Annotated in this window: 31 protein-coding genes and 2 tRNA genes (2 of these 33 running past the window's edge); 10 read left to right on the plus strand and 23 right to left on the minus strand. The window is 36.0% G+C overall.

Going from position 1 to position 57,671, the window contains the following annotated elements:
- Nucleotides 1-615, plus strand: partial view of a homocysteine biosynthesis protein gene (locus Dongsha4_RS18240; protein WP_330203692.1) — the 3' portion only. The gene continues 555 nt to the left of window position 1, outside the view; the window shows 615 of its 1,170 coding nt (coding positions 556-1,170); the start codon falls outside the window, past its left edge; it ends in the stop codon at nucleotides 613-615.
- 448 nt (nucleotides 616-1,063) lie between these two features.
- Complete coding sequence (locus tag Dongsha4_RS18245; RefSeq protein WP_330203693.1) at nucleotides 1,064-2,116, plus strand: Fe(3+) ABC transporter substrate-binding protein; 1,053 nt, start codon at nucleotides 1,064-1,066, stop codon at nucleotides 2,114-2,116.
- Between the two features lie 115 nt (nucleotides 2,117-2,231).
- Here the strand turns inward: Dongsha4_RS18245 and Dongsha4_RS18250 are convergent, their stop codons facing one another.
- The 7 genes from Dongsha4_RS18250 to Dongsha4_RS18280 form a co-directional block, all read right to left on the minus strand.
- On the minus strand, nucleotides 2,232-2,909 hold the full coding sequence (locus Dongsha4_RS18250; RefSeq protein ID WP_330203694.1) for a GDSL-type esterase/lipase family protein: 678 nt from the start codon (nucleotides 2,907-2,909) through the stop codon (nucleotides 2,232-2,234).
- Nucleotides 2,910-3,007: 98 nt separating this feature from the next.
- Entirely contained in the window at nucleotides 3,008-5,440 is a 2,433-nt protein-coding gene (locus Dongsha4_RS18255) for a SpoIIE family protein phosphatase (protein ID WP_330203695.1), read from the minus strand.
- 189 nt (nucleotides 5,441-5,629) lie between these two features.
- Nucleotides 5,630-6,856, minus strand: a complete 1,227-nt coding sequence (locus Dongsha4_RS18260; RefSeq protein ID WP_330203696.1) for an LL-diaminopimelate aminotransferase — start codon at nucleotides 6,854-6,856, stop codon at nucleotides 5,630-5,632.
- A 99-nt stretch (nucleotides 6,857-6,955) separates the two neighbouring features.
- Nucleotides 6,956-7,714: a class I SAM-dependent methyltransferase gene (locus Dongsha4_RS18265; protein WP_330203697.1), complete on the minus strand. Its 759-nt coding sequence runs from the start codon at nucleotides 7,712-7,714 to the stop codon at nucleotides 6,956-6,958.
- Nucleotides 7,715-7,967: 253 nt separating this feature from the next.
- Nucleotides 7,968-13,664: a DUF4347 domain-containing protein gene (locus Dongsha4_RS18270; RefSeq protein ID WP_330203698.1), complete on the minus strand. Its 5,697-nt coding sequence runs from the start codon at nucleotides 13,662-13,664 to the stop codon at nucleotides 7,968-7,970.
- An 84-nt stretch (nucleotides 13,665-13,748) separates the two neighbouring features.
- Nucleotides 13,749-14,129, minus strand: a complete 381-nt coding sequence (locus tag Dongsha4_RS18275) for a hypothetical protein (RefSeq protein WP_330203699.1) — start codon at nucleotides 14,127-14,129, stop codon at nucleotides 13,749-13,751.
- Between the two features lie 452 nt (nucleotides 14,130-14,581).
- Nucleotides 14,582-15,460, minus strand: a complete 879-nt coding sequence (locus Dongsha4_RS18280; protein WP_330203700.1) for an acyl-CoA desaturase — start codon at nucleotides 15,458-15,460, stop codon at nucleotides 14,582-14,584.
- A 430-nt stretch (nucleotides 15,461-15,890) separates the two neighbouring features.
- Between Dongsha4_RS18280 and acpP the strand changes: the two genes are divergently transcribed.
- Complete coding sequence (gene acpP, locus Dongsha4_RS18285; protein WP_330203701.1) at nucleotides 15,891-16,124, plus strand: acyl carrier protein; 234 nt, start codon at nucleotides 15,891-15,893, stop codon at nucleotides 16,122-16,124.
- A 214-nt stretch (nucleotides 16,125-16,338) separates the two neighbouring features.
- On the opposite strand, the gene Dongsha4_RS18290 is transcribed toward acpP, so the two are convergent.
- From Dongsha4_RS18290 to arsS, 3 genes are all read right to left on the minus strand, one after another.
- Nucleotides 16,339-16,411, minus strand: a tRNA-Ala gene (locus tag Dongsha4_RS18290).
- Between the two features lie 14 nt (nucleotides 16,412-16,425).
- Nucleotides 16,426-17,133: an HAD family phosphatase gene (locus Dongsha4_RS18295; RefSeq protein ID WP_330205470.1), complete on the minus strand. Its 708-nt coding sequence runs from the start codon at nucleotides 17,131-17,133 to the stop codon at nucleotides 16,426-16,428.
- 122 nt (nucleotides 17,134-17,255) lie between these two features.
- Nucleotides 17,256-18,245, minus strand: a complete 990-nt coding sequence (gene arsS / locus Dongsha4_RS18300) for an arsenosugar biosynthesis radical SAM (seleno)protein ArsS (RefSeq protein ID WP_330203702.1) — start codon at nucleotides 18,243-18,245, stop codon at nucleotides 17,256-17,258.
- A gap of 135 nt (nucleotides 18,246-18,380) precedes the next feature.
- Between arsS and Dongsha4_RS18305 the strand changes: the two genes are divergently transcribed.
- Nucleotides 18,381-18,704 (plus strand): hypothetical protein, encoded by a 324-nt coding sequence (locus tag Dongsha4_RS18305; protein ID WP_330203703.1) that lies wholly within the window; start codon nucleotides 18,381-18,383, stop codon nucleotides 18,702-18,704.
- A 32-nt stretch (nucleotides 18,705-18,736) separates the two neighbouring features.
- Here the strand turns inward: Dongsha4_RS18305 and Dongsha4_RS18310 are convergent.
- The 4 genes from Dongsha4_RS18310 to Dongsha4_RS18325 all read right to left on the minus strand — a co-directional run bounded on the left by Dongsha4_RS18310 (nucleotide 18,737) and on the right by Dongsha4_RS18325 (nucleotide 22,199).
- Nucleotides 18,737-18,820, minus strand: a tRNA-Leu gene (locus Dongsha4_RS18310).
- A gap of 46 nt (nucleotides 18,821-18,866) precedes the next feature.
- Nucleotides 18,867-19,691, minus strand: a complete 825-nt coding sequence (locus Dongsha4_RS18315) for a hypothetical protein (protein ID WP_330203704.1) — start codon at nucleotides 19,689-19,691, stop codon at nucleotides 18,867-18,869.
- 3 nt (nucleotides 19,692-19,694) lie between these two features.
- Nucleotides 19,695-21,269, minus strand: coding sequence for a pilus motility taxis protein HmpF (gene hmpF, locus Dongsha4_RS18320; RefSeq protein ID WP_330203705.1), 1,575 nt, complete (start codon nucleotides 21,267-21,269; stop codon nucleotides 19,695-19,697).
- A 483-nt stretch (nucleotides 21,270-21,752) separates the two neighbouring features.
- Complete coding sequence (locus Dongsha4_RS18325) at nucleotides 21,753-22,199, minus strand: ABA4-like family protein (protein WP_330203706.1); 447 nt, start codon at nucleotides 22,197-22,199, stop codon at nucleotides 21,753-21,755.
- Nucleotides 22,200-22,289: 90 nt separating this feature from the next.
- Between Dongsha4_RS18325 and Dongsha4_RS18330 the strand changes: the two genes are divergently transcribed.
- Nucleotides 22,290-23,534: an efflux RND transporter periplasmic adaptor subunit gene (locus Dongsha4_RS18330; RefSeq protein ID WP_330203707.1), complete on the plus strand. Its 1,245-nt coding sequence runs from the start codon at nucleotides 22,290-22,292 to the stop codon at nucleotides 23,532-23,534.
- 208 nt (nucleotides 23,535-23,742) lie between these two features.
- On the opposite strand, the gene Dongsha4_RS18335 is transcribed toward Dongsha4_RS18330, so the two are convergent.
- On the minus strand, nucleotides 23,743-24,762 hold the full coding sequence (locus tag Dongsha4_RS18335) for a methyltransferase (RefSeq protein ID WP_330203708.1): 1,020 nt from the start codon (nucleotides 24,760-24,762) through the stop codon (nucleotides 23,743-23,745).
- A gap of 800 nt (nucleotides 24,763-25,562) precedes the next feature.
- Here Dongsha4_RS18335 and Dongsha4_RS18340 point away from each other — a divergent pair.
- Nucleotides 25,563-25,718 (plus strand): hypothetical protein, encoded by a 156-nt coding sequence (locus Dongsha4_RS18340; protein WP_330203709.1) that lies wholly within the window; start codon nucleotides 25,563-25,565, stop codon nucleotides 25,716-25,718.
- An 89-nt stretch (nucleotides 25,719-25,807) separates the two neighbouring features.
- Nucleotides 25,808-36,814 carry a Calx-beta domain-containing protein gene (locus Dongsha4_RS18345; RefSeq protein ID WP_330203710.1) on the plus strand — a complete coding sequence of 3,669 codons (11,007 nt, stop codon included), beginning with the start codon at nucleotides 25,808-25,810 and terminating at the stop codon, nucleotides 36,812-36,814.
- Between the two features lie 191 nt (nucleotides 36,815-37,005).
- Here the strand turns inward: Dongsha4_RS18345 and Dongsha4_RS18350 are convergent, their stop codons facing one another.
- From Dongsha4_RS18350 to Dongsha4_RS18360, 3 genes are all read right to left on the minus strand, one after another.
- On the minus strand, nucleotides 37,006-37,707 hold the full coding sequence (locus Dongsha4_RS18350) for a hypothetical protein (RefSeq protein WP_330203711.1): 702 nt from the start codon (nucleotides 37,705-37,707) through the stop codon (nucleotides 37,006-37,008).
- 20 nt (nucleotides 37,708-37,727) lie between these two features.
- Complete coding sequence (locus Dongsha4_RS18355) at nucleotides 37,728-39,356, minus strand: tetratricopeptide repeat protein (RefSeq protein ID WP_330203712.1); 1,629 nt, start codon at nucleotides 39,354-39,356, stop codon at nucleotides 37,728-37,730.
- A gap of 341 nt (nucleotides 39,357-39,697) precedes the next feature.
- Nucleotides 39,698-41,821: an IMS domain-containing protein gene (locus Dongsha4_RS18360; RefSeq protein WP_330203713.1), complete on the minus strand. Its 2,124-nt coding sequence runs from the start codon at nucleotides 41,819-41,821 to the stop codon at nucleotides 39,698-39,700.
- Nucleotides 41,822-41,995: 174 nt separating this feature from the next.
- Between Dongsha4_RS18360 and Dongsha4_RS18365 the strand changes: the two genes are divergently transcribed.
- Nucleotides 41,996-42,859: a fructosamine kinase family protein gene (locus tag Dongsha4_RS18365; protein ID WP_330205471.1), complete on the plus strand. Its 864-nt coding sequence runs from the start codon at nucleotides 41,996-41,998 to the stop codon at nucleotides 42,857-42,859.
- A gap of 112 nt (nucleotides 42,860-42,971) precedes the next feature.
- Here the strand turns inward: Dongsha4_RS18365 and Dongsha4_RS18370 are convergent, their stop codons facing one another.
- The 5 genes from Dongsha4_RS18370 to Dongsha4_RS18390 form a co-directional block, all read right to left on the minus strand.
- A complete protein-coding gene (locus Dongsha4_RS18370; RefSeq protein WP_330203714.1) occupies nucleotides 42,972-44,846 on the minus strand; it encodes a phosphodiester glycosidase family protein in 1,875 nt (624 codons plus the stop codon).
- 325 nt (nucleotides 44,847-45,171) lie between these two features.
- Nucleotides 45,172-45,363, minus strand: a complete 192-nt coding sequence (locus Dongsha4_RS18375; RefSeq protein WP_330203715.1) for a hypothetical protein — start codon at nucleotides 45,361-45,363, stop codon at nucleotides 45,172-45,174.
- A gap of 431 nt (nucleotides 45,364-45,794) precedes the next feature.
- Nucleotides 45,795-46,727, minus strand: coding sequence for a LysR family transcriptional regulator (locus Dongsha4_RS18380; RefSeq protein ID WP_330203716.1), 933 nt, complete (start codon nucleotides 46,725-46,727; stop codon nucleotides 45,795-45,797).
- A 94-nt stretch (nucleotides 46,728-46,821) separates the two neighbouring features.
- Nucleotides 46,822-48,468 carry a serine/threonine-protein kinase gene (locus tag Dongsha4_RS18385; RefSeq protein WP_330203717.1) on the minus strand — a complete coding sequence of 549 codons (1,647 nt, stop codon included), beginning with the start codon at nucleotides 48,466-48,468 and terminating at the stop codon, nucleotides 46,822-46,824.
- Between the two features lie 829 nt (nucleotides 48,469-49,297).
- Complete coding sequence (locus Dongsha4_RS18390) at nucleotides 49,298-50,872, minus strand: polysaccharide biosynthesis/export family protein (protein ID WP_330203718.1); 1,575 nt, start codon at nucleotides 50,870-50,872, stop codon at nucleotides 49,298-49,300.
- Between the two features lie 485 nt (nucleotides 50,873-51,357).
- Between Dongsha4_RS18390 and Dongsha4_RS18395 the strand changes: the two genes are divergently transcribed.
- Together Dongsha4_RS18395 and Dongsha4_RS18400 are read left to right on the plus strand one after the other, a co-directional pair.
- Nucleotides 51,358-54,891, plus strand: a complete 3,534-nt coding sequence (locus Dongsha4_RS18395) for a WD40 repeat domain-containing protein (RefSeq protein WP_330203719.1) — start codon at nucleotides 51,358-51,360, stop codon at nucleotides 54,889-54,891.
- 248 nt (nucleotides 54,892-55,139) lie between these two features.
- Nucleotides 55,140-57,671, plus strand: the start of a protein-coding gene (locus tag Dongsha4_RS18400; RefSeq protein ID WP_330203720.1) for an FG-GAP-like repeat-containing protein. It continues 8,901 nt past the right edge of the window; 2,532 of the gene's 11,433 nt are visible here — the first part of the coding sequence; its start codon is at nucleotides 55,140-55,142; its stop codon lies off the right edge, out of view.

Below are 57,671 nucleotides of genomic sequence, written 5' to 3' on the forward strand. Positions count from 1 at the left end.
CGTTTAGGTAATGCGGTTTATTCTAATATCGGGGCTTTGTCACCACTTTTAAATGATCCCTACTTAGAAGCGATCGGTATTGGTACAAAAATATTTTTAGGGGGTGCAGAAGGTATGATAACGTGGGAAGGGACTCAACATTTTCCCTTACAGAAAAGAAGCCCTAATGGCACTCCTATCGGGCCTGCTTCCACTTTGGCATTAGTGGGAGATGCAAAAAAAATGGATCGCAAATGGGTAAGAGGTTGCTACTTTAAAAACTATGGAGCATCCTTAATGTTAGGAGTTGGAATCCCTTTTCCTGTGTTGAATGAAAAAATCATTGAAAATTGTGCAGTAGAAGATAAAGATATTTATGCTCCCGTGATGGACTTTTCTATTCCTCGCCGAGTTCGTCCTAGCTTTGGTTTAGTCAATTATGCCCAACTTAAACAGGGTAAAATCAAAATTGAAGGACAAATAGTTAAAGTAGCTTCAGTTGCTAGTCTTTATCTTTCTCGTCAGGTAGCAGAAACCTTAAAGCAGTGGATTTTAGATGGTAAATTTACTTTGGCTGAAGCAGTTTCCCCCTTACCCTCATCGACAAGTTTTATTTCTCAGGATGGCGTTTCCTGACTTCTTTTTGATAAAGAGACGATCAAACTGTAACGAAAATATGTATTAATTTCATCTCAATTTAAGAATATCTGATAAAGGTAGGTTTCTGGTTTTTTTCAATAATAAGGAAATCAACAAAGACAAAACTTTTAGAGAAAAGAGAGAGAAAATAAAAATGATTAAAGATTTGATAGATAATTAAAACCCGGTCGCATCTCAAACTCCTTTACAAAAAGATGATCGTATTTAATTTGCTATAAAACTAAATGATTTTGAAGAGATCTTCTGCTCGGTTGACTCGTGCTGATGACACTCATAGATGAAAATTTATTCTGAACTCAGGTTGAGTTAGTTGCGTCAACAGAAATTTAATATTAAAAACTTAGTGCCATTAATTTGCAATACTGTTAAAATAGATTTTCAGTTAGCAAAAAATTTAAAGTATAAAAATATACAAAAGTAGAAAATGAGTAAAATTACCAGAAGAGTTTTTTTAGGCACAAGTGCCACTATTGGAGCGATAGCACTAGGTGAATTAACTGGAATTAAAAGTTCCTCTGCTCAAGCAAAACAAATTAACCTTTATTCTTCTCGTCACTACAACACAGACAAAAGACTCTACACTGATTTTGAAAAACAAACAGGTATTAAAGTTAACTTAGTAGAGGGAAAAGCAGAACAACTCTTAGAAAGAATTAGAAGTGAGGGCAGAAACTCCAAAGCCGATATATTCTTGACTGCTGATGCGGGTAATTTATGGCAGGCACAACAAGCAGGGGTTTTTAGTCCTGTATCTTCTTCGGTTTTAACTCAAAAAATACCTTCTTATTTTCGAGATCCTAATAATAATTGGTTTGGTTTTAGTAAGCGTATTAGGGTAATTATGTACAACAAGAGCAAAGTTAATCCTAGTCAGTTATCTACTTATGAGGATTTAGCTAATTCTAAATGGCGTAAAAAAATTGCTATTCGCTCCTCTAGTAATATTTATAATCAATCTTTAGTTGCTTGGTTAATTGCTATTAATGGGCAACAAAAAACGGAAGAGTGGTGTCGAGGAATTGTAGCTAATATGGCTCGTCCCCCCCAAGGAGGCGATCGCGATCAGATTGAAGCAGTGGCGGCAGGAATTGCAGATTTAGCAGTAGCCAATACTTACTATTTAGCGGCTTATGGAGCATCCAACGATCCCCAGAAAAAAGCTATTTTCAATAAAGTAGGGGTTTTCTTCCCAAATCAAAAAGGTAGAGGTGCCCATGCCAATATCAGTGGTGGTGGGGTACTTAAAAACGCCCCTAACAGAGCTGGTGCTGTAAGATTCTTAGAATATTTAGTTAGTCCTAGCGCCCAAAGATTTTTCGCTCAAGGAAATAATGAATATCCTGTTGTTGAAGGCATTGCGTTAGATCCTGTATTGGCTAGTTTTGGCAGTTTCAAGTCTGATGTTACCAGTGTGGCTAAATATGGTCCTAATTTGGCTAATGCGGTGAAAATTATGGATCGTGCAGGATGGAAATAGTCAATAAATCGATTTAATTACTTCCGTTGTTAAGCAAGAATATCGAATTTAGATAGCTTTTAGGTTGTAGGGGTTGAAATATGTTCAACCCTCAATATTTCATGTGCATGAAGACTCAGGAAAAAATTGGTTGCCATTGTTGTATTTCTTGGTAAAGAGTTTCATAGCCCTTAACATTTGGATGTAAACCATCGGGTAACATTTGAGATTTACGCCAGTTTTCTCCTCGACTCATCCATAAATCGAAGGTATCAAGGTAGGGTATATTTCTTAGTTGACAGGCTTGTTTCGTTATTTCTTTATAGTGATATTGGTCTCTAAGATTGAAGTAAAAACAGTCGAGAAAGGGCATTTTGTCCTCATCTACGGGAATCATGCCGACAAACATGACAGGGGCTAATTCTTGGGCTTGATCTAACAAGCTATTTATCTGTTCACTAAACTGCTCATAACTGGTTTGGTTTCGTCCTTGATTGTGTCCTAAACGGGGAGTATCGTTCACTCCGACAGATATAATTATTAGATCGGGATATTTATTTCTGATTTCTCCTCGGTAGCTAAATTCTAGGCTTAATCTTTTTTTCACTTGAGAAGTGCGATCGCCTCTTATACCCAAGTTATATAATACATGATCTTGAGGACTATTCATCCAGTGACGACGCAATCTTTCTACCCAACCTCCCCCTTCTTTATCCCCATAACCATATACCAAACTATCTCCAATAGCAATAATGCGCAATGGTTGTGAAGACAGTGCCTCATTATTCAGAGTCAAGTTATCCAGTGTTTGCATTTTGTCAATTAGTATTATGAAATATTAATTAGGTTTTAAGTGATAATTTTCTCCTTTTTTGCTACTCCTGACTTCTGTTTTCTCCATTCTCAATTTGTTTACCGTTGTTTTAATAGTAATAGAGTAAGGTCATCTTCGATTTTTTGCAAACCAATAAACCTTTTTACATCATCAATAATAATATCTCTTATTTGCTCACAATTTAAACTCCAATTTTCACTCACAACCTGACATAGACGCTCAATACCATATTGATTTTTATTAACATCCCTTGCTTCAGTGATACCATCAGTATAAAGCACTATACCATCTCCCTTATCTAAAGTAATTTTGTGATAATTTATAAACTCTTTTATATCCTCATCAATACCGATAGGTAAACCTAAATCAATCGTATCTATTAACTCTATTTCTCCATGATTTCTCACAATAATTATTTCCTCATGTTGTCCAGTGATACAAACTTCTCCCTGACAATAATTAATAATAGCTAATGATAAATTTTTTTCTGATTTCATCCTGCGAACATTAAAAAAAATCGCTCTATTTAATATGTCTAAAAAGTCAATAGGGTTAGTATCTCCTAAATGTTTTAAAGTGCATATTGCCGCCTGAGTCATTACCATTAAAATGCCACTTTCTAAACCATGACCAGTTACATCCCCTATGCCAATAGTTATACTATTATCATCTGCTAAAATATCGTAATAATCTCCTCCTAATTCGTCAGTGGGTTCACTATAACCAGCAATATCTAAGCAATGTATTTTTTCTAATTCTTCTTTTTTTGGTAGAATTAATTGTTGCATTTGATGGAGTAATTTTAGTTTGCCTGTTAGTTGCAAATTTTCTGAGCATAATCGTTGATTTAATAAGGTAATTTCTTCATTAGCTTGGGCAAGTTCGTGAGTTCTAATTTGTACTATTTGCTCTAAGTTTTTTTCTAATTTTTTCCTTTCTGTAATTTCAGTTTGAATAGACAAGTATTGTAGGATGTTTCCCTTTTCATCAGTCAACGGAACTATAGTTGTATCTACCCAGTAAAAACGATTATTTTTAGTTTTATTTTTTATTTCTCCTCTCCAAACTTTTCCTTGAGAAATAGTTGCCCATAATTGATGATAAAACTCTTGACTATGACAACCTGATTTTAATTTAGTAGTTTTTGCTCCTATTAATTCTTCGTAAGAATAACCCGATATTTCAACTAATTTATCATTACTATAAATAATAATTCCTTCTGGGTCTGTTATAGTAACAATAGCAGATTGATCTATGGCGTACTTTAGATTAGAAACATCTTGTAGAGATTTATTGAGGTTATTGAAAATAGACTCTAACATCTCACTCATATGGTTAAAATATTGTGCTAAAGAGTCTAATTCTTGTATTCCTTGAGAGGGAATTTTTTGATTAAATTTGCCTTGGGATATTTTTTGAGAAGCATTTTTTAGGTTAATAATTGGTTGAATAATTACTTTGGAAGTGATTAAACCGCTTATGGTTGCAATGATGATAGCTAAGATAGATAAACTTAAACTAACACGGGTATTTGCTCTAATAAATCCTGTGAAATCTGATTCAGGAATAACTAAAACAATAAGCCAATCAATACCTTCTTTATTACTAAACGGAATGACATCTATTAATGTTTTTTCTTGATTAATCGCTATATCTACAACTAAACTATTTTCTAATGATTTAGAGAATAAATTTTTTCTCTTTAAATATTCTGCTATATTGCGAATATAAGGATTATTATTAGTAGTGGCAGGGGTAAATAAAAATCTTTCTTCTTCTTCTAATGTGCCTTGAGAAAATTTAATAGAGTCTGCAATTAGTCTTCCTTTTCTATCAAGAATAAAAGCCGCCCCTGTTTTACCTACTTCTAATTGATTTAAAAATAAACTTAGCTCTCCCAAACGAATATTATTGGTTAAAACACCGACAAATTCTTGGTCTGAATTATATATAACCCGACTACTGGCAATAACTAATTGATTGCTTAATTTGGTTTGATAAATATTCTGCCAACCACTTGGATTATTATTAACTGTTTCTTGATACCATGAACTTTCACGAGGGTCAAAATTACTATTCTCTTCGACATTGATAGTTTTTAAAATATCTCCTCTAGCATTAATCAAATATGTAGATAATTGATTCGATCGCTCCTCTTTTTGTTCTAAAATAGTTAGGTGAAAGTCTCCTGATGGTTGCCGAGAAACTTCTACATAACTGCCATCTTGACGAGCAAATCCGATAATATTAGCGGTGTTATTCCAACGATATTGATAAACAAAAAACCGTCCTAATTCTTGTAAATCATTAATTAATGAAGGATTAAAAATAATATTATTATTATTTACTTGATTGAGGTGATTTCCTTCTTCTAAATACCCATTTATATTACTCTCAATACGTAATATGATTTCTTGTTGCAGATTATGGGTTATTTCTTGCAGGGCTTTTTGAGAACTACGATAAGATAAATAGCTAACTACTCCTAAAACGATCAGTATTTGACACACAAAAGGAAACACAAGCAGCGATCGCAGATTGGTTCGACAATTAAGCTGATTGAATAACCTAAGCATAGTAAGGAATTTTTAGTTAGGAGTTAATTAGGTAAAGGGGAATAATTTGAGTTCGGAGTTCGGAGTTCGGAGTTAAGATTAAAAAAAACTTCCCCCCAACACCCCAATACCCTAACTATTATATTATTTACTGTTAATTCTTCTCATGGCTTCGATGACGTTTTCACGACTGTTGAAAGCACTAAGACGGAAATAACCCTCCCCTGCGGCGCCAAAACCAGATCCCGGAGTGCCAACTACATTATCATTATGTAAGAGTTTGTCGAAAAAGTCCCAACTAGATAAACCATCGGGGGTTTTTACCCATACATAAGGTGCATTAACACCACCATAAACGGTTAAACCAGCTTTAGTGAGTTCTTCTCGGATAATTTTAGCATTTTCGAGGTAAAAGTTGACTAATTCTTTAATTTGTGCTTTTCCTTCGGGAGAATATACTGCTTCTGCTCCTCTTTGTACGATATAAGATACACCGTTAAATTTTGTGGATTGGCGACGATTCCAGAGTTTCCATAACTCTACTTCACTGCCATCATTCGCTTTTCCTTTAAGGGTTTTGGGTACGACGGTTAAAGCGCAACGAGTTCCTGTAAATCCTGCATTTTTGGAAAAAGAGCGAAATTCGATCGCACATTCTTTTGCCCCTTCGATTTCATAAATAGAATGAGGTAAAGTAGGATCGGTAATAAAGGCTTCATAAGCGGCATCGAATAAAATAATAGAATCGTTTGCCTTGGCATAGTCCACCCATTTTTGTAAATACTCTTTGGTAGCTGTTGCACCAGTGGGATTGTTAGGGAAACAAAGATAGATTAAATCTACTGCCTCGTTGGGTAATTCGGCGGTAAAATCATTTTCAGCACTAATGGGGAGGTAAACTAAGCCTTGATATTCTCCTCTCTCGTTGGCTTCTCCTGTATGACCTGCCATGACATTTGTATCAACGTAAACGGGATATACGGGGTCTGTAACGGCAATTTTGTTATCTTTGCCAAAAATGTCTAAGATGTTGCCTGTATCGCACTTAGAACCGTCAGAGATAAAGATTTCATCGGGGGATATATCACACCCTCTAGCTTGAAAATCATTAGTTGCGATCGCCTCTCTTAACCATAGGTATCCTTGTTCAGGTCCATAACCTTTGAAATTAGCGCGATCGCCCATATCTTCCACCGCTTTCACCATCGCACTACGACAGGCTTGGGGTAAAGGTTCAGTAACGTCACCAATGCCCAGTTTAATAATTTTAGCGTCGGGATTTGCCTGTGCAAAAGCGTTAACCCGTCTAGCAATTTCAGGAAAAAGATAACCAGCTTTTAACTTTAAATAATTATCGTTAATTCGTGCCATTATTAATAAATGTAAAGATTAATCATCCCAGTTTATCATTAATTAGGTTCTGCTGAAATAGTTGGATTAATTATATATAATCAATACTTTGCTAAGTTACTATGGTAAATGTAACTTTTTAGCAATATATACACCATAGCTATAATAATTTTTATATTTCTTGTATAATTCTATCTCCTGATTTTCAGCTTCAACTATTGCTCTTGCCTCTTCACTATTACCATTTCGCACAAGAAAATCTTGAAAGTTACTCTGTATAGGTTGATAGTAATTATCTAACCAGCAATGCTCTGGTAAAGTAAAGTAACCAATGGGAGAATAACCGTTTTTCTCTAATATCTTAATCTTGGAAGATGACACATCTATTTCTGGATATTCTTTTTCCCAATATTGCTCAATTTCTGAAGGGCGAGAATTACTAATCCAAGTAATTTCTGAAACTACTAATAGCCCACCTACTTTTAAATAACGATTCCAGTCTATTACTCCTTTTTCAAAGCCCATATTATATATTGCACCCTCTGACCAAATAACGTCATATTCTTCGTCTTCAAAGGGTAAATTTTCCATGGAACAACAAAGAGTACTTATTTTTTCTGCTAATCCAGAATTTTTTGCCCTAGTGTTAAGTATGTCGAGAAAGTCTTGAAGAAAATCCACCGCCGTTATTTGAGCATCTAAAAGATTCGCCAATAATAGAGTAGAAGCTCCTGTGCCACAGCCTATATCGGCAATCTTCAAAGGTTGGGATTTATCTAGCATTCCTAAATCAAGTGCTTTTTTTGATTCGGCATCACCTCCGGGACCTTGTCTATGGGCATTTTTATGAAGATCTATTAAAAGTTGATAATTTTCCATTTTTTCTTTTTATCCCTCTTTTGTCAAACTCCGTAAACAATTGCAATTTATAGATTCTGGAACTATTGTATATCAATTGATCGATAGAATATTTAATACTATAACATCAATCAAAACTTTAAAATTAGTAAATTTTACTCTGTAACATACTTTAATCCTTCGTTACCAAGGGGTTTGAAAATATTTAATAATAGTTAAAATCGGAAACTGACAAAAGAGGGATATATTCTTCATATTTGTTATTAGAAATCACCTAAGAAAAGTTGGGATTATTAAAAGCAATAATGGCATCAAGAGAGCTAGAGAAAGACGATGAGCCACCATTGATGGCAAGATAAGTATTAGAATCACCTGTAACGGTGAAGAAAATATAGTCGTTTACTCCTACTCTTTGGCTTCTGAATAAACTCGTCATTGCAGTGGTTGTTAATGCAGAGATTGCCACAGGAGAATTGCCATCATTCCAAGTAATAGTTCTTATCCCACGAGGTAGAGATAAAGTATCAGTGGCATTGGCGAAGTCGGTGATGGTATCAATACCATAAGTCAAACTAGACTCGTTTAAATTGTTATAAATAAAAGTATCATTTCCATTACCCCCAGTGAGGGTATCTGCACCCAAACCACCAGTGAGGGTATCATTTCCGTCACCACCGATTAGGGTATCGTTGCCACTACCACCGTTAAGGTTGTCATTACCTGCATCACCAGTGAGGCTATCATTACCACTGCCACCAGTAAGGGTGTCATCATCATCACCACCTTCAAGAGAATCATTGCCAATACCACCAATCAGGATGTCATCACCAATGCCACCAGTAAGAGAATCATCGCCTCTGTCACCATCTATGGAGTCATTACCTCCGCCACCGATTAGGGTGTTATCACCACTTTGTCCGAGAAGAGTGTCATCACCGTCACCGCCACTAACAGTACCTGTATAGAAGTATCTCGTTCCGATGGTTCTGTCAAAGCTACCATTTGAGCCGTCATCAATGCGAATAGTGCTACTGAGACTAGCTAAATTTATTAATAACTTACCTGTACTCAAGTTTGATGCGTCAATGTCATTGGGAGCGGTGCGATCGCCCATCACGTTATTTCTAGTACCAGTTAAGGTATAGTTATTTCCCTTCGAGTCAACACTAATAAGGTTATTCATAATATTGATGATTGTGGCATTTGGATCGAGGGGGGGTTGATCATCGTCGTTAATAGTTCCTACGCCTTGATTGTCGGCGATTGTCGCATTTATTGCACCGCTTAAGTTGACAAAAAAGGTTTCATTTACTTCATCTAAGACATCTTCTGTCGTGCTAACCGTCACCATTTTAGTGGTATCTCCACGTGCAAAAGATAGTGTTCCTACCTTAGAAGTGTAGTCATTACTTGCTGTGGCTGTATTGTCTGCCGTTGCGTAGTTGACACTTACAACTTGTCCACTTGGAGCGGAAAGAGTGACGGTAAAAGTCGCAATGTCCCCTTCATTGACGGTGACATCGTTGATGGAGATTGTGGGTGCAGGATCATCGTCGGTAATGGTAAGGGTTTGCTGCTGTGTTCCGTTTTCCGTACCGTTGGTCACGCCAGTAATATCAACTATAACAGTTTCATTTACTTCATCTAAAAGATCATCATTCCCTGTAACGGTGATGTTTCCCGTTGTTGAACCCACCGGAATCACGATTTGCGTTCCACTAGCCGTATAATCTGTTCCACCTCCCGTTGCCGTTCCCGTGAAACCTAAGTTGACAGTTACGGGGTCGATCGCTACATTTGATAGCGTCACCGTCACCGTAGCGACACCACCGTTTTCTGCCAATGGAGAGCCACTTGATGACAGAGTAACAGTCGGAACTGTACTGATGGTAATCGGTAATGCACTCGAAGGTACGCTAATATTTCCAGCAACGTCAGTCGCAGTGGCGGTAATATTATGGTTCCCTACGGTAAGGGAAGAACTGGCTGTTATCGTCCAGTTCCCAGAACCGTCAGCGTTTGTCGTGCCAATATTCCCGTCAACACTACTAAATAGAGTAACCGTACTATTCGCTTCAGCAGTTCCAGTAAAAGTAGGAGTTGTATCATTGGTAATGTTGTCAGTATTAGACGCTCCTGTGTCGGAACTAGCTAATAAATCTGGGGTGCTTGGGGACGCAGGGGCAGTCGTGTCAACCGTCACAGACACAGGGCTAGATGCGTCAGAGGAATTGTTATTTGTATCGGTTTGAATAGCTTTGACTGAGTAAGTACCATCAACGAGGTTACTACTGGTAGTGATACTCCAACTTCCGTTAGTAACGATACCACTTCCTATGGTTTCATCATTATCAACAACATCGTTATTATTAGCGTCAGCAAATAGCGTGACGGTTGCCCCGTTTTCGCCAGTACCGCTAAAGGAAGGCGTGTTATCTGAGGTGATATTATCTGTGTTAGAACTCCCCGTATCAGAGGCCGCTAATAAATCTGGGGTGCTGGGAGCGGCAGGACCAATAACCGCTGGAACAACAGTTAAAACTATGTCATTCCCATCAGTTCCTCCAGCATAGGTAATCTTCATCCCCAAGTTACCGACATTAAAGGTTGAACCTTCGAGCTTGCCAGCAAAAGTACCAGAAATTAAGTTCCCCGGTGCATTATCAACAATGGTAAAGGTGTCATTAAGGCTAGGTGTAAATCCACTAGCTAATGTGATATCGAGATTGCCTGCTAGAGTGATGTCAAATCCATCAACATCCTCAAAAACGACATTGATCAGAGTATCGGTAACTTGAGCAGAGGTTAGGATAAGATCATTTCCATCAAATGAAGCGATGACTTTATCAGCGCCTAAAGCACCACCATTATCAGCTTCACTAATCGCTGTATTAATTACCGTTAGCAAATCTGCTTCAGAGGGATTAACTGGGATACTGCCAATAGTTGCGGTGTAGTCCGTGTCGTTGTATTTAAAGAAAAGCGTATCTCCTTGGCTAACCGCACCTTGCACATCAGTTAAGGTGACAAAAGAACTCCGACCAGCGTAGGCGGCTATGTTTGAGGACGCAGAGATGTTGAAAGAGCCATCGTTATCGGTAAACTGTCCTCCGAGCAAGGTATCTGTCGCGGCATCGCCATTGGTATCATCCACTTGTAAAACTATATCCCGTCCAATGGAGTGGACGATAATCTTACCCCCACCTAGTAAGTCTCCGTTAGAGTCTTCTGCGGCATCAATATCATTCTGCAATACCAATATGGTGTCATCGTTATCATTTATAAGATTATTAGATATAGTTGCCGTATATTCCGTTCCGTTGTAGGTAAAAGTAAGGGTATCCCCTGCACTGATGGCGAACTCAATACCTAAAAAACTGGTATAGGCACCTTGAACGGGAATTGCTTTGGTTACATTTCCCAAAAATTTGTCACCAGTGACCTGAAGTGCCTCAAAGCTATTGGACAAATCAATGTTTAATGTTCCGTTACTATCAACGGACAAAGTTCCAGTACGTCCAGTTGCTGATAAATTACCTTCACTGATGTTGAGTTCACCTGCGATCTCCAAATCTGTAATGTTAAGAATACCTGCCCCCATTTTTTTGAGGCTACCTTTACCTGTACCATCGGTTAAACCAGATTCATCGGTAATCGAGCCTGAAGCACTAGTGGTTGCCGAAAGAGTCCGTGTCGCATTCTCGCCAACATTTAGGTTCAGCGTATTATTACCTTGAATATATAAGAATTCTCCTGCCGCTTCTCCATCCCCAGCATCGTCCGTGCCACCAAGACCCCCTGTAACACTACCATTAGTCCCCAAATCACGGGTAGCAGATGCACTATCATCAATGGTAAGCGTTCCATTTTCCCGGACAAAAATCGCACCGCCTAATCCAGCACCACCACCACCGCCACCGCCTTTTAAAGATTGGGCTAACACATTCCCCCCGCCAGCGCCATCACCGCCGCCGAGACCGCCTTCGCCCCCTGTAGTGGGATTAGCAGTCCATTCACCTCCCTGACGGTAAACACCACCGCCACCGCCACCACCGCCATAGCCGCCCATGCCACCGTCGCCACCCTGACCACTGCTAAATTTACCGTCGGCGTTGCCACCGCCGCCACCGCCGCCGCCAAAACCACCATCACCACCATCACCACCGCCTTTGATGCGATTAGACCAAGAATTACCATCAGGTCCGCTAAACCCTTGACCATCATCGGTCCCGCCGCCACCGCCTCCAAAGTCACCACCAGGATTACCTGTCTGGCCAGTGACAAAAGTTCCAGCAACAGGGTCATTTAAACCCGCAAATGGGGTACTAACACCTCCATTATCTCCGCCTCCCGTTCCGCCACCAAAGGCAACCACAAGTCCAATAAAATCTCCATTGGCATCCCGAACAGGATCACCGTTGACATCAATGAGGCGGCGATCGCCATTGATGTCAATTCCCATACTATCTATGAAAATATCCGTGCCATTCTGGGAAACTTTAACTAACGGACGAGTAGTATTTGCCGACACACCATAGTCAGGACGCAAAGCGATTTGCAGTTGAATTGTAGTTAACTGCCCGTCAAGAATCAGAAAACCACTGGCATCAACTTCAATGGGCTGGTGATCTGTACTTACTAAAAAAGGAACAGTTACTTCAGTATTATTAACTGTAATTGTGGTGGTTGACTGACCACCACCTGCGGCTCCCGACTGCAGCAAGTCAGTACCTACATCTAATGTAGCTGTCTGACCATCATCAGTACCCAGCAACCCGCCGCCGCCACCACCATGATCCTCACCGTCTACATTATCATCCCCGTTAGCACCGTCACCGCCCATGCCACCACCACCACCGCCTCCGACACTGCCGCTGGCTCCTGCACCACCATCACCTCCGATTGCGGAATAGTCTGCAAAAGTGACATCTTTGAGGGTTAAATCCCCGTTATGGTTGACGAAGATTGCGCCGCCGCCTCCCATTCCGCCACCACCGCCATTTTTACCACCATCACCTCCCTTGGCAGTACCCCCCGTTAACTGAAGGCCTTCGAGGGTAACTTGAGAACGCTGAGTTCCCTCAAGTGCCCCCACAAAAAAGAGACGAGTGGCACTAGTCCCATCAATAATGACATCAGGGCTACCATCGTCGTTGAGATCGCCATCAATAGTTACATTTTTATCGAGAAGCAGATGCCCTAGATCTGCATCAAGAGTAATGGTTGTTGCACCTGTGAAAATCGACTCATCAAAGGTGATAGTCCCATTGTCAGCAATTTCTTGGATCGCATCGCGCAGTGATATGCTTCCATCGAGAACATTTCCATCAGTGACATCAATATTGGTGTTAACTACCAGAGATGTGGGTGTCCCATTCAACAAACGAGAATAATTCCTTAGGCTTAAAGCCTCTGTCTCAATCAAACCAGTGGACTCTTCGAGTTGCCAATCAGCAGTCACATTCTCAGCAACCAAGGATGTTGCCTTACCGGCATTACCAGTCAAATTATTCGATGCAGCAACATCAGTCCCCGTTAGTTCTGCAAAACGTTGAATAAAGGCTTGATCAGCTTCCGCAGCAACGTTACAGCCATAAAGTAAAATATCGCCATTTTCCGCAAAAGATTCTCCCCATTGGGCAAGAATTTGAGCATGGGAATCCAATGAGGATTCTGACAGTACTTTGTTTCCCAACTGAATTTCTCCCACAGAACCATGAGAGAATAAATGCAACGCTTCTAAACCTTTGTATTTTGCCAAAATAGCACTAATTTGAGTCAAACTATCAACTTGGGCATCTAAGACATAAATCTCTGTAGTGTTATCAAGCTCGTCAATAATTACTTGAGGATCGACAATCTGACTATCGATGATAACCAAAGATTTCTCCGTTCTTAAAGACCTTTCTACTGTGGTTATAAAATCAACATCAAAAGTAGAAGTTATTTTCAAGTTGGATAAGTCTGACATAATCAATATTTATAGTTGAGTCTTTATATTTGTTTACAATAGCAATAGTTATTTTGTAAGTTGTGGGAATTCTAGCACATGAAGCTAGTTATCGCCTAAAATTTCAATCTGAAAATCTGTCTTCGGACGGTAAACCCCGGGCAACTGTAGCTTATAGCTGACTAAGCTAACACCTTCCGCCGTTTGACGTTTCCAGTAAACCACTTCGGACTGAGAATGCAACGCTCGTGTAACTTTGACTTGATGTCTAAGAACGTTACTCGACAGGGCTCGGTTTGCCATGACAATGACGCAGGGCCCCGCTAAACATTCTTCGTAGGTAAGTAAGCGGCTATTTTCAATCCAGATTTGAGCAACTTCGTGGGATGTTAAAGCCCAAGCCTGATAGCCAACAATTTGCTCCTCAAGAACACTGAAAAAATAATGATTGCGTAAAATTTGCCCTTTAAGCGTGTCCACCCACATCCCGAAAGGATAGTTAGAAAAAGGCGGCTCTTGAGACAAAAACAGCGAAGCAGCACCCAATGCTTGCATCGGGTTACGATGCCGAATTAATCTAATCTTCTGATTTAGACTTGATTTTTTCACCTTAATATACCCATCCAGTTTATCCACAAAAGAATTATTCGATTAATATTTAAGCTAGTGGTAAGTTTTTCTTGGGTGACTGACTCCCATTCTTGCGAACATACCCAAAATATCCAGTAAAACTGGACAAGATGTAACAAATTTTAATAAACATCTCCAAAGTAATATATATAGAAATAAAAAATTCCTATAATCTTATTAATTTTTGCATACCTTACGATACTATTTATTATGCTATTTGTGGTTTTGACTCAGCGAGGACAATTTTTACCTTAGCAAGTAATTGAGACGATTTGCTCACCTTTTACAACTCCATTAGATAGGCTTGTCTAGGTTGGTTGCTTAACATTGTAAACCCAACCCAACTTTTCCATTAGCCAAATTGCAGCATAGCCACTATCAAGTTGCCAAGGTTTTATTCCAAACTTAGCAGAGTATTGGAAGGCATGATGATTATTATGCCAGCCTTCACCAAAAGCGGGGATCGCCAACCAAAAGTTGTTTCGGCTATTGTCTCCAGTATTATAATCTTGATTACCGAAAGTGTGACAAACGGAGTTAATACTCCAAATGATTTGATTACCAATAAAGATACGGACAAAGCCTCCCCAAAGAACACCATTGATGAAACCTAAGTATGAGCCTTCTATTAAACCGACGAAAAGACCTGGCAGAAGTAATCCTAGAAGCATCCAGAGAGGGTAAGTACGGTTAATCACTTTTAAGGTTGGGTTTCGGAGTAAGTCTTTGGCATAGACTGAAGGAATGGGGACGTCGTGACAGACAACCCAATTGAAATGACCATGCCAGAAACTGCGCAACTGACTCCATCGATTGGCAACATTTGATGTTGGGGAATGGGGATCTCCAGACTTATCACTTAGTTCGTGGTGTCTGCGATGAATACATACCCAATAAATTAATGAACTTTGTCCTGCCATCGAACCAGCAACTGCCATGAGCACCTGCAACCAAGGTTTTGCATCAAAGGCTCGATGGGTAAAATGGCGGTGAAAGCCGACGGAGATACCTAATCCGCCAGTCAAAATCCACATTCCTAACCATACGCCTAATTCTAATCCTGAAATTGGATAAATAATTGTTAAACAGAATGCGGTGATAGTTGCTAAACAGGGAATGACAGTCCAGAAAATAAAATGACTATATTGTGGACTAGTGACACGGTGCGCGGGAATTACTTTTTGCATCTTTAACATCCTCTTATCTTGTTTTTTCTGAAATTAAGGGGCTAAACGTCCCTTGTCAAATATTCTTTACTGACAGCGATGAATTCGTCACTGAAGAGTAGCTAATCAATTACATAATAAGCATTTTACCCATTTTGGGTGTACTTGGTGGTCAAGTGTGGGAATAATGTACGAGTTCCAAATTTTATATCGCTCGGATTAAGAAGTGTTAAACCTGGGTATTATTTACTTCGCTTATCATTAGCTTATACACCATTTGCTGTACTTTCCTAAACTGAATGACATTAACTGTATAATATGAATTAGTCATAAATTTGACAATATAAAATAAATTTTTGCAAAACATTCACTTTAAACTTGCAAAATACTGAGTTCGGATCAACTCCAAATAACAGCTTTCGTTTTACCTTTAATGGTTATATTTATTCTTATGAATCAAGAAATATTTGATAAAGTAAAAAAAATAGTAGTAGAAAGATTAGCCGTTAATCCTAGTGAAGTAACCCCTAATACAAATTTTGCTAATGACTTAGGAGCAGATTCTCTTAATATCGTGGAATTAGTTATGGCTTTAGAAGAACAATTTGGTGTCGAATTTACAGAGGAAGCCGCCGAAACCATTGACACTGTGGGGAAAGCTGTCGAATACATCGAAAGTCAATAGAGTATGGGCTTACATGACTAGGTCTTTGAGTTTAATTTAAAATGCTTAGCCTAATCATCGATTTTAGTGAAAAGATTTTGGTGTTTAGTCGTTCTCAAGTTATTCTTGATTGCTACTGAAACCCTATCTCAGCATTTTGAACCAAATACGGTTCTTATACTCATTACTCCCTCTAACTAGTTATTTTTCAACTAGGTAAAAGGTCTGATTTAACTGGAGCATAGGGGATTCGAACCCCTGACCTCTGCGGTGCGATCGCAGCACTCTACCAACTGAGCTAATGCCCCGAATCAACCTTTTATTATAACGTAAAACTGGCATTCATAGTATCATTGATCCAATCTAAATCTAATTGCATCAGATTATCTACGCACCAATTAGCTTGTCGTTGTAACAGATGTAAGGGATAGGTGTTTGCCACTCCTGCCACTGCCATACCAGCTTTTTTTCCAGCTTCGATTCCTGCAGGGGTATCTTCAATGACCAAACATTCTGATGGTTTTAATTCTAGGGAGGGATTTTGTTGATTGAGTTTTTCCAAGGCGAGTAAGTAACCATCTCCAGAAGGCTTACTGGTTTTGATGTCATCCCCTGCCACAATTACGGAGAAGTATTGACGAATATTCATTCTTTCTAATATATATTCTGTTTCTGTGCGTAATGCCCCTGTAACTATTCCGAGAGATAAATGACGAGATTGTAATGATAAAATAAATTCAGTGATGCGATCGCAACTTGGTAATTTCTCCATTTCTTCAAGAATTTGCCGATAATCTTCAGCTTTTTTTTGAATCAGTTTTTCTAAATATTCTTCACTGATAACTCTACCTCTCGCTTCTAATATATCTCTAATACAGGTGCGATCGCTTCTTCCTAGGCAAAATTTCTGATATTGATTACCCGATGGCGGTAAATTTTCCCTCAACAATAACCCATCAATTAATCTTTGGTGAATTACCTCATCATTGATAATAACCCCATTAAAATCAAACAGAATCGCTTTCAACACCATACAATAACCCCTTAAAACATCGATTAATAAAACCTAAACACTTACATCACTACAATTAATTATAATAACCTGAGTTCATGATAAATTTTTCTGATTATGGTCAAAAAAAGGGTGCTCGTTTATAATAAAGCACCTCCACAACTAGAACCACTCCCTGCGGTACAACCATAACAATAATCTTCTGTTCTGATTTGAGAAATTAGATCTAAACTATTGCTATCTAAAATATCATCTAAAGTTAGTTTTTTTCCTAGATGATTGACAGCATTAAGACTGCTCATTTGATTAAAATCACAATCATAAATATTTCCTAAATAGTCAATAGATAATTGATTTCTACACATTAAAAAAGGTAAAGTAGCACTATTAAAATTAGCTTCTAAAAATCTTAAATAATCCTGTGTTAAATTAAATTTATCTAAGTAAAATTTAGTTCTTCCAATGGGTAAATTGGTAATAGTGAATAAATTATTGAACTTAATTTGAAAATTATCTTTTAAATATTTTTTATAATCTTGTTCTAAATTATCTTGTCTAGGAGTTAAATTAAATTTTTTTTCCTGCGGTAAAATAGGATTATAAACTAAGTCTAAAATTAAGTTAGGATCATAACCATAACCTAACTGATTTAGCTTTTGTAAGGCTAATACCGACTGATTATAAACTCCATTACCTCTTTGCTTATCAACATTATCCTCTAAATAACAAGGTAAAGATGCAACAACTCTTAATTGATTGTTAGTAAAATATTCAGGTAAATACTCATAATTATTTTCAAAAAATATGGTTAAATTAGTTCTTACTATTACTTCTTTATTTAACTTTCTCGCTACTTTCACTATCTCGGCAAAGCCATAATTCATTTCTGGAGCTCCTCCCGTTAAATCAACTGTTTTTATTTGGGGGAAAAGTTCGATAATTTTTAATATTTTTTGACAGGCTATTTCATTTAATTCCTCTGTCCTTTTTGGTGATGCTTCTACATGACAATGAGTACAACTAAGATTACACTTTCTACCTAAATTAATTTGTAAAACACTAATTTTCTCTTTTGGTAAATTATGGTTAATTCGTTCGGAAAAATTCAAGATATGATTAGGAAAACTCATTATTGCTTTTGACAATTGATATTATTTCTCCATTTTTAACTATTATTTTAAGTTATAACAACTCATGATTGATTATGAAGGCAAAAGTCAGTAGGATCAATTATCATGGTTTCCCTGTTAGTAAATTGAATATTCATGAATAGCGATTATAATTATAGTGCGATCGAACCCAAAATCAAAGAATTAGCTAAACAGATTTGGGACATAGCCGAAGAATCCCAAGAAAATCTCTTTGCAATACTCTTAATTTTAAGAGAATTAGAAACATTACACCGCAACATTCGACAAGAAATGTTTGAACCAGTCTTACCAGACACTCGTCATCGCCTCTATTTACTCTTAAGACATTTAGAAGAAGTAGGAGGATGGCCTTACATAGAAAGAATGCGACTTAAAGATATTTGTGCTAAATTAATACTCTCAGAAAATAACTCAGCACACACAACAGAAGACAGTTAAATAAAAAGTTGAATTAATAGACAATTAATAAATGCGGAACCCGGGACTTGAACCCGGAAGTTCTTGCGAACACTAGAACCTGAATCTAGCGCGTCTACCAATTCCGCCAGTCCCGCACTGATAATTTAACAATTTTAGCGTATTTAATAATTATCTGGGAAATTATTTCAAAATCCACTCTAAACCAATATTAAGTTGAGAGTCTTCCTGCTTAATAGAATTTTGCCAACTAATACCACTCGATAGACGTAAATGTTTATTAATCGCATATCCTGCTTTAATTTCTGTAACCCCTACTTCATCATTGCTAGTAGGAGCGATAAAACTTTGAATTAAAGATATATCTGCCGCACCTTGAGGAGAAAATGCAAACTTTACCTTAACACCAACATTAACACCATCACTATGATAACCATTAGTTTCAATGTAACGATAACCAACCACAGGAGCAATGTTAATATAACCACCCAAAGGTAAAAGGTAATATTGTATTGTGCTACCGATAGAAACACGTTGCCCTTGAGAATTATTACTTAAATCACTGCTGTAGTTAGCACTAAAAGTTAGAGGAGTATCACCTACAAATAAATCTTCAATACCAACATAAACGCCACCAGAATTGTTATTAGAAGGAAACTGACTATATCCGACACGAAATAAAGTAGGAAAACTGGGTTGATTGCGAATTTCGTCACTAACATCAGGAATTTCTTTAATCCATTTTTGAATAACTGGACTATTCTCTATTAAATTAGGGTCAACATCTAAGTTTGAACTTTCTCCCACCGTCTCTCCATAAACCTGAGAAATAGACAATAAGTAAAAAACGAAAGTAACAAAACAAATAGGTAAAGACAAAAAACGAATATTTACAAAAACTTGAATATACTTAATAAGGTCATAATTTGAGTATTTTATTAAATAACCCTTTTCTCTGCCCTCACTATTATCTTTTATTCCCTCACTGAGTATAGTTAAAATATTCACAGCTTATAGTACGGATTGAATTTGTTGTAAGAGATATTCTATTTTTTTGTTTGCAGGTTCTAAACTTTGAAGTTGATTTCTTGCAGAATTTAATTCCTGTTGCAAGGGATTGATATTTTGTTCTAAAAGTTCCACCTCAACCTCAGCTTTGGCAACTTGTTGATATAAATTCAACCACTCTTCTTCTAAAATTTCCGTTTGAGCTTGTTTTTGTTCATACTGTTGTCGAACTTGATTTAATTCCTGTTCTAAACGGGGACGAGTTTGACGTAAACTATTCATCTCACTTTCTACTTTTTCTTTATTTCGGGCAATAATATCTTTTTGTACCTCAATTTCATCTTTCAAAGGTCTAAGGCTAACTGTTTCGGAAAATTCCACATCGGCTAAACCTTTACGACGACTTAAAATTTTCAAATGCTCATTTAAAACTTTCTGTTGCTTTTTGAGATTTTTTCTTTGACCTACCAAAGTTTCATTTAACAACTTCATTGCCTCTTGAGCATCTGCTAATTCCGTTTCCAAGGAGAATTTTTCTACCTCACTAGCCTGAGAAAGTTTATGTTGAACATCTTTCACTTCATTACTTTGTAAAGATAATTCCTCCTCTTGCATATTGACGAAATTAACCAGTTTTGAAGTTTCCTGCTGTAAATTATTAAAAACTTCCTCTAATTCCCCTAGAGGCATGGTTTCCAATCTTTGAAAATCAACATCGGTTTCATCACTGTCATCCATCAAAAAATTCACCTCATCATCAAGACGTTGAACAGCCTGATAATTATTGTTAATGCGCTCAAAAGCACTTTCTTTTTCTTTAAGTAGATGTTCTTGTAATTCAAAATTAATTACTGCTTGTTGTAACTTTTCATATAATATTTTCAGCTCTTGTCTTTGTTGCAACAAACTTTGTTTTTTAGAATTCAGTGCCTGTTGCTTCTGTTGCAATGTAGTTTTTTGCACTTCTAGCTGTTGCCAACAATTATCTAATAATGCTTGTTGATTATCTAAAGCTGATAGTGCTTGGGGTAATAATTCTCTGTTATAGCCACTTTGACTAAATTCTTGGATAACATTATTTAGTTTTTCTTTGTTTTGATTAGAGCGAGTTTGTTCTTGTCTAACTTGTTCCCATGCACCACTAAGTTTTTCTTTCTCCTCTTCCAGTCTGGCTAGTTCTTGTTGTTGTTGTTGTAATAATTGTTGTTGCTGATCTAGTTCTGCTTGACGACGACCAATTTCCTCTCCTTGAAGTTGTAAAGATTCTTTCCATGTTTCTATTTCTTCCTCTTGAGCCTTTGATTTCTCTAAAGTTCTGGAAAGATGACGTAGATAATTAACTATTCTTTGACCTGCCAATTCAGGATTGGATTGTAATTGTTTATTTCCATCTAAATTGAGAATATAAAGAGTACCTTTTCCTGTTTGATCGTTAATAGAGTCAGTGGTAATGATGTCATCTCCGGAAACAATATTCCATGTTTGATCACTGGCTTGTACTGCCAACAGTTTTAATTCTGTTTTATAGCCACCAACAAAACCTCTATTTTGAACTTTTACCTCTGCCAGATATAACACAAATCCTGATCCCTACTTATGGTTTACCTTTTTATAATATATTCCTCTAATCATAAATGATAATAGCTCATGATTGGATTTTGCCACTAAATGATTGAGGTTATTTGTATCCTAATTGACCATGATTATATGAATTTATCTTTGATATTGCCAAAAATAATTCTACAATTGTGCTTGTTAGTAATTCCATGTTACCTAAAATCATACCTCAGTTTGATACTAGAATATCTGTTGTTGGTTTCAGGTTTGATTTTTCAAATTTATTGATTCTTAACTCTTCCTAGCCTCTTTTCAAAGCAGGGTTTTTCAAAGTCGGTATCAAAACGTTTTAACCTCACCCCTAACCCCTCTCCCACAGGCGAGGGGAAATATAATGCAAAGTCCTTTTTATTAAGGGGGATTTAGAAGGATCGGAAACTTTGAAAATCGCTTATTATAATCACTAATTACTAATTGAATTATAAATAATTTAAGGAAGTTTAACTAGACCATTTCTGTTTCTGTTTTTTGGATAATACTTAATTGAATAAAACGAGTAATTATGTGGGATAAAAACCCAATAGGACCGGCGAATAAGCAAAGAATTAGAGAATGAGTTGTCCAGATTTTTTCAGTTTGTCCTTGCCAATAAATATATCTACCTAAAAATAAGTCTAAAACAAGAAAGTGAACCCAACCAGCAAAAGTAATATTCGGATTACTGAAAACTTGAGCTAAATCTGTCAATTTAGGATTGGATAATATTTCAATTGATTCAGAATTTAAGCCAGTAATAAACAAATAGATATAGACAAATATTAAGGGCAAAAAGATCACATAAGATTTCATTATTTTTTGTGTCCACTGCCAATTAGGTAGAAAGACTATCATTGTCCAAAATGGTAAAACAAATAGATTTGTTAAATTAAATAATTGGTTGAGATCTATCATTGATTTCTATTTTTTAACTCCACATATGAAAATGATACAATAAAACAAATTTTTTCTGTACTTTAATCAAATTTTACCCAATTAATTATTATGAGTATTTATTCTAATTTTATTAAGTTTTCTTGTTTATTATTATTTATCTTTCCTCTGGCTAGTTGTGGAAATCCTCCCGAAACTACTGCCCAAGAAGAGGAATCTTTACCTCCATCTGCTCGTATTCCTTCTGTGGACATTCAAGCGGTTTCTAGGGAATTTTTAACTCCCACAAGGGAATATATCGGTACAACTGAACCTCTAAAAGAGGTGATTATACGTTCTCAAGCGGAGGGGCAGTTATTGGAGTTAACAGTAGATGTGGGCGATCGCATCTCGAAAGGTCAAACTATCGCATCTTTGGATGATACTTTACTCAATGCCTCTTTAGCAAGGGCGCAAGCGGAATTAATTTCCCTTAACTCTGCCGTTACCGAAGCTCAATCTGATGTGGTTTCTGCTCAAGCGGAGGTGGAATCTGCAAGGGTGCGTTTTCAACAAGCTCAAGTTGATGCTAATAGATTACAACAATTATACGAAGAAGGTGCGATCGCAAAAAGAGAAGTAGAATTAGCTCAAACGGAAGCTAAAACAGCAGAACAGGCTTTAAAATCAGCACAATCTCAAGTAAAAGTGAGAGAAGCGGCAGTAGAAACCGCCAAGGGGAGAATTGCTAGTCAAAAAGCGGTTATTGCTGAAGAAAAAAAGAGATTAGCATTTACACAAATAAAATCTCCCTCTGATGGTTATGTTTTAGAAAGATTAACCGAAGAAGGTAACTTAATTCAAACAGGAGGAGAAATTATTAGTATCGGCGATTTTAGCCAAGCCATTGTCAATGTAGCGGTATCGGAATTAGATTTAGAAAAAGTGGCATTAGGCAAAACCGTTAACGTCAAACTGGATGCGTTTCCTAACCAAACCTTTACAGGTATTATTAATCAAATATCCCCCGCCGCCCAAGGTGACTCCCGACAAATACCCTTAGAAATTCTGTTAAGCAATCCCGAAGGGAAAATCAAACAAGGCTTACTTGCAAGGGTTAAATTTACCGCCGATAATCCTTCTCTTACGATTCCTGAATCAGCTTTACAGGTGGGAGAGCAAGATAACATAGTATTCGTGGTTAATAATCAATCTTCAGAAACAAAAGTTATTGCCAAACAAGTAACACTAGGAAAAAGAAGAAACGGTAAGGTAGAAGTTTTAACAGGTTTAAACGAAGCAGATAAAATTGTTTCCCGTAGCAGTAAACCTTTAGACGATAACCAGAAAGTCAAACTTAGTGCTATTAGCAACTAAGCAATAAGTAACCTGAATCAGAATAAATTTTCGTCTATGAGTGATGGTGAAAAGGGCAAGGGGCAAAGGTAAATAGTTGATAATTAAGAATTTAAAAATTAAAAACTCTGAATTCCGAACTCCGAACTCCGTACCGCTTTGCGGAACGAGCGCAGCGAACTCTCGTTTCTCCCCAATCCCCCAAAATTTTAAACTAAATTCCAATCTTTTATTTTTTTGTTGCTTCTAAAATGCAGACTTCCTCGGATGTAGTGACTATCTGATGAAGAGTTAAACCAGCTAAAGAAAAAAGCTCTTCAAATTCGATTTTACTTCTTTCTTTTCCCCCCGGACACATCACCAACATATTCAAATCCAACATCTTCGCTGATGATGGGGTATCTCCTTGAGGTACAATCATTTCCATCACAAGAATTTTGCCATGTGCTGGTAGCACTTCACGACAATTCTGTAAAATTGCGATCGCACTTTCGTCACCCCAATCATGAATAATGTGCTTAAGTAAATAAGCATCACCCCCAGACGGTATCTTCTCGAAGAAACTGCCACTAATTGCCTGACAACGGTTAGTAATATTATGTTTTTTTAAGGTTTCCTGACAATGACTAATAACATATTCCTCATCAAAAAGAATACCTTGACATTGAGGATATTTTTCCAGAATTGAGCCTAACATTTCCCCATAACCGCCCCCCACATCAACAATGGTAGTAAAATCAGAGAAATCATAAGCCTCTAAAATTGCCCTTTCCTCACTGAAAGAAAAACTACTCATGGAATTTTCAAAAATTTCCGCATCTTCTGGATGAGACTTAAAGTATTCAAAAACTCCCATACCAAATACATCATCAAAGGCTGGTTTTCCCGTTTTTACGCTGTGCAATAAATTACCCCATGCCTGATAATGGGGGGCTTCTCCTAACATAATTGCTGTTGCTTTTACCGATTGGGGATGATTTTCGCATAAATATTCCCCTAAAGGAGTTAGACTAAAGCATTGAGATTCAACTTCGGAAAAAATTCCCACACTAGCTAAGGCTCTCATCACACGATACAGTGCAGAAGAGCTAATATTCTTTAAACTGGCTAATTTTTCGCAACTCTGAGGGCTATTTTGCAATAAATCAGGAATACCTAATTTGCTAATGACATAAATAGATTGAGATAACCAATAACCAGAAATCATCTGAGTTAATTGAATATGAGGCGGTAAAAGATGATTATTCATCAATTTAACTATATTTTTTCTAAGTTTATTTTGATTGTAAATCAAAATTTATTGAAAGAATTAAAAATGTAATCCAGTTTGCATTTAATAAGCTATGTTAACAATTTTTCACTCCTATGTATTTGACATTGTTTCATTTGGAAATACTTTTTCAACGTTAGATAAAATTTAAGGTTTTATCACAGAGGTTAAGGAAGAATACAAGCTATTTTTTTGTTCCAATTAAAACTAAGTGAAACTTAATATTTAACTATATTTATTATACTTAGCAATGTCATAATTTGAAGTTTTATGAGATTACCATTTATTGTTACATAAACTTTTATTTTGTAATGTAAATTTTGCTAAAACAGAGCAAACATAAAAAGTTTAAATAGGCTTAAATAATACTAATCCATTAGTTATTAGGTTTTTACCTGATCAATGAATCAACAATTATGGGTACTTTTTTAAGAATTTTCCGAGGGAAGTTTTGTCCGTATTTTCTGTGGTCAGCAACTATCGTTTACAGCAAGGTGATGTGGGTTGTGTATCTAAAGGCTATGGCCATGCACTGATTAATAAAACCTCAGTTCGATTTAAAAGTTGTTGCTATGGTTAGGTTTCAGGTTGCAGGTTGCAGGTTTTAGGTTTAATTTTCTAATCAAGTTGTTTAGTTAATCTAAAGATTGAAAATAATAAAATCAATAAAGATGTGTTTTTTATCAATTCTTTAACCCGATACCTAACACCTTTCCAAAACCGAAAATTCTATATCGAACTCAGGTAATAAAGGGGATAAACCGACAGATATTTTGATTGTGTTTGATAACGGAGACTATCAGAGTATTGATCTCAATGATTGGATAATGAGTAATCCTAATTCAGCTTTGGGAAATACCTTTCAACTTTCCCCTGAAATGCTAGAAAAATTACCCGTCAATGATCAACTGTTTCTTTATCCCTCTAAATCTTAAAATCTTAGTCAAAAATAAAACAACTCTAAAACTGTTTCCTATTCTCTATTTTCACTAAAAAACTTTTTCAGCAACCTCTCATATAACCCATGACAATCAATTTATCGAACCGCCTTTCCTCCATAACCAAAGACTCTGCTGGTGTTACCCATATTGTTTGGGTAGAAGATGCTACTCTCTTCCATGCAACCTATGATGATAATTCTGCTACTTGGATTAATAGAACTGCGATCGCATCTGTCGGTAGTCAAAAGATAGTCAGTTTAAACCTCATTGCAAATGATAATCTGATCGAGATTTCTAACTCTACTAACAAGTTACCCGGATTAGCCGTAGTTTATCAACAGGGTAGTGAAAATGAGAGCAATATTTTCTATACCGCCGCTCAATATGATGCTAGTGGTAAAACTCAATGGTTAGATAAACCTCAAGCCTTAACCGCCGATCAAGTCGGAGATTTAGAACCAAGGGCGATCGCAACTGATGATGGAACAATATTTGTGGTTGGTCAAAAAGTTAATACGGACAATGTCACTAACCAAGCTATTCGAGAAGATACAGATCTTTATTACCAATCTTTTAATGTTTCTAGCAGTCAATTTACCACCTCAGCAGAATCTAACTCTCTCTCTTCATCTGCCACTTTAAGATTACAAACAAATGTATTAGGTTATTCTGGTCAAAATCAAGCTGTTGCCGCATCTTATTCACCATTAAGCAACACAGAAGCGGCCACTTTAGCTCAATCAGCATTTAATGGACAAGAATTAAATTGGGAAGCATCCAGTAATTTTAGCCCCAGTGCTTTAGAGTTTATTTTTTCCAAGGGAACGAAAGATAAAGTACGAAAAACCCTCAAAAATGCTTTTGGTGGCTTATCACTTGATATTTCCCTACAAGGGTCAAGTGGAAATAATCCTAACTGGAGTTTATTTGGTGGAGGAGTTTCTACTGATGGCAAATTACTGCTCAATGCCGTTGCCTCTCTTAGCTATGCTAAAGCCTCTGACAAAAAAACTCCCCTACAGAGACAAGTAAAAACCAGAATTACAACAAACAATCAAACTAATGCTGTTAATTTTTCCGTAACTTTGTCATCTTTGTACACTTACGGAAACAAAAAAAAATCCACGGGAAAGTTTCCCCTAGTTCTGGAAACAGGCAGTTTAGGCTTATCTTTTGCTTTTACCTTTCCTATTGTCGGTGGAGTAGAACTTTCTGAATTTGATACCAACCTTTTTAGTCTTAATGCTTTCCTCAACGCAGGAATAACTCTTCAGTGGCAATTAAACCCGAAAGATCCTAATACATATCAAAGTATTTTATTCCCCTACATTAATGATAACGATAGTACTGCGGCATTGTTGGTAGGCGACTCATTTGCAACCCTCCCAGGGTTTTCTCAATTTGCAGCGATCAATGCTCTTCTTGCAGATATTATTGTCGCATTTGAGTCCATTGATAATCAAGGACCTTTATCATTAGAGTCTCTTTTAATTGCTATTCCCATCCAAGGCGGAGTTGAATTAAATGTTGATATTCCTTTTGTTTTCAAGCTAAAAGGTTCTGTAGGAGTCTTTTTAGATGGAACATTTTTGCTAAAAGGAACTTCAGATTCTCCCAAAGATACTTTTACCCTTGGATTGCCCTACAGCCTAGCGGTTCAAGTTCTCGGACTGATCAATGCCAAAATCGGGGGTTTTCCGACTTGGACTTGGCCAGAATCTTCTTCTGAGTCTTTAACTAGCAATAATTCTGCTGAAGTATTATCAGCGACTGGAACGCTTCCCACTGTAGAAGGTTCTTTGCTAACTATCCCCTTTTCAACGAGTCTTAATCCTGATTTGAACCTTAACCCAGAAGAGTTCACTGTTCAAGTGATGAACCCTGATGGAACTCAATCAACTATTCCTGTTTTTGCTGTTATAGTTGAAGAAAATGCGGTTATTCTTCGTTTAGAGCAATCAATTCCCTATACAATCTTAAATGATCAACCCTTAACCGATAATATCACTGTTAGTTATAGTGGTACTCAACCACTCAATGGCTTTACAGAAAGCACCGTCATTAATAACTCTGCTCAAACTCTAGTTTATACCTATGACCCTACCAGTGGCACTGGTGATAATTATGCGAATAGCAATCAACAAATAACCATTGTCTTTAATACACCTTTAAATACTGATATTGTTCCTGATTCAAGTCAATTTGTGGTAACTGATAGTGATGGAACAGTAATTAATTTGATTCCGTTCGAGGAAAATAATCAAAATCCCATTTATGTTAATCAAAATACTGTTATTTTAACCCTAGAGGGAACAATTCCTTCAGGGGAAAATTATACAGTGCAATATACTCCTGTGACGGGGGCAAACAATAATTTAGAAAGTGCTAGTAATCAAGACATTACTTCATTTACTATCAGCAATTCTACCCCTTCGACCACAGCAGGAAATATCAACACTACATTTATCAGTGCCGAGAGTACCAATCAAGTTCTAAATAAGATAGAAAATGACTTCGCCCAAGATAGCCCTCCTACCTTAGCTCTTACCAGTGAGGGGGACATTTTGCTTGGTTGGAGTAGTGATGCACCCAATTTATTACCCATTTCCGCCCTAGCCCAAGGTAGTAATATCTATCTAACCTTTGGGGAAAACTTAGCCAATAATCAAGGAAACTATCTTAATCCCACTGCTGACCAGTTTATAGTTGTTATTGATGGGGTGACTCAATCTTTAAGTGCTACCCAGTTACCTTCTGTTGAGGGTAATACACTGGTTTTAACACTGGATCAACCCATTGCGGATAATGCGACAACGATTTCTGTTGATTATAACTTAGTGGCATCTGAAGGCGATGTTAGTAGCAATTTAGCCTATATAGATTTAACAGGTACAACATTTTGGTTGGAAGAATTTACCGATTTACCCGTTGATTTAATTAATGAAAGTAACTCACCCACTGTCTTAAATTTAGAGGTTAATGGCACTATTTATAATGGTTATGCTTTAAATCAAACCATTGTTATTCCCTTTGATCAGGAATTATTATTTACTTCAGAAAATAATCAAATCCCTAGTGATACTTTCACCGTTTTAGTGGATGGTCAAGGAGTTGGTGTTCTTCAAGCTATTATCAATGACACATCAGTTGTTTTAACTTTAGATAATTCCATTCAAATTGGTCAAGGTAATACGGTTTCTGTGGATTATATCTCAGATCCTGACAATCCATTAAAAGGCATAAACGATCAAGTGGTTGCCTCTTTTTCCCTAAGCAGTATTCTCACGACTGCCACTAATTCGGGTACAGTCATCAAAACTGCGTTTTCCCCCTTTGGTGATAGCGGTATTTCCGAAATTATAACAGTTCCGGGTACTAAAGGCTTAAACTTTGATGTTGCTTCAGCACTCACAACAGATAATATTAATGTTTTGGCATGGGTTCAAGTAGATAACTCTGATTTAATTATTCAACAAATACCGGGGCAAACCTATACCAATGAACAAATCGAACAGATTAATTCAGCAATTAGTGAGTCGGATATTTACTATTCAATTTTAGGTGCAGATAATCAGTGGAGTTTAGCTCAACCCATTGCACCCATGCAAACAGGTCAAGATCAAAAAGTGACTCTAGGAAAAGGTCCTAATGGTGACTTAATCGCCGCTTGGTTAAACACTCAACAAGCAAGTAATGGTGACACAGAAACAACTATTTATTGGTCAAGTTTTAATGGCACAGATTGGACAACACCTCAAACCTTATTATCGGAAATTTCCCCCAATGCCTTCACAGAATTAACGATTAGCTCCATTAATAATCAACCTGCCATTTTCTGGACAGAAAGCCAACCAGCATCCTACAGCGATCGAGTCTTAAGCCTACAACCCTTAGTATATTTACGTTTGGGAGAACTGAGTGGCACAACAGCAATTAATGAAGGAGAGTCGGCACCAAGTCTTAATGGTACTTATAGTGGGAATTTCACATTCAATCAAATAGGGGCATTAGATGATATTGCCAATAATTCTGGAGATCCTAACCCCGCAGTATTGTTTAATGGAGGTGGTGTAAGCCTTGATTCATCTATTCCTGTTTCCATTCAAGGATTTTCCGTAGAATTTTGGTTTAAATTGCCTAGTCTCAACGCCATTCCGAACTTGGTATCTATGGCAGATGTCTTTCTTTTTACCGTTAACGATACTCAGTTAAGTTTTAGTTTAGACAATTCTGATAATTCAACTATCTCGATAAATCCACCTCTTGATATTGATACTTGGTATTACGTTGTTGGCACTTATGATGGTACTCAGGATATTCTCTCTTTATACCTCAATGGTGAATTGGTAGGAACGATGGAGGACGTAAGTTTTGCCAATTTACCCCCATCAGGCAAATTAGATATTGTAGGTCAGGGAGGCTCGGTTTATGTGGACGAGGTTGCGTTTTATAACTCAGTTCTTTCCTATGTTCCAAGTAGTAATAGTTTAACTGCTTCCAACGTTACGGATTTAACGGGCAGTCAATTTCTGGATGGTGCTTTAGGAACTAACGAAATTGGCAATAACTATAATGCTCAGTATCTTGACCCCGTACCAGCAGGACCAGAAGCTCATTACAGCGTTTGGAATCCTGCAACTAATAGTTGGCAACAAGACGGTCAAATCGAGCCCACTCCTGCTATTACTCCCACAATTTTGAGCGATGCTAATTATCCCATTTGGGACATTGTCTCTGCTACCACCTCTCCCACTGGTACGATAATTTTCCCCAACGGACAAGCCGATAGCATTTTCCAAGTTCAATTGAAAGGAGAACAAAATCGAGAAATTACAGGAATTTCCGTCACTGTCTCAGGAACAGGACTACTATGGGGAGTAGGGGAACAAGGTAATGGTACTCCTATTGGAGGCTATCAAGTTGGGGTTATTTTAGGAGAAACCGTCACCAATAACAATAATCAATTAGCATTTGCAGAGAGTGCGACTTTACTTAATAGCCTTAATTCCAATCTGCCTCAATTAAATCATCAGATAATGGGAGAAACTGAAGTTCTGAATTTGTTAATTGATGAAACTGGTAATACCTTTTCTGAAACTCCAACGGTTACTGTTTATTTCAAAGATGGCGGAACTCTCACCCCAGAAGTGACAGGATTTTCTAACTCAGGGGGTACTACCCAAGGCACGAATGACTTAGGAACGCAAGTTTTAGGCATTGCTACCGTAACCGAAGCAAATGATGCTTCATTGGCTAATATTGATAGTGGCTTTATTATTGACACGGATAATCCTGCGATCGCATCTGTGTTAGCCAGTGCATTTAACTCTAATGGTAGTTTAGCTTATGTTGCTGTGGGCAATCGAGGCTATACCGATAGCGATGGTAATTTAGTCAGTGGTGGCACGATTCAGATTTTGTTACCTGACGATAGCGTCTTAAAAGGTGGGGAAACTAAACCCCTAACAACAACAGATTTATCTGGTAATCCGGGTGGAGTTTTAATCACAGGAATTGCGGATAGTGGCCTCCTAAATGGTGGCGTATCCATGAGTTTAGCCACAGGAGATATTGATGGTGATGGTGTCGATGATTTAGTTATTGGGGATGCCAATGCTAACAATGGCAATGGGGCAATTTACGTCATTTACGGCAGTTACCTCACGAGTAATCCCGGCATCACCATAGATGTTAGTACTTTAACTGCAACTCCCTCTAGTATTGGTTATGCGATCGCACCTAATATTTCCGATGCCCAAGCAGGGTTTTCTGTTATTGTCGGGAATTTTGACGGCGATTCAAAATTTACCCGTAATGATATTGCTTTTGGAGCTCCAGGAGTTGGTGATGGTGGTGCTGTCTATGTTGCTTATAATGGGCTTACTTCATTCACCCCAGTTTATACAGGCACAAATTCCGAAAGAGCAGGATTTGCTTTGGGAGTTTCTCATCATTCAACGGAGAATCCAACAACATTTACAGGTAGTAGTACCAGTGACGATCTTTTCATCGGCTCACCGGCTTATCAAGTAGAGGTTGCCAACCAATGGAAAGGAAAAGGAGGATTACCATCAGGCAGTCAATCTCTATATCCTGATAGCACTTCTATCGGTGCTGGAGCAGTTCATGTTTTTTCCAGTGGCAATAATGGCTTTTCCCAATGGGCAACTTATACAGGTCCAAATGTTCCTGCCGCCAATGGAGTCGCCGCTAACTATTTAGCAGGAGGTGCGATCGCATCTGAAGACCTTAATGGAGATGGAAGGCAAGACCTAGCTATTTCAGCAACGGGAGTCAATGCTAACGCTGGGGCAGTATATATCATCAATGGTGATGGAGCTACTCAAAACGTCCAACCCCAAACGGTAAATGACATTAGTAATCTCATTATCAATGGTTCTATCGTCAATGGTAAAGCAGGAACTGTTATTTCCGCCCCCGGTGATCTCAATGGCGACGGCTATCAAGATTTCCTCATCACCGCCCCTCAAGCCAGTAATGGTACAGGTCAAAGTTACTTATTATTTGGTCCTTTGAATTTAACCGAAGTTGGAACGAGCTTCGATTTGGGAGTAACCAGCCAAGACAAAACTTTCTTGCTTAACGGTAATCTACCCTATCAACTGGCAGGTTCGGCGGCTATCGGTTTGGGAAATATAACGAGCAAGAAAGGCTCTAATAATCAATCCGTAGATAGTCTGCTAATCACTGCACCCAATGCCCAACAAGTCTATGCCGTCTATGGTCAGCCTTATTTAGAAGATGATGGTAGTATTAAATTAGCCAATATAGCCTCTGATAACGGCTTTGTGATTGACGGCAATAGCTTTAGCACCTTCAACGTAGTCAATCCAGAAATTCCCAATCAAGCTACCAATTTAATGCCCTCTTTGGTGAGCCATCAAGGCACTCTATACATGGCAGTCAAAGGAGAAGGAAGCAGTACAGATATTTATATCACTACCAGCACAGACGGAGGAATAACTTGGAGTCCCGCAACAGTTGCGATCGCAGGTGCAACTAATTTCTCTCCCTCTTTAGCAGTTTATAATGATGTATTGTATTTGGCTTATACAGGCTTAGACCCCCAACTCAATATTCTTGCCAGTACCGATGGAGGACAAACTTGGAGTCCTCAGTCTGTTATTGGTCAAACATCCAACAATTCCCCTACATTAGTGGTTTATCAAGATCAGTTATTTACCTTTTTTACGGCGGATAACCAAACTGACAGTATCCTCTATATCTATTCTGATAATCCTCTCGAAACTTGGTCTTCAAACTTTGCTGTCACATTTAGCGGAGGCAATCAAACCAGTGCTAGTGCCGTTAGTGCCACTGTCTTTGATGGAGCTCTTTATCTTGCCTATCAAACAGGCACTCAAAGCAGTCCGGGTAATACTTTTGACATTACTTCAACCAATGGTGCGGATTTGAATAACTTATCATGGGCAATTGCTTCCATCCCCAATATTGTTTCCAATCAACCTCCCGCACTGACAAGCGATGGAACAACCCTCTATCTTACTAATACCACTGGATATACTCTGACATTAACAGAGGTGGGTAGCTTGGTGCTTTTATCCCCCACTGGAGAGCAAGTGTGGGAGGCGAGAAATAGCAATAACGAGGTGATCACGGGAGCAAATATTGCGCTCATGCAAGATGACGGTAACTTCGTTCTTTATGCAAATACTAATCTCACAAACCCTCTTTGGGCAACTGCAACAAATCGAGGTAGTGTCAATTATCTTCAATTAGGCAGTGATGGCGGACTTTACATTATTGATTCTGAGACAAATACTGTCCTTGTCACCCTTTATGATAACAATGGCACTGCCAATCCCAACAATAGCAGTAATGCCAAATTGGAAGAAGGAAGTCAGCTTTTATTAAGACAAACCCTTCAATCAGGTAATAGTTTTATTAGCATTTATGATGGAGTTGGTACTGGAGAACCTGTTTGGACAACGGTGGAGATTTCTGGCAATAGTAACTACGCTCCACCCCCTACAATCGTTGATAATAAACTCTATCTAGTCAACTCGATTGCTAACGCAGGTTATCAAGTGTTGGATTCTTCCTTGCCTCCTTTTTCTCTCTCTAACAATGGCAATATTGTCCAAATGTTAGGAGATATTAATGGTGACGGCTTTGCTGATGTGTTTTCAGGAGGAAGTAACGCTGGAGTAATTATTTTTGGAGATAGCACGAAAGATTTATTAACCGAGGCAAGTACAAGTGATGACCTAATCATTACCGTCCAAGGTGCTGACATTCAGGACGTAATTAATATTGACGATTTTAACGGCGACGGATTAGGAGATTTTGGAGTTATAGACAGCGAAGGTAATTTTTATATTATTCTTGGCAACCCAGATTTAGGTGAAACAACACAACTCACTTTAACTGATCCAGTAACTAATGTTTCTTCGATTGAAAGTGTTATTGGTATCGGTAAATGGTTCAATAACGGTTATGACGATTTATTGGTAGTAGGGGAAAATCCTTTCATTGGTCAAGGTATTAATCTGTTTACAGCTCTAGGCAACAATCAAGAAACCACGTTTTTTAGTGAGTCAGATTTGACGTTCATATCTTCTTCAGATCCTCAACTTAAATCTACAGGCACTGGAATCGATTATGACGGCGATGGTTCTAATAATTTGCTGTATAGTCCATCAAACGAATCTGGTTTTTCCAATCGGAGTTTCTCAGAGGCAGATCTATTTGGTGACGGTAAGCCTGTTCTAACTGTTGATGTACCAAGCCCTTCTACCATTAATCAATTACAATCTATTGGCGATTTCAATGGGGACGGTATTGAAGATTTAGCTGTCTTTGTTAATGATTATATTGATGGTGTGGAGGGGAAACATCCTCAAGCAATCTTAATTTACTATGGCAACGCCAATGGCTTAACTAATTCATCACAACCTGATTTATTTTTCGCTTATTCTGATCCCAATTCTTCAGAGCAAATTTCAACACTGGCACAGGCAGGGGATGTTAATGGTGATGGTTTTGATGATTTTTTAGTAAGTTCTTCCAACTCCAATAATAATAAGGGTAGTGTGATTGTTGTATTTGGCGGAGATAGTAGTCTTTGGCAACCTATACAATTCGGTATTCCTTTTCCCTTAGAGGGGATAAACAATTCCTATGGTTTTGTTATTGAGGGATTGCCTAATTCTGAGGCAGGAACTTCAATTAGTGGAGGAGATGACGTTAATGGGGATGGTTTCGATGACTTCATGATTGGTGCTCCGGGGAATAACGATGAGCTAAGTTATGTTCTCTTTGGCAGTGACTTTAATCAGACAGTTAATCAAACGGGAACTATTGGCGATGATGTCATGCTCGGTACACCCACAGGAGAAAGTTTTGTTGCAGGGCAAGGAGATGACCAAATTTACGCCAATGGCGGTTTAGATGTGGTTTATGCGGGGACAGGAGATGACTTTGTTTCCGTTGCTGACACCTATTTTCGTCGCTTAGATGGAGGGGCGGGGTTAGATGTTTTAGAATTACATGGTTATAACGGACAAGATTGGGATATTACCACACTTGCTCCGGGAGTAAGGGTTCAAGACTTTGAAGTAATTAATATTCTCGATTATGGAGCTAATACGTTAACTCTTAATTCCGTGAGTGTTACTAATTTATTGAGTAACAACACCCTTATTGTTTTGATGGATAGCGTTGATAGCCTCATTTTAAGTGATGATTTTAGTTCAGCAGGAACTACTTATCAATATGGTGATAAATACTATCAATATACTTCTGATATTTCAGCGGCGATAGTTTTAGTCAACCAAGCCAACGCTCCAACCTACACAGCCCCTAGCAACAATCGTCCTGCTCCAATCCTACCCTCTGTCGATGAAGATGTTAGTTTAAACTCCCTCAGTGATTTTACATCCGATTCTCCATCACAATCTCTTCTTTCTAATCCTAATGCTCCGACCCAATTATTTGTTAGCAATCCTAAGAGTTCAGAAAACCAAGGCAGTGTTGATTTTAAAATTGAACGAACGGGAAATTTAGATAAGTATGTGGAAATTAGTTATCTAACTCAAGATGGAAGGGCAAAAAGTGGCAGAAACTATAATTCTGTAGCAGGTAAAGCAATATTCAGCCCGGGAGAAAGCACTATTACTGTGTCTGTCCCTTTAATACTCGATGATGTTTATACGGGTACAAGAGATTTTGGTTTGTTAGTGACTCTTGAAGAAGAAAGTTTCAATCCTCTAACTAATGAATTTCATCTGTCTGTAGATTCTACCGATGGACAAATCCGTAATTGGAATCACATCATCAATGATCAGCCTCTCAGTGTTATAGATGGACAGTTAGAATTTCGTGTGACTACTACAGATGGTAAAGGAACAATAAAAATCTATTTTGACTGCGATCGAGATTTTAATAGTTATTATGCCTTCAATAACGAAACTCAAACCTATCAGGCATTTGAATTTAATGGTGATATGGGGGCAGAATTATTTGATGAGGATAATGATGGTCATTATGAGGGAGTTATTTTACAGGTTCAAGATGGTAGCGAATACGATTTAGATGGAGCTGAAAATGGGATTGTTCTCCAACGAGGATTTTTTGCTAAAGGCGATCGCCCCTTAGTTACTTTAAATCAACCTATGTACCGTTTTCGCAATACTAGCTATGATACTGGAGTTTATCTTTATGCAGGGACAACAGAAAGTGTTTCTATTCGGGAAAACTATCCCAATTTTGTGGAGGAAGGATTAGCTTTTTATGTTTCCACAACTCCTCAAGATGGTTTAATTGCTTTTAATCGTTTCCAAAATATGAATTTACCCGGTGCTTACCTATACGCAGGAGAAAGTGAAAGTGAGTCTATTCGAAGAAATTACCCTAATTTTGTGGAAGAGGGAATTGCCTTTTATGCTTATCCTCAAGGTTCACAAATAGCAGATCAAATTTCTCGTTTCCAAAATAGTAGTTTACCCGGTACATATCTTTATACAGGTCAACCTGAAACAGATAGTGTCATCAACAACTATTCTAATTTCAATCTTGAAGGAATTGCGTTTGAAGCGATTTTAACTTAAACTCAAATTTTGCCTATTTGATTTGTAAATATTTTGAACTATTACCTGTTACCTAACCTCTTGATACCAGTTTTTCAGCAAATCCTAATTAATTATTAGAAAAAAGTATCTCCTCTCCGATGGGAGAGGGGTTAGGGAGAGGACAAAAAGTGTTTTTTATTTATTCAAAATGCCTTCAGAAATTTCCCATTTTAATGGGTATCAAAAACATAAATTTGTTTAGCGACCAAAAAACGAATAGGTAAATAATCCGTCAAACTATTAGCAATAAATATAGCTTCCTCATAATTATTGGTTGTAGTTACTGTTAAAGATAAACCATAATTTACCCCTAAAGGATCAATTAAAATAAAATAACGATTATCCGTTTGTAAATATTGTTGAGAATAATTAGATTTTATTTCTTCTAAACAGTTTGTTATTACTTCGTTATCATTGATATGAACTTGTGTTTCTTGTTGAGTGGTATAGAGTTTTTCTAAGGTATAAACAATAAAACCATAATCTAAACAAGGACAATAATAAGGATCAAAAGGAGAATTTTTATACAATAAAGAGAATTTATTATTACTATAAAAAAAATATAAATTTTCTGTTGTTTCTGCAAAATCAAAAGGTTTTTCTTTTAAAAATAAAGGAGAATTATCAGTAAAATTACCTTCTTTCATCCAATACCGAGAATCATCTATTAACCCCTCTTCAACATCAATAAAATATTCTGGTTGTTCCACCAATTCTTCCAAATGAGCAATTAAAATTCTAGCTTGTCCTCGTCTGCTGAGAAAATTTTTTTCCTCAATTAACTCATCACAGTTTTTTTTAATTAACCATAAAATTTCTTCAATTTCGGGATTTAAGCGAGGTTGTAAAGGATCATATTTTTTGTCCATCATAAATTTTTTTAGTCACTATCTTATCTTGGTTTCGTATTCCAAGGATCTATGGACATTTTATCAAAGTTGTTTTCTTTTGGTACTTTAATAAGATCATTATTCACTATTACTTTGTTATCATCTTCATGATGTTCTTTTTCTGGTAACAAATCTGATGTTATTTCTGGAGTGAATTGTTCAGGTTTTTTTAATTGACTTTTTCCCTTGATATTTTGATTATATTCTGGATTATCTTTATTATCTTTTCTTTGTTTTTGTTGTTGTAAATATTCTAGTAAAAATTGCTTGTTATATTTAGCTTGTATAAATTCATTATCTAGTTCACAGGCTTTGTCATAGTGAATAATTGCTTGTCTATATTTACCTAAATCTACATAAATAATTGCTAAATTATAATAGGCTTTTACATAATTTGGTACTAAATTAATGGCTGATTTATAGTTATAAATTGCCTGATTTATTTCCCCTAAATCGTTATAGATGATTGCTAAATTATAATAGGCTTTAGCCAGAGAGGGATTTAACTGTAATGCTTTTTTATAATCTTCTAATGCACCCTCTTTATCTCCCAATTCATAGCGAATATTTCCCCTATTATAAAACCCTTGGTAAAGATTGTTATTTAAAATAAGTACTTGGGAATAGTCCTCAAAAGCCTTTAATAAACTATTTGTTTTTTCATAACATAAAGCTCTTCTGTAGTAAGCATAAATGGAAAGAGGATTAATTTTTATTTCTTCTGTATAATCTGATATTGCTTCTTGATAATTTTGTATTTTATATTTTATATAACCTCGCCAATGATAAGCCAAATCATAATTAGGATATATAATAATAGCTTGATTAAGATCTGCTAATGCTCCTTGTTGGCTACCTATTTTCCATTTTGCGATCGCTCTTAATAAATAAACTTTATAATCGATAGAATTATTTTTTAAAACTTGATCATAGCAGTAAATAGCACTTAAATAATCACCATGATTGTTATGTAAACTAGCCTGTTTTAAATAGTCATATTTTTGATCTAAATAAGATGTTAAATAAAATTTTAACCCTCCCATATATAACAGATGAGAAAATGAAAAAGTGAATCTATTTTGCTTTTTAGAAATACTTAAGGTGTAGGTAGGTAAAAATCCAGCAAAAATAATCTTATATGGACTTTTGTTTAATGTTAAATCTCTCTCAGAAAAAACACATAATACAACTTGATTGTTTTTAACTTCTTCTGGGGTAAAAAACCATTTGACATCAGCAAAGTCAGCAATATTTACAGAATCACCTATGACTAATTTGACGATAATACGAAAGTTATGATTATCCTTTAATGCGAGAATCAAAAAATCATCAAGAAAATGTTGTTCTGGATTTACTTCCACTAGCAAATCGCCAAAACTTAAATTAACACAGTATTTTATCAGTTTATTTTTAAAGATATTTTCCTTTAATTGACTATCATGATTTTCTAAGGTTTCTTGTAATTTTTCTGCTAATTTTTCAGAAGATTGAATCAGAGGAATAGCTTTATTTTTATCAATAACAAAAGACTCTCCAAATACACCCTTAAAACGATGAGACAAAAAATGTTCTGATTTAAGACGGTGAATGAAGTCTTCTTGTTGACTTTTGAGTAGAGCAACCCAGTCCATAGTTTTTAATTAGACATCATCTTTCCTAGTTAATAAGTAATACGATTAGATGGGGAAATCGGGGCTTAGGGTATTGGAGTATAGGGGTATTAAGGGATTGGGGAGAAACGAGTTAGGAGTTAGGAGTTAGGAGTTAGGAGTTAGGAGTTAGGAGTTAGGAGTTAGGGGTTAGGGGTATTGTGTTAGGGGATTAGAAGAAACTAATTCTTAAAGTGCCGAAGTTACTTACTAATTACTAATGGTTTATTACCTTTGCCCCTTGCCCTTTTAACTTTGCCCTTTTAACTTTGCCCCTCACCCTTTTAACTTTGCCATTCCTTATATGATAGCTAACACCTGAATTATAAAACTTTAATTTCTTGAATCAACCATTTATCACCCTCTTTTACTAAAGAATACTCCACTAATAACCGTTCTTCATAAGAAAATCTGGGTTTTAATGCACCGTTTTGATAATATTGAGATTTTTCCCACACTTCGGCTTTAATAATGGCTTCTGTCGTATTTTGGGGGTTAACTTCTGCTGACTGTATTTTAATATCATGTTCATAACGTCTATAAGCATTAATTCTTCTTAAAGCATTACCATTGGCAATCCACACGGAAGCAAGGGGTTGAGAAAGCACCTGATTGAGTAGGATAAAATTATAATTAGGCCCTGTGGCTTCTTGTTTGGCATTTAGCCATCCTGCAATAATTTCTGATGCTTTTTCTGGAGTTAATTGATTTTGTAAATTCTCTTTAATTAACTCTTTTTCTGGGGAAGGTAATTCAATTAAAGGTTCTGACAGGGGTATATTCAAGGGTTCAGATTTTGGTTTAAATAAGATTTTAACAGCTAAAAATGCGATCGCAGTTGAAAGAATTAAGCCAATTAAGGGGACAAAAACAGGATTTTTGTACCAAGGAGATAAATTTCGGGGCGTTGACTTAGCAACAGATGGTGTCTCTTCCTCCGAATCTGTTTCCATTTCTGCATCGAGAAAATCACCAAAACCGATTAAATCCTCTGAAGGGGATAATTCATCCTCTACCAACAAAGATGTGGTTTGCTTTTCTTCCTCTGCTTCTATTACTTGAGTATTGGCAATGTGGGATTGGTTTTCTTGTGTGTTATCGTCAATAATCTTTTCTTCCTCGCTGGTAGATAAGGTTGATGCAGAATAATTAACTTGTGAGATATTGTTAACTTCTACAGAAGGGGAAGATTCGTTTAAGAATTCTGTTTCATTAATTAAAGGAGGAGAGATGCTTTCTAAATAATTTTGTACTTTCTCATCCGCAAAGTAGGCTTGTAAAGAAGAATCCACATCCCTTAAACCTTTAAATTGGGGAAAAACTTCTGTTTGTAACCATTTTTCCGTATAAACACACAATCCGGGTAATAAATCGGGAGAATTAGCCGATATTTCTTGAATACGTGCGATCGCATCTTTTTCTTTACTCTGACTTAGGGAAAACTCCGCCTCAGTAGTCTGTCCTAATAATAAAGCACAAATAGACTGCTCTAAATAAACATCTTGATGAATAGTTAAAGAAATTAAATTATTTTTTGCCTTAATAATTAAATCAGGTTTTCTTTCAGTAAATCCTCTCGCCAAACAAGCATAAGCAGTTAAATAAGCCGCCGCAGGAGAGGGTCTTTTTGCCTCATTTTCAAATAAAATTTGTTGCTCTTCTGCTGTTAAATAAACTCTAATTTGTTGTATAAAACGTAAAAAACTATCAACATTTAATCCAGAATCATCAATTTTTTGACTCTCAATACCTCCCCTAACATTCAACATTTCCTGAAGCAAATTAAGAGCTTTTTCTCTATCTTCTTTTATTTCATTTTCTCTAGTTAATAATTCTAAAATTTCATAGGGTTTTAATTTTCCTAAATCTTGCTTAATTTCCTTTTTTAAAGGCTGAAATAAATCTTCTTGATTTAAAAGATTATAAGACTTTTGCAAATAATTAGCCGCTAATTCATATTCTTTATCTTGCCACTTCTCTCTTGCTAATTCTAAATAGGCTAAAACCGCCGTTAAAATTAAATCTTGCCAAATAAAATCAATTTCTCCTTTGTTATCCGTTAAATCTTCTAGGTTATTTTTATCTTCAAGGTAGGGTGTTGCTAATCTTAAAACTAATTCAAAATCTCCTAAATCATAAAGAATAATTAACGCCCCTACTAACAAATCATTGGTAATTTCTACCGTAACTTCTTCCGATGTTTCAAGAAAAATATCCTCTTGGGATTCTTTCGTAAATAGAGATGACTCATATTCTAGGCGCGATTCTTCATCTTTTAAGACATCATAAGCAACTTTAAGTAAGTTCTGACGAGAGGTGATGCCATATTCACTATAACCCTCATGGGGTAACTGAAGCAAACGATCTTCATAGGCTTGATTAATTAAATCTGAATCCGCCTGAAGGGGGACTCCGAGAATACGAAAGTAATCTAAGGATATTTGCACGACTAACTATAATTAAGATTGCAGAAGGACATTAATTTACTAACTTGAGATTTTAGCACTGACTATTTGAATTAGAAATTGATTTCCATCGGGATTAAGAAAACTTGTTAACAAATACATAAAAATTACTTGGTATGATTAAATGACAATAGCTACCAAATTATGACATCAGAAATGTGGTCAGAAATTATCTCAAAAATTAATCAGAATATTGAGCAAAAATTTGAAATGTGCGATCACCGCTCTATTGGGGGGGGTTGTATTAATCAAGCCTATCAATTAATTGGCACTCAAGAAAGTTATTTTATTAAATTAAATAGTGCCTCTAGTTTAGATATGTTTATGGCGGAGGCATTGGGATTAGAGGAAATGTACTCAACCCATACCATTTTAGTACCGAAACCGATTTGTTACGGCATTGCGGGAAATAATAGCTATATTGTTTTAGAGTATTTTGAATTAGGTAGGGGTAGCTCTCAATCATGGCAACTAATGGGGAAAAAACTAGCACAACTCCATCGCTATCAAAAAGAAACCCGTTTCGGTTGGAAAATAAATAATACCATTGGTTCAACTCCTCAGATTAATGATTGGGGGGATAATTGGTCAGAATTTTTTGCAGAAACGAGAATTGGCTATCAACTGAAACTAGCTAATCGTAAAGGGGCAAATTTTTCCAATATTGGGGAAATAGTGGCTCAAATTAAAGATATTCTTAGCTATAGAAACCCAAATCCTTCTCTACTTCACGGTGATTTATGGTCTGGCAATGCCGCTTTTACTGCTGATGGCACACCTACTATTTTTGATCCTGCTTTTTATTATGGCGATCGAGAAGCTGATATAGCTATGACAGAATTATTCGGTGGTTTTCCCTCTGACTTTTATCAAGGTTATAACCAAGAATACCCCCTAGATAATGGCTACCAACAACGAAAAACTATCTACAATCTTTATCATATTCTCAATCACTTTAACCTCTTTGGAGGTGGTTATTTATCTCAAGCAAAATCGATGATTAACAGAATCATCAAGTAGTGAGCAAAGGGGCAAGGGGCAAAAGTGTTTAATTAACTTCCCCTAACACCCCAATACCCTGCAACCTGCAACCTGCAACCTGAAAACCGTAACTTTGAACCTAGAGCCAGTATTATCTTTGTCTTAAAAATACTCCGATTCCGTTATGAACTCTGGCAACAGTGGCAGGAGAACGGTCTATAATAGCTCCGCCGAGGTACATTTGAGTAGAACTTCCTCCATCTAAATTAAGGGCAGAAATAGCCCCCATTCTTTGGAGAATTTGAGCCATTTCGGTAAGGGTGGGACCAGCCCCGCCGATTCTACTATGTACGGCAACTAAGAGAATTTTACTTTGATTGTTAACTGCGATCGCACTTCTGGAGGCTTTTTGGGTATTAAAGGCTTTACTAAAATTTTCCGCTTCCCCGTTTAAAACAATTTGACCATTAAGAAGTAACAGAGGACCTGCCCCCATAATATAAGGATAACTAGCGAAATCTGTAGGATTAGTATATGTATTGACAGTAACAGAATCATTAAGACTAAATTTGTCCGCTCCTGTTCTAAATTTACGGAACACTAACAGATAACCTTTAGGGGGAATATTAATGCTGTCTTCTCCTGCTTTAACTCCCACAATTTTGTCTCTGATAATGCCATTTTCCACCACTGCAACGATTTCTCCATCACTGAGAGTCGTATAATTAAAGCCCCAATTTTCCGTATAACGGGCTAATCCTGCCTGTATATATCCACTATTAACATAATTATTGATGAGGCGATCTCCTCTACCCGTTGTAATAGTTTCTTCTAATTTAATACGATCAATTTTGACCTCTCCTAAATCATTCCAAGCAATAACCCCCCGATTTAAAATAGGACTCGATAGCCAGTTTTCTCTATCTTTAATCGCTCCCAATGGTAATTGATTATTGCGATTGAAAAATCCCCCATTAATTCCTGCCATTGCCCCTGAATTTTGAGCAGTAGTTTTTAGAGGTGCTGTACCAATTATAGTATTACCATTCGTCAACATAGGACGTAAATCCAAATTATAGCTTTTTGTGTTTAAGGTAAGAGATGATACTAAAAACTGGTCTTTATTATTATTTATACCGACATATTTTCTACTATAAATAACATCATTATTCCATAATATATCCCTAGAATTAATAGCAGTTGTACTAATATCTACAAATAATATATTCGGGTTAGCAGAAGTAACTTTTAAATTAGAAAAAGCAGGTAAAGTAATGTTAACTAGAGTTTTATTATCTTTACCAGAAATAGTAAATAATTTACTGTTATTAATGTTTATATTTTGAGGAGTTTCGTCCCCTTCTTCCTCTTGAATGACGGGGTTATTATTATTGGGAGGGAGGCTAGGAAAAAGAGAATTATCCACTTGACTATCAAGAGAAATTATCCCCACATCTTTACCTTGACTTACTTGAAAAAAGCTAGGTTGATTCAGTTCAATAATAATTTTTTTACCTTGAGTTTCTGACACTTCATAAATCTTATTAACTCTACTAGGAGGCAATTTTAAAGCTAAATAAGGATTAATATTATCTATCTCTAAAGAAGTATTTTTAACTAAATCTGTTATGTCTAAATAACGATAAGGATTAAGAAATTGAGTCGGTAAAATATTACTATAAGCAAACCATTGTACAGGTTGTTTATCTTTATTCGTTGTACTCAATAACTCTATGCCTAAATTAGCTTCTGCGGCAAAATCAGCTAAACCTGTATGAATTTCTCCTCCTTGTTGCCATTGTATCCAAGGTAAATTAACATTTTTATTATTAATAATTACTTCGTTACCTTTATTAACTACGTTTAAAATCTCATCTTGTGTAATTTGAGGGAAAACATCTTGAGCAAAAACACCTCTAAAAAATTTTCCTTGAACGAAAAGAGGAAATCCACTAATCAAATTTACAAAAAAAAGAGACGTAATAAAAAGAATTAAAAACTTAGACTTTATCAAAGTTAATTTCATAATGACTTTCCTGAGTTTAACTAGGTAGCTCAAACTAAATAAATAAAAGTTTGTAATTACCCCTTTAGGGGTTTTAAAAGTTTGATATATGAGGGTTTTAGCCCTAGATACTAATACTGTGCCACTGATACTTTTCATGGAGGAGAATAACTTATAAATCTCTCCATTTTTAGACCCAAATTTAGCTCCTTAGTTCCATCTTTTCATCTCTATAACTAAATTTTTTACAAACTAAATATTATTTAGACAACAAAAAAATGTATTAATATTTTTTACCAGATGATTAATGAATAAAATAAGTCAAATGGGTCTTAACTTTAAATGGTTAATTTTGATTTTTTAAAGTCAAAGAGGCAATTAAACCAAAAGTCCCTGCAATAGTACCTATACCTAACCATAAAGGAAAAGAGTAACCTTTAATATCTGCAACGATTCCCGCACTTAATCCAATAATACAATGCAACAGCATCAACCAAAATACAATATTAGGATCTGGATTAGTCAATATTTCTATCATTTGATATTAGTTTAACTTATTCGATTATTTTCAATAATTATAATATCTGTTTTTATTCATACATTAGTTTTACCTGAGTTCCATATAAAATTTTCAGTTAAGGTAGGCAAAAGGGGAAACCCCTCTGTGTCTCCCCTTAAAAGGGGAGAAAGAGAACAGGGAAAAGTGATAAAAATTAATGGAAAATATTACTCTATGGATTTTAGCTGATTTTTAACTGAGTTCAATTACCGTTTCAGCTTTCTTGAGATAATACTTATCTCAAGAGATAATCAATTTATCTACTTTTTTCGTCCATATCTAGTTACTTTTACTCCGAACCCCGAACCCCGTTCACGACTGAAAGGAGTGTAAGAGTGCAGCGAACTCTCTGAACTCAGATAGTTTTAGTTTTACTCCTCTGTTATGTGGAAATCTAACGTGATATGTGTCTATAAATTTTGGTTGTTCATGGCTTTAGCATAATCATAAACTAAATTGAAAAAGTCTTTAACGGTGGGAATTTGTAAACGATCCTTTGTTGTAATTAAAACAACTTCTCTGGTTAATTGTTGGGTTTGAGATTGATGAGATTTTAAGGTAATGGGAATAATACTTAGAGAGGGGTCAGATTTTGATTCTTGTAGAGCAGATTCTGGTAAAAGGGCGATAAAGTTACCTTGACGAATAACTCCTCGAAAAGCATCAAGGGTATTTAATTCCATTGCTACTTCTAAATCAAAACCATGTCCTGCAAATACTTCTTGAACAATTCTCTGCATTCCATAACCGTCTTTAAATATTACTTGGCTATAGGGGGCTAAATCGACAATGGTAACACTATCTTTTGTGGCAAGGGGATGAGAGCTAGAAACTAGCACTTGTATCGGTTCATAATATAGGTGTTTGGAAACCATTTCTGAGGTGGAAGTGAGATATTTATTATTCATCACTACTGCAACGTCCACTAATCCATCTCGTAATACTTTGAGAGCGCGATCGCTTCCTAGGGCTGTAACTCTAAGTTGTACTTGGGGATGACTTTGGCAAAATGATTGGAGGATGGGGGGTAGAAAATAAGCACAAACAGAGTGAATTCCTGCAACGCATAATTCTGGTTGCTCTCCTTGTAACAGTTGTTGGATTTTATACTCGATTTTATCCCACTCTTGACAAATACGTTTGGCATGGGGTAGCAGTTTTTCTCCTGAAACGGTTAATTTTGCTTGTGCTTGTCGATGGAATAAAGCTGTATTTAGGTGACTTTCTAAACCCTGTACTTGACGGCTAATAGTTGATTGAGTGACACCACAAAGTTTTGCCGCTTGTCCAAAACTCCCTGTTTCACTAACGGCTACAAAAGCTCTTATTTGTTCAATTCTCATAGATTAGACTTTTTTTCCTACCCACTGCTTTTTCTCCACAAACTATTAAATTACAGAGGAGGGTAGTTTTAATTCTGTCAAAATCAATACGAAATTATAAATTACAGTCCATTGTTCGAGAAATCAGAGTATAAATTCCTTCTAATAATCCTGACATGGCAAGACTTGGTAAATGTCCTTGGGGGGCGCTTAAATCATAGTTGAGATCCTCAGTGAATAGCCATAAACCTTTATTTCTCCAACCGACGCGATCGCCCATACTCTCCCAAACTTTTTTATCATGGGATCTTTTTCCACCTAAACTGAGATAAATTCTTTTTTGTACGGAAAAACCAAATTTGCCTTGACTATATTTAGTCCATAAGCGATCAATAGAGTGCAAATCTTCACAGGGAAACTCTTGCATGGCATGGCGATCGATCCAACCAAAATCTTCTTTATTAACCGCTTTGAGCATTAATTTTTGTGTTTCTAAGTCTGCTTCTTGCCATTTTTTTTGACTCAGTAATTCTTCTAAATGATGATAGTCTATACCCACCGCAGACATTTTGGGTTTCTTTTGCGGTTCAATGACTGTTTCAGAGGATGATATTTCAGTTTGAGAAACGATTTCTTCTAAATGAGTATCAATGAGAGATTCTTGATTGTCATAGCTAGATTCTACGGGAATAATGGGATTATTTTCAAAACGAGTGGGAGAAAGAGGATCATAAGTATATTCTTGGGGAGGTTGACTGGTTTGACGAGGTCTAGCTTTTATTCTTCTAACTTTTTTCTTTTTCGGTACGGGAATAACTGGGATTACGGGCAAGGGATGATGAGTATTAGCACTGGTATTTTCTGATGGTTGGGTGGTTTGTGGTGTAGGAGGAGGAATAACAGGAGAATGAGGCGTCGGGTTATTATTCGTCAAGTTGATTTCAACATCTTCGGTAAGCATATTCAACCACTCTGTTACTGACTCAGGACGATTTTCTGGTAACAATTCCATACCCTTCAAAATAGCTAAGTTGGTGCGATCGCTTATTTTGGGATTGTGGGTTTGAGGGGGAATTAAATTAATGCCTTGTTGGCGAAATTGAGCAGGAAAAGGTATTTGTAGGGTTAAAATATAGTATAAAGTTGCAGAAAGAGCGTAAACATCGGTATAAGCTCCTCTTTTGGCATTTCTTTGATATTGTTCAATGGGTGCAAAACCTTCAGTACGGGAATTTGTATGAATCTGGGTTTTATCTTCTATAAAATCCCTTGCTAAACCAAAATCAATCAATACCGCCTCGTTATTTTCCATGCGACGCATAATATTAGCTGGTTTAACGTCACGGTGTAAAATACCTTGCTTATGAATATAAGTTAAAGCACTGCCTACTTGATAAATGTAGCGAATAGCCTCAAACTCAGAAAATCCCCCCTGTTTTTTCACTAAGGTTTCTAAATTACCACCGTCAATATATTCCATCACCATACACCACAAATCTTCTTCCTGACAGACATCATCCACTCGAATTACATGAGCATGACTACATTTAGCCAAACGAAAAGCCTCTTGAATAAATCTTTCTTGATGTTTCGCAAAATTGGGTAAAGCCTGAATATTGGCATTGAGAGTTTTAATGGCAACTATTTTCTCATTAATAATATCTTTTGCTTTATATGTAATACCTGCACCCCCTGCCCCCAATACTTTTTCTATAACATATCTTCCCTTCTGAATAATTTTCCCCGCTTTCCAGTAACTCATAATAATTGCGATAGTCTTATGCTTTCTTTTCTCTGCAATTTTATTTTATCCCTAATCTTTGATTCAGCGATGAAGAGTTTATGGAGATGCAAACGACGCAATTACTCTCTCGGTGATAGAACTTATGAACTTATTTCACCTCAGTTCGATTTAAGAATATCGGGTAGATGTCTGGTTGTTAGGCAGGGCTGTTTCATTCTAAAATTTTCTGGTTAAGGCAGGGAATACCTGAGTTCGGAGTTCGGAGTTCGGAGTTAAAAGTAATAATTATTGACAAAAAAGCTGAATAAATTGATTTTCAATGAGTTTTTCCTAAATTTAATAATTTTTTATTCCAAAATTGGCTCGATGATAACTCGAGGGCGCTTTATTTTTCGATACTTTTTTCATCGAACTCAGTTAGGGAATAGGCACTCTTGCAATAGTTTTTAATGGTTTATAGTTATAAATTGATAATCTCAACATTTTTAACTACTTCTTAATCCTAAAAGCTCTAAAACCCTATATTCTTTTACTGGCAATAGTTTTAGCGTTTTTGTATTTCTACTTTGAAACAGCCCTGCTGGTTGTTAGGGGCTTAGGGTATTGGAGAAAAACGAGTTAGGGGTTTTTAATTCTTAATTCTTAATTATCAACTATTTAACTTTGCCCCTTGCCCATTGCCCTTTTCGCCATCATTCATAGATGAAAATTGATCCCAAATTCAGGTTAAATTAGGAAACTTGGGCTTAATAAACAAAAAAAGATGATCTTCCTTTTTTGAAAGATCATTATCCTAATATATATATTGATATTGTTTATACAAATGTTTAGTTTGTAAGTTTAATCATTAATTATTATTGTTGTTAAAAACATCGACAATTCTAGCCGTATTAGCGATAATACCGATGATTTGAGCAAAAGGATCAAAAATTTGATAAGTTGCATCAGATACCACAGCAAATCCTGAACGATCAATGAAAACAATGTCATTGTTGAGTAGGGGGGGGTTATTTTCCTGATTTAAGGGAGCAGAAAAGTCAATTTTGACAATTTTTTCCGTAACTGTACCATTGGGATTAAGTCGAATTAATTTTGCGGTTGCTTCGTTGGCTCGACGATTGTTAAAACCTCCTGCCTGAAGTAGTGCCTGTTGTAAACTTACATTCGGTGGTAGTTGTTTTAAACCGGGATTTTTAACCTCCCCAATAACGCTAACATTAATAGTATTAGGCGAAAAACTAGCTACTGCTACTTGACGCACTTCACTGTCATCAATGGATTCGGCCGTAGGAATAAAAATGCGATCGCCATTTTGTAATAAAGCATCTTCCCTAAATTTACCTGTTTGTAAAAGTTCCCAGAGATTAACTTTAATTATTTGGTCTTCCCCAGATGGTAATGTTCTTCTTACCTCTATATTACGAATATCCGCTCTGGCAGTTAATCCCCCGGCTGTTTTAATTGCTCTTGTGGCCGTGGGAATACCTGCTAAACTTTGTTCATTATTAATTACACGATTAGTGTCAAATGACAACTCATCGGTAAGGTTATTAGCTTTTACGTCGTCACCAGTTAAGGTGTATGGACCAGGTCGGTTAACTTCTCCTACAATACTAATAGAAATTGGTAGGCTAAGATTAGCACTAAAATTAGCAGTTGCTGTTCTTAATACTTCCGTGGGATCGATATTTTGGGCGCTGGGTATGATGATGCGATCGCCATCTCTGAGAACAATATTTTGCTGTAAATCACCATTTTGAAGGAAATCCCATAAATTAACGGGAATAATATACTCTCTTCCTTTGAAATTACGAACAACTTGAAGATTTCTTGTATCAGCAGAGGCATTAATACCGTTACCTAGTTGCAACGCACTAATTAAAGTCGGAAATTTTCTTCCTGAATTAGCACTACTCCCTCCCCCAGTTGAGCCTCCTGTTTCAAAAGGAATAGAATAAGAGCCCGGAGTGCGGATTTCTCCTACCATAGCAATAGTAATAGGACGAGGAATAGTTAAATCTATACTAACAATAGGATCTCTCAATAAACCTTGGGATACATACTCTTGACTAATCAAAAGTTCAGCTTCTGCTAAAGTTAAACCTGCTACGGTAACACGATTAATTAAAGGTAAATTCAGAGTACCATCAACCAACACCTGATACTCTCTGCTATACTCAGGCACATTAAAAATATTTAGCGAAATTACATCACCTGCATCTAAAGTATAAGGAAATCTCTGAGCTAAACTGTCTTGTGAAGCAGATATGGGATAGTCACTATTAACTGTGTTAGGGGTGTTATTACCCGTTAAAGGTTTTAAAGGCTGACGTTGTGCTAATTCTTGGGCAAAGACATTGCAACTCAGTAAATTAGACATCAAAAGCACTAATGCTGTAGTGGAATAGTAAGTCTTTTGCATAATAACAGTAATAGTAAAAATATTTTAATTATGAAAGCTATTTAATTATAGTGGGATAAGAAAGTCTTATTTTGTTGAAAATCTACAAATGCTCACCGACAATAATTTATTCTGTAAGATAACAAGGAAAATATTATGTTTAGCATTGTATATTATGTTGTTCAGTATTATATCCATTTATGTAAGTTTTATCGTTGCTTAGTTAATTTAAGACTAAAAACAATAAACCTCTGGAATTTGTCATCTTGATAAGAAAATAAGATTTTACAATAGAAATAGATTGTTATTCGGAAAACATTAATATTAACCCTGTTGCCCGTAGCTGAGGCTTTTTATGCTTTATCTGTAGATGTATTTTGTAGCACTCACTTTATAAAGCCTGTTATTCTCTGTTGCCTTACTTTCTGAAAAAGTTTAATCAATTATGAGTAAGTCTAAAACAATTCCACTGTCATAATGCTTTAATTAATTTTCTTTTTTTGTTAATGAAACACAACCACGAAAATCTTCCCAATAATCAAGATATTATTAAGTATATAAAAGAATCTCTTTCTCCAGAACAATTAACCTCATTAATGGAGTTGATTTTGCAAGGAATATTATTGGGAAATAGTTACTCCGAGATTGCTAATAAATTGGGATATAATCATAATTACATAAAAAAATTATCAGCACAATTATTAAATCGTCTTTCTGAGCACTTTGCTATAAAAATAACAAAAAAAACACTAAAAGAAATAATATCAGCAAAATATCAGATAGTTGATCAATCTTATTCTAAAAACATAGTAAAAGATTGGAATACTAGCCCCAAATTAGATAATTTTTATGGTAGAGATAAAGAGTTAAAACAACTTCATAATTTAATTTTTGTCGAAAATAAACGTTTAATTTATATATCAGGAATTGGAGGTGTAGGGAAGACTTCTTTGTCCGTTAAATTTATGCTTAATTATCAGTCAGAATTTACAGTAATTATTTGGAGAAGTTTGAGAAATGCACCTCTTTTAAATCATCTTGTTACTGATATAGTTTCTGTTATTTCTAATTATCAAAATTTAGAAGGTTCAGTGGATGATTTACTTTCTTTGTTAAGACAACATCGCTGTTTAATTATTTTGGATAATATTGAAACTATTTTAGCAGAAAAAGAAGTTGGTTATTATCGTTCTGATTTTGAAAATTATGGTAATTTTATTCGTTTTTTAGGAGCATCAAATCATCAAAGTTATATTATTTTGACAGGCAGAGAAAAACCACCAGAAATAACTTTCTTAGAAGAAGAAAAAAGTCAAGTTAAAAGTATTAATCTTAAAGGTTCTAAAGAGGCTTCTCTAGATATTTTAAAAGAAAAAAAGATTTTAGCATCAGAACAAGAAAAATTGGAATTAGCTAAATTATATAATTATCATCCTCTTGCCACTAAGTTAGTAAGTAATGTAATTAAGGATTTGTTTGCTAATAAAGCTAGTAATTTTTTAGCCCAAGAAACAACTCTTTTAAGAAGTTTAAATATTATTTTAGATGAGCAGTTTAATCGTCTCAGCAATACAGAAAAAACGATTATGAATTGGTTAGCTATTAATCGGGAATTAACATCAATAGAAGAATTAGCAGAAGATATTATTCCTCCCATCCAAAAATCTCAATTATTGTCAGCTTTGCAAAGTTTAAAATGGCGATCGCTTCTTGAAATTCAGGACGGAAAATATAGTCAGCAACCTGTAATTATGGAATATGTTTTAGAAAAATTTATTAACAACATTTATCAAGAAATAGTTAACGGTAATCTTGATTTATTTGGGAAGTATCCTTTAACAAAAATTACAACTAAAGAATATATAAGAATCGCACAAACTAGACTGATTATAGAACCATTAATAACTTTATTAGAAAAAACTTTTCCTGTAAAAATACAATTAAAAAAGCAGTTAAAAAATTTATTAAATCTTTGCAAAGAATTGCCTTTTAATAATTATGGTGTGGGAAATATCATTAAAATCTCTGAAATGCTTAAAATAGCTCTACAAGAATACAATTTTAGAGAATTACCGATTTGGCAAACGGATTTATCAAATAACTTTTTGAGAAAAATTGATTTTAGTTATTGTGATTTTAAAAATGTTAAATTTATCCATACTCTCGGTGCGGTTTTAAAGATAGCTTATCATCCTCAAGGAGAAATTATTGCTATTTCTGATATTAATGAGATAATTTATTTATGGAGAGTAAAAGATGGTCAAAATATTTTAAAATTAAGCGGACATAATGCTTGGGCATGGGATCTTAAATTTAGTATTGATGGACAATTATTAATTAGTGCTTCTGATGATAAAACAGTCAAAGTATGGGATATTAAAACAGGTTTTTGTTTAGCCAATTATGAATTAAAACAACACAAGGCTAACGCAATTTCTATCACTAAAAATAATAAAATAATTGCTATTGGTTGTAATTGTGGTTATTTAGAATTATGGCATTGGCAAGATGATATTCACCATATTTTGCAAGGACATCAAGGAGATATTAATAGCTTACAATTTAATCATGATGATCAATTTTTATTTACTGCTAGTTTAGATGGCACTGTTAAACAGTGGAATTTAACTGATAAAACTTGTTTTAAGACATTTAATTATTCCCAAAATCCGATTCATTGTTTATCAATTTCTCCCGATGACAAGTTAATGTTAACTGTTACTATTAATGGTAATCTACAAATGTGGTTAATCGAATCAGTAGATTGTCTTTATAGTTTAGATAACAAAGATATTTTTATTCATCAAGCTATTTTTTGCCCTACTGGTAACTCTTTTGCTACTGCATCAGAATCAACTATCACTTTTTGGGATAATTTAACAGGGAAAATAATTAAAAGTTTGATACCACAAAAAGGAAAAATATATTCCTTAGCTTACAGCCCTAATGGTAAAATTATCACCTCTGCTTCTCAACAAGAATGTTTAATTTCTTTTGACATTGAAACAGGCGATCGCATCGATACTTTATATGGTTATTCTAATCATATTTGGGCATTATCAACGGATAATAATAAATTTTTGGTTAGTGGAGGCACAGATGGTATTTTAAGATTATGGTCATGGGAAAAAAGTTCTCCTTTGAAAGAAATAAAAGCCCATAAAGGAGTTATTTTTGCAGTAGCGTGGCATCCTCAAAAACTATTTTTTGCAAGTAGTGGAAGCGATCGCACTGTTAAAATTTGGCATGGAAAAACAGGAGAATATCAACAACAAATATTAGCTCATACTGATTTAGTTTTTACTATTGCTTGGCATCCTGAAGGAGAAATATTAGCTATTGCTGGAAGTAGTAATCAGATCAAGTTTTGGAATTTTAATGATAATAATTTTTGCCTTCAATTAATGATAAAAACTACAGAAATTATGCACTTAAGTTGGTCAAATAATGGTAAAATATTAGCCATATATACCCGTAAAGGAGAAGTATTTATTTATGACTATTATACAGATAAATTAGAGTTGATTTTTGAAAATAAAGAAGCCAATATTAATGATATTAGAAGTTATATAGCTTGGAAACAAAATGATAATTATTTAGTTTTTACAGGTGCTAAAAATCAAGTAGTAATTTGGAATAGAAAAGTAAAAAAACTAGAGAAAAATTTACAAGGACATTTAGCCCAAGTAGTGGGTATAAGTTTCATAAAAAATGATCAATTTCTAATTACTGTCAGTCTTGATACAACTATTAGAATTTGGGAATTTTCCTCTGGTAAATGTGTTAAAGTTTTGACAGGACATCAAGCCCCTATACCCTGTTTAACAATTATTAATCAAGATTTATTTGCTACTGGTAGTGCCGACTCAACGGTGAGAATTTGGGATGTAAATACAGGAGAATGTATCAAAATATTAAGAAGCGATCGCCCCTATGAAGGTATGAATATTCATCACGCAACAGGTTTAACTTCTGGGGAGTTAGATAATTTAATGAGTTTGGGGGCAATTAATAAAAACGATACAAATAATATTAAATAATTCATCTGAAAAAGTAACTTTTTAATGGAAAATAGTAACTTTTATGCCCTGTCAAATATCTTTTAAATACATTAAACTTTAGTAAATCTATCGAGATTAAGGCTTTTTATCAATAAGTAAATAAGATAATAATTAACAATAATTAACAAAACTTAACAACTATTATATATCCTTAATCTTTCTTAGTCAAAGAGTTTAAAAATTAATAATTCAGCAGAAGTATTAAAACAGAAATTTAGGGGCAAAAAATGACAAGTTTTAACTTTTCCAGCAGAAAAACTATTACTACTTCCAATATTGATAATGTAGCCGATATATACGGTGGTGATTTTGATAGCGATGGTGATATTGATCTAGTTGGGATAACATCAGGATATGGTCAAGATGATGTCTTTATCTTAAAAAATAGTAGTAATGGTGGCAGTTGGAGTTATTCCTTAGTATATGGAGAATTACAGGTAGCTGAAGATTTCCCCGCTGGTAGCGTTTATGTTATTGACATAGACAATGATGGTGATAACGATATAATTAGTGCCTCTAACGATGATGATAATATATTTATTTTTTACAACAATGGTTCAGGCACGTCATGGGATGATGAGAAGATAGCTGATAATTTTCGGGGTGCGTCTGGCATTTTTGCCCTTGATTTAGCCAGTGATGGTTATGTTGATATTATCGCCGCTTCAGAAGATGATCATGATATTGCTACTTGGAGACAAACTTCTCGGGATAATTTTCAAGGAGAAAAAACCATTGATGGCAGTATGAATGAAGCCGTAGCTGTTTATTCCGCCGACTTAGATGGAGATGGGGATAATGACGTAGTTGCAGCCGCTTTTGATGAAAATAATGCAGGTATTGCATGGTGGGAAAATGAAGGTAGTGGCAATAATTGGGGCGATCGCATCTCTATTGCTGACTTTGACGGTGCTACAGACGTTATTGCCGTTGATATAGATAACGATGATGATATTGATATAGTAGCATCTGCTGAAGGCTCTCTTGACGATATTGCATGGTGGAAAAATAACGGTAGTGGTAGTTTTACTAGGCAGAGTAATATTGACGGTGACTTTGACGGTGTTTGGGAAATCACGGCGGCGGATTTAGATAACGATAGGGATTTAGATATAATTGCTGCGGCAAGAGACGAGAATCAAGTGGCATGGTGGGAAAATAACGGCGATGGCACTTTTGGCAGTAGAAACACCATTCAAACTGGTTTTGATGCTATTAGCGTTTTTGTGGAAGACTTTAACAATGACGGTTATTTAGATATTGCCTCGGCTTCTTTTGACGGTAATAATATCTCTTGGTGGGAAAATAACTTAGTTACCGCAGAAATAAGCAATTCTACGGGTTATGTTTTACGGGAAGTCGGCACAACAAATACCGCAGAATTTACCGTTACTTTAGACAGAGAAGCACCCGAAGATATTACCATTAACTATGAAATTTTAGGGGGAGTAAGCGAGGCGGATTATAGTGGTTTATCGGGGGAAATTGACTTTTCAACAGGGGATGAGAGTAAGACGGTTTCCTTTGCCATTGAAGATGACGATATTTATGAAAGACTAGAATCTTTAATTATCAATTTAAGCGAAGGTAATGGTTATCTTTTAAACTATAGTAGCGATTCAGTTGGTTTTAGAATCAGAGACTACATAGATATTGTTGCTAATACCAACCCCAGTGAAGATGGCACAATTGGCAGTTTTTCTATTGAGATGGATATTCCCCAAGATACCATTGAGTTAAATTTTAGCACCGATGGTACTGCCACAAGGGGCGTTGATTATCAGTTATTTTATTTAGCCAATGGGGAAAAACAATATTTAGATACCGATGATGATTCTTTTCCCATAACCGATGATACTGACTCTTTAGCTTTATATGTTGAGCCTTTAAATGATACTATTTATGATCCTGATGAAAGTATTATTGTTAACTTAGAAAGTAGTAGCGATTATTATGTTGATGAAGATACAGCGACTTTAACTTTAACAGATAACGAGCCTATTATTAGTATTGGCGATATTGTTAACCCCACAGAAAATGAAATTGGTTATATTGAATTAGAATTAGATAATCCCGTAGAAAGCGATGCAGGTATCAGAGTTAAATACAGTATTTTAGATGATTCTACTGCTACATTCAATCAAGACTATTATGCTTCCCAGTCTCGTTTAACCACCGACTCAGATGCAGAAAATGCCGTCTTTATTCCCAAAAATGCCATTACTGCCAAACTTTATATTTCTGCTTTACCCGATGCCGTTGCCGAAGATACAGAAGATATTAACATTCAGTTTTACACCTTTGAAGATGAATTTATTGAAGATTATGCTTATGGTTTAACCGATGGAAATTCTACCCTCGATGTCACGGTAGAAATAAGCGATGGTGAAAACTACGTTACAGGATTAGCAGTTTTTGATCAAGATAATAACTATTTAGAAGATGGAGAAATTCGCACCGAGGATGGTTATATTGCCTTTTGGAGTTTAGGGGAAAAATCGGGAAATGTTGCTTTTAACAAGGGCAGTATTGGCAGTGATGTTGATGGTAGTTATCAAAATAATCCCACTTTAGGAGTAAGGGGTTTAGCTAATAATAGTGATACTGCCGTAGAATTTAATGGCGTTGATGAGGGTATTTTTATCCCTGATAATGATCAGATTAACACAGGTGGTTCTTATCCTGAACGCACTATAGAATTATGGTTTCAAGCTAATAGTTTAGACGGCAGACAAGTTATCTATGAAGAAGGAGGCACA

This window comes from Cyanobacterium sp. Dongsha4, from assembly GCF_036345015.1.
Classification (GTDB): Bacteria; Cyanobacteriota; Cyanobacteriia; order Cyanobacteriales; family Cyanobacteriaceae; genus PCC-10605.

What these genes read in the sequence shown, in the direction of transcription:
- Dongsha4_RS18245 (WP_330203693.1), top strand. Translation starts at nt 1,064, where the DNA reads ATGAGTAAAATTACCAGAAGAGTTTTTTTAGGCACAAGTGCCACTATT.
- Dongsha4_RS18250 (WP_330203694.1), bottom strand. Translation starts at nt 2,909, where the DNA reads ATGCAAACACTGGATAACTTGACTCTGAATAATGAGGCACTGTCTTCA.
- Dongsha4_RS18260 (WP_330203696.1), bottom strand. Translation starts at nt 6,856, where the DNA reads ATGGCACGAATTAACGATAATTATTTAAAGTTAAAAGCTGGTTATCTT.
- Dongsha4_RS18265 (WP_330203697.1), bottom strand. Translation starts at nt 7,714, where the DNA reads ATGGAAAATTATCAACTTTTAATAGATCTTCATAAAAATGCCCATAGA.
- Dongsha4_RS18270 (WP_330203698.1), bottom strand. Translation starts at nt 13,664, where the DNA reads ATGTCAGACTTATCCAACTTGAAAATAACTTCTACTTTTGATGTTGAT.
- Dongsha4_RS18275 (WP_330203699.1), bottom strand. Translation starts at nt 14,129, where the DNA reads ATGTGGGTGGACACGCTTAAAGGGCAAATTTTACGCAATCATTATTTT.
- Dongsha4_RS18280 (WP_330203700.1), bottom strand. Translation starts at nt 15,460, where the DNA reads ATGCAAAAAGTAATTCCCGCGCACCGTGTCACTAGTCCACAATATAGT.
- acpP (WP_330203701.1), top strand. Translation starts at nt 15,891, where the DNA reads ATGAATCAAGAAATATTTGATAAAGTAAAAAAAATAGTAGTAGAAAGA.
- arsS (WP_330203702.1), bottom strand. Translation starts at nt 18,245, where the DNA reads ATGAGTTTTCCTAATCATATCTTGAATTTTTCCGAACGAATTAACCAT.
- Dongsha4_RS18305 (WP_330203703.1), top strand. Translation starts at nt 18,381, where the DNA reads ATGAATAGCGATTATAATTATAGTGCGATCGAACCCAAAATCAAAGAA.
- Dongsha4_RS18325 (WP_330203706.1), bottom strand. Translation starts at nt 22,199, where the DNA reads ATGATAGATCTCAACCAATTATTTAATTTAACAAATCTATTTGTTTTA.
- Dongsha4_RS18330 (WP_330203707.1), top strand. Translation starts at nt 22,290, where the DNA reads ATGAGTATTTATTCTAATTTTATTAAGTTTTCTTGTTTATTATTATTT.
- Dongsha4_RS18335 (WP_330203708.1), bottom strand. Translation starts at nt 24,762, where the DNA reads ATGAATAATCATCTTTTACCGCCTCATATTCAATTAACTCAGATGATT.
- Dongsha4_RS18345 (WP_330203710.1), top strand. Translation starts at nt 25,808, where the DNA reads ATGACAATCAATTTATCGAACCGCCTTTCCTCCATAACCAAAGACTCT.
- Dongsha4_RS18350 (WP_330203711.1), bottom strand. Translation starts at nt 37,707, where the DNA reads ATGATGGACAAAAAATATGATCCTTTACAACCTCGCTTAAATCCCGAA.
- Dongsha4_RS18355 (WP_330203712.1), bottom strand. Translation starts at nt 39,356, where the DNA reads ATGGACTGGGTTGCTCTACTCAAAAGTCAACAAGAAGACTTCATTCAC.
- Dongsha4_RS18365 (WP_330205471.1), top strand. Translation starts at nt 41,996, where the DNA reads ATGTGGTCAGAAATTATCTCAAAAATTAATCAGAATATTGAGCAAAAA.
- Dongsha4_RS18370 (WP_330203714.1), bottom strand. Translation starts at nt 44,846, where the DNA reads ATGAAATTAACTTTGATAAAGTCTAAGTTTTTAATTCTTTTTATTACG.
- Dongsha4_RS18375 (WP_330203715.1), bottom strand. Translation starts at nt 45,363, where the DNA reads ATGATAGAAATATTGACTAATCCAGATCCTAATATTGTATTTTGGTTG.
- Dongsha4_RS18380 (WP_330203716.1), bottom strand. Translation starts at nt 46,727, where the DNA reads ATGAGAATTGAACAAATAAGAGCTTTTGTAGCCGTTAGTGAAACAGGG.
- Dongsha4_RS18385 (WP_330203717.1), bottom strand. Translation starts at nt 48,468, where the DNA reads ATGAGTTACTGGAAAGCGGGGAAAATTATTCAGAAGGGAAGATATGTT.
- Dongsha4_RS18390 (WP_330203718.1), bottom strand. Translation starts at nt 50,872, where the DNA reads ATGCAAAAGACTTACTATTCCACTACAGCATTAGTGCTTTTGATGTCT.
- Dongsha4_RS18395 (WP_330203719.1), top strand. Translation starts at nt 51,358, where the DNA reads ATGAAACACAACCACGAAAATCTTCCCAATAATCAAGATATTATTAAG.